The organism is Tardiphaga sp. P4_G1, assembly GCF_056401215.1.
Genome location: NZ_JBFUJU010000005.1, coordinates 453,181 through 508,523 on the forward strand (window position 1 = coordinate 453,181; position 55,343 = coordinate 508,523).

56 protein-coding genes (2 of these 56 only partly in view) are annotated in these 55,343 nt (G+C 61.9%); 23 read left to right on the plus strand and 33 right to left on the minus strand.

What is annotated here, in order from left to right; all coding sequences use genetic code 11:
• The 3 genes from AC1DUY_RS14805 to AC1DUY_RS14815 all read left to right on the plus strand — a co-directional run.
• Positions 1-1,599: the 3' portion of an NTP transferase domain-containing protein gene (locus AC1DUY_RS14805; RefSeq protein WP_478115174.1), read on the plus strand. It extends 6 nt beyond the left edge of the window; the window shows 1,599 of its 1,605 coding nt (coding positions 7-1,605); the start codon falls outside the window, past its left edge; its stop codon occupies positions 1,597-1,599.
• 155 nt (positions 1,600-1,754) lie between these two features.
• A complete protein-coding gene (locus AC1DUY_RS14810) occupies positions 1,755-2,081 on the plus strand; it encodes a DUF4189 domain-containing protein (RefSeq protein WP_315844185.1) in 327 nt (108 codons plus the stop codon).
• 53 nt (positions 2,082-2,134) lie between these two features.
• On the plus strand, positions 2,135-3,457 hold the full coding sequence (locus AC1DUY_RS14815) for an adenylate/guanylate cyclase domain-containing protein (RefSeq protein ID WP_441230130.1): 1,323 nt from the start codon (positions 2,135-2,137) through the stop codon (positions 3,455-3,457).
• Positions 3,458-3,465: 8 nt separating this feature from the next.
• Here the strand turns inward: AC1DUY_RS14815 and bcsS are convergent, their stop codons facing one another.
• Positions 3,466-4,248 carry a cellulose biosynthesis protein BcsS gene (bcsS, locus tag AC1DUY_RS14820; RefSeq protein ID WP_441230129.1) on the minus strand — a complete coding sequence of 261 codons (783 nt, stop codon included), beginning with the start codon at positions 4,246-4,248 and terminating at the stop codon, positions 3,466-3,468.
• A 194-nt stretch (positions 4,249-4,442) separates the two neighbouring features.
• Positions 4,443-4,907, minus strand: coding sequence for a DUF488 domain-containing protein (locus tag AC1DUY_RS14825; RefSeq protein ID WP_439064349.1), 465 nt, complete (start codon positions 4,905-4,907; stop codon positions 4,443-4,445).
• A 144-nt stretch (positions 4,908-5,051) separates the two neighbouring features.
• Between AC1DUY_RS14825 and AC1DUY_RS14830 the strand changes: the two genes are divergently transcribed.
• Positions 5,052-6,014: a Bug family tripartite tricarboxylate transporter substrate binding protein gene (locus AC1DUY_RS14830; protein ID WP_478115177.1), complete on the plus strand. Its 963-nt coding sequence runs from the start codon at positions 5,052-5,054 to the stop codon at positions 6,012-6,014.
• 16 nt (positions 6,015-6,030) lie between these two features.
• Here AC1DUY_RS14830 and AC1DUY_RS14835 read toward each other — a convergent pair whose 3' ends face one another.
• Entirely contained in the window at positions 6,031-6,834 is an 804-nt protein-coding gene (locus AC1DUY_RS14835; protein ID WP_184518293.1) for a DUF72 domain-containing protein, read from the minus strand.
• A gap of 35 nt (positions 6,835-6,869) precedes the next feature.
• On the minus strand, positions 6,870-8,177 hold the full coding sequence (locus tag AC1DUY_RS14840) for a M20/M25/M40 family metallo-hydrolase (RefSeq protein WP_478115180.1): 1,308 nt from the start codon (positions 8,175-8,177) through the stop codon (positions 6,870-6,872).
• A gap of 458 nt (positions 8,178-8,635) precedes the next feature.
• On the opposite strand from AC1DUY_RS14840, the gene AC1DUY_RS14845 reads away from it, so the two are divergent.
• A complete protein-coding gene (locus AC1DUY_RS14845; RefSeq protein ID WP_089264978.1) occupies positions 8,636-9,769 on the plus strand; it encodes a glycosyltransferase in 1,134 nt (377 codons plus the stop codon).
• A 7-nt stretch (positions 9,770-9,776) separates the two neighbouring features.
• Positions 9,777-11,285, plus strand: coding sequence for a glycosyltransferase family 39 protein (locus AC1DUY_RS14850; protein WP_441230126.1), 1,509 nt, complete (start codon positions 9,777-9,779; stop codon positions 11,283-11,285).
• Between the two features lie 51 nt (positions 11,286-11,336).
• On the opposite strand, the gene AC1DUY_RS14855 is transcribed toward AC1DUY_RS14850, so the two are convergent.
• A complete protein-coding gene (locus AC1DUY_RS14855) occupies positions 11,337-12,713 on the minus strand; it encodes an outer membrane protein (protein WP_478115183.1) in 1,377 nt (458 codons plus the stop codon).
• Positions 12,714-13,083: 370 nt separating this feature from the next.
• On the opposite strand from AC1DUY_RS14855, the gene AC1DUY_RS14860 reads away from it, so the two are divergent.
• Entirely contained in the window at positions 13,084-13,533 is a 450-nt protein-coding gene (locus AC1DUY_RS14860; RefSeq protein WP_068736063.1) for a helix-turn-helix transcriptional regulator, read from the plus strand.
• Here AC1DUY_RS14860 and phhA read toward each other — a convergent pair.
• Entirely contained in the window at positions 13,519-14,406 is an 888-nt protein-coding gene (gene phhA, locus AC1DUY_RS14865) for a phenylalanine 4-monooxygenase (protein ID WP_478115185.1), read from the minus strand. The genes AC1DUY_RS14860 and phhA overlap by 15 nt on opposite strands.
• 294 nt (positions 14,407-14,700) lie before the next feature.
• Between phhA and AC1DUY_RS14870 the strand changes: the two genes are divergently transcribed.
• A complete protein-coding gene (locus AC1DUY_RS14870) occupies positions 14,701-15,675 on the plus strand; it encodes a Bug family tripartite tricarboxylate transporter substrate binding protein (RefSeq protein ID WP_478115187.1) in 975 nt (324 codons plus the stop codon).
• 111 nt (positions 15,676-15,786) lie between these two features.
• On the opposite strand, the gene AC1DUY_RS14875 is transcribed toward AC1DUY_RS14870, so the two are convergent.
• The gene (locus AC1DUY_RS14875) at positions 15,787-16,251 is read right to left on the minus strand and encodes a carboxymuconolactone decarboxylase family protein (RefSeq protein ID WP_149531031.1); all 465 of its coding nucleotides are present in this window, start codon (positions 16,249-16,251) and stop codon (positions 15,787-15,789) included.
• A 31-nt stretch (positions 16,252-16,282) separates the two neighbouring features.
• Entirely contained in the window at positions 16,283-16,786 is a 504-nt protein-coding gene (locus AC1DUY_RS14880) for an RrF2 family transcriptional regulator (protein ID WP_089264972.1), read from the minus strand.
• Positions 16,787-16,967: 181 nt separating this feature from the next.
• Here AC1DUY_RS14880 and AC1DUY_RS14885 point away from each other — a divergent pair, with 181 nt between their 5' ends.
• Complete coding sequence (locus tag AC1DUY_RS14885; protein ID WP_478115190.1) at positions 16,968-19,517, plus strand: diguanylate cyclase; 2,550 nt, start codon at positions 16,968-16,970, stop codon at positions 19,515-19,517.
• 167 nt (positions 19,518-19,684) lie between these two features.
• Here AC1DUY_RS14885 and AC1DUY_RS14890 read toward each other — a convergent pair whose 3' ends face one another.
• Positions 19,685-20,206 carry a DUF6886 family protein gene (locus AC1DUY_RS14890; RefSeq protein WP_478115300.1) on the minus strand — a complete coding sequence of 174 codons (522 nt, stop codon included), beginning with the start codon at positions 20,204-20,206 and terminating at the stop codon, positions 19,685-19,687.
• 166 nt (positions 20,207-20,372) lie between these two features.
• Here AC1DUY_RS14890 and AC1DUY_RS14895 point away from each other — a divergent pair, with 166 nt between their 5' ends.
• Positions 20,373-21,074: a DUF899 family protein gene (locus tag AC1DUY_RS14895; RefSeq protein ID WP_478115192.1), complete on the plus strand. Its 702-nt coding sequence runs from the start codon at positions 20,373-20,375 to the stop codon at positions 21,072-21,074.
• A gap of 477 nt (positions 21,075-21,551) precedes the next feature.
• Positions 21,552-22,688, plus strand: a complete 1,137-nt coding sequence (locus AC1DUY_RS14900; RefSeq protein ID WP_478115194.1) for a DUF2778 domain-containing protein — start codon at positions 21,552-21,554, stop codon at positions 22,686-22,688.
• A gap of 47 nt (positions 22,689-22,735) precedes the next feature.
• Here AC1DUY_RS14900 and AC1DUY_RS14905 read toward each other — a convergent pair whose 3' ends face one another.
• The 4 genes from AC1DUY_RS14905 to AC1DUY_RS14920 form a co-directional block, all read right to left on the minus strand.
• The gene (locus AC1DUY_RS14905; RefSeq protein WP_478115196.1) at positions 22,736-23,650 is read right to left on the minus strand and encodes a tetratricopeptide repeat protein; all 915 of its coding nucleotides are present in this window, start codon (positions 23,648-23,650) and stop codon (positions 22,736-22,738) included.
• A 69-nt stretch (positions 23,651-23,719) separates the two neighbouring features.
• Entirely contained in the window at positions 23,720-23,995 is a 276-nt protein-coding gene (locus AC1DUY_RS14910; protein ID WP_089264967.1) for a DUF1488 family protein, read from the minus strand.
• Positions 23,996-24,252: 257 nt separating this feature from the next.
• A complete protein-coding gene (locus AC1DUY_RS14915; RefSeq protein WP_309948724.1) occupies positions 24,253-24,549 on the minus strand; it encodes a hypothetical protein in 297 nt (98 codons plus the stop codon).
• Positions 24,546-24,809 carry a hypothetical protein gene (locus AC1DUY_RS14920; RefSeq protein WP_093756427.1) on the minus strand — a complete coding sequence of 88 codons (264 nt, stop codon included), beginning with the start codon at positions 24,807-24,809 and terminating at the stop codon, positions 24,546-24,548. The genes AC1DUY_RS14915 and AC1DUY_RS14920 overlap by 4 nt, the downstream gene beginning before the upstream one ends.
• A gap of 277 nt (positions 24,810-25,086) precedes the next feature.
• On the opposite strand from AC1DUY_RS14920, the gene AC1DUY_RS14925 reads away from it, so the two are divergent.
• The gene (locus AC1DUY_RS14925) at positions 25,087-25,914 is read left to right on the plus strand and encodes a transglutaminase domain-containing protein (protein WP_175365799.1); all 828 of its coding nucleotides are present in this window, start codon (positions 25,087-25,089) and stop codon (positions 25,912-25,914) included.
• Between the two features lie 55 nt (positions 25,915-25,969).
• Positions 25,970-26,395: a hypothetical protein gene (locus tag AC1DUY_RS14930; RefSeq protein ID WP_478115199.1), complete on the plus strand. Its 426-nt coding sequence runs from the start codon at positions 25,970-25,972 to the stop codon at positions 26,393-26,395.
• 97 nt (positions 26,396-26,492) lie between these two features.
• On the opposite strand, the gene AC1DUY_RS14935 is transcribed toward AC1DUY_RS14930, so the two are convergent.
• On the minus strand, positions 26,493-27,245 hold the full coding sequence (locus AC1DUY_RS14935; RefSeq protein ID WP_478115201.1) for an SDR family NAD(P)-dependent oxidoreductase: 753 nt from the start codon (positions 27,243-27,245) through the stop codon (positions 26,493-26,495).
• 83 nt (positions 27,246-27,328) lie between these two features.
• Between AC1DUY_RS14935 and AC1DUY_RS14940 the strand changes: the two genes are divergently transcribed.
• Positions 27,329-27,655 (plus strand): ArsR/SmtB family transcription factor, encoded by a 327-nt coding sequence (locus AC1DUY_RS14940; RefSeq protein ID WP_092146851.1) that lies wholly within the window; start codon positions 27,329-27,331, stop codon positions 27,653-27,655.
• 381 nt (positions 27,656-28,036) lie between these two features.
• On the opposite strand, the gene AC1DUY_RS14945 is transcribed toward AC1DUY_RS14940, so the two are convergent.
• From AC1DUY_RS14945 to AC1DUY_RS14955, 3 genes are all read right to left on the minus strand, one after another.
• Positions 28,037-28,423 carry a hypothetical protein gene (locus AC1DUY_RS14945; protein WP_478115204.1) on the minus strand — a complete coding sequence of 129 codons (387 nt, stop codon included), beginning with the start codon at positions 28,421-28,423 and terminating at the stop codon, positions 28,037-28,039.
• 177 nt (positions 28,424-28,600) lie between these two features.
• Entirely contained in the window at positions 28,601-30,244 is a 1,644-nt protein-coding gene (groL, locus tag AC1DUY_RS14950; protein WP_093756421.1) for a chaperonin GroEL, read from the minus strand.
• 40 nt (positions 30,245-30,284) lie between these two features.
• Positions 30,285-30,602, minus strand: coding sequence for a co-chaperone GroES (locus tag AC1DUY_RS14955; RefSeq protein WP_089264960.1), 318 nt, complete (start codon positions 30,600-30,602; stop codon positions 30,285-30,287).
• Positions 30,603-31,021: 419 nt separating this feature from the next.
• Between AC1DUY_RS14955 and AC1DUY_RS14960 the strand changes: the two genes are divergently transcribed.
• The 3 genes from AC1DUY_RS14960 to AC1DUY_RS14970 all read left to right on the plus strand — a co-directional run bounded on the left by AC1DUY_RS14960 (position 31,022) and on the right by AC1DUY_RS14970 (position 33,113).
• Complete coding sequence (locus AC1DUY_RS14960; protein ID WP_068736319.1) at positions 31,022-31,306, plus strand: usg protein; 285 nt, start codon at positions 31,022-31,024, stop codon at positions 31,304-31,306.
• Positions 31,307-31,413: 107 nt separating this feature from the next.
• The gene (locus tag AC1DUY_RS14965) at positions 31,414-31,950 is read left to right on the plus strand and encodes a cupin domain-containing protein (RefSeq protein ID WP_478115207.1); all 537 of its coding nucleotides are present in this window, start codon (positions 31,414-31,416) and stop codon (positions 31,948-31,950) included.
• A 101-nt stretch (positions 31,951-32,051) separates the two neighbouring features.
• The gene (locus AC1DUY_RS14970) at positions 32,052-33,113 is read left to right on the plus strand and encodes a dipeptidase (protein WP_478115209.1); all 1,062 of its coding nucleotides are present in this window, start codon (positions 32,052-32,054) and stop codon (positions 33,111-33,113) included.
• A gap of 19 nt (positions 33,114-33,132) precedes the next feature.
• On the opposite strand, the gene AC1DUY_RS14975 is transcribed toward AC1DUY_RS14970, so the two are convergent.
• From AC1DUY_RS14975 to AC1DUY_RS15005, 7 genes are all read right to left on the minus strand, one after another.
• Entirely contained in the window at positions 33,133-34,383 is a 1,251-nt protein-coding gene (locus AC1DUY_RS14975; RefSeq protein ID WP_478115211.1) for a NupC/NupG family nucleoside CNT transporter, read from the minus strand.
• A gap of 78 nt (positions 34,384-34,461) precedes the next feature.
• Positions 34,462-35,220, minus strand: a complete 759-nt coding sequence (locus tag AC1DUY_RS14980) for an SDR family oxidoreductase (protein WP_092146865.1) — start codon at positions 35,218-35,220, stop codon at positions 34,462-34,464.
• Between the two features lie 22 nt (positions 35,221-35,242).
• A complete protein-coding gene (locus AC1DUY_RS14985; RefSeq protein ID WP_320444838.1) occupies positions 35,243-35,761 on the minus strand; it encodes a GNAT family N-acetyltransferase in 519 nt (172 codons plus the stop codon).
• Between the two features lie 11 nt (positions 35,762-35,772).
• A complete protein-coding gene (locus tag AC1DUY_RS14990; protein WP_093756417.1) occupies positions 35,773-36,519 on the minus strand; it encodes a proteasome-type protease in 747 nt (248 codons plus the stop codon).
• Positions 36,520-36,597: 78 nt separating this feature from the next.
• Positions 36,598-37,440, minus strand: a complete 843-nt coding sequence (locus AC1DUY_RS14995) for a transglutaminase family protein (RefSeq protein WP_478115214.1) — start codon at positions 37,438-37,440, stop codon at positions 36,598-36,600.
• Positions 37,441-37,480: 40 nt separating this feature from the next.
• Positions 37,481-38,425, minus strand: a complete 945-nt coding sequence (locus tag AC1DUY_RS15000; RefSeq protein ID WP_068736110.1) for an alpha-E domain-containing protein — start codon at positions 38,423-38,425, stop codon at positions 37,481-37,483.
• A gap of 156 nt (positions 38,426-38,581) precedes the next feature.
• Positions 38,582-40,000, minus strand: a complete 1,419-nt coding sequence (locus tag AC1DUY_RS15005; protein ID WP_175365791.1) for a circularly permuted type 2 ATP-grasp protein — start codon at positions 39,998-40,000, stop codon at positions 38,582-38,584.
• A gap of 221 nt (positions 40,001-40,221) precedes the next feature.
• On the opposite strand from AC1DUY_RS15005, the gene AC1DUY_RS15010 reads away from it, so the two are divergent.
• The 3 genes from AC1DUY_RS15010 (at position 40,222) to AC1DUY_RS15020 (ending at position 42,288) form a co-directional block, all read left to right on the plus strand.
• Complete coding sequence (locus tag AC1DUY_RS15010) at positions 40,222-40,956, plus strand: competence/damage-inducible protein A (protein ID WP_120292652.1); 735 nt, start codon at positions 40,222-40,224, stop codon at positions 40,954-40,956.
• A gap of 73 nt (positions 40,957-41,029) precedes the next feature.
• A complete protein-coding gene (gene gpt / locus AC1DUY_RS15015; protein WP_068736116.1) occupies positions 41,030-41,554 on the plus strand; it encodes a xanthine phosphoribosyltransferase in 525 nt (174 codons plus the stop codon).
• Between the two features lie 116 nt (positions 41,555-41,670).
• Positions 41,671-42,288, plus strand: coding sequence for a hypothetical protein (locus AC1DUY_RS15020; RefSeq protein ID WP_478115217.1), 618 nt, complete (start codon positions 41,671-41,673; stop codon positions 42,286-42,288).
• A gap of 116 nt (positions 42,289-42,404) precedes the next feature.
• Here the strand turns inward: AC1DUY_RS15020 and AC1DUY_RS15025 are convergent, their stop codons facing one another.
• The gene (locus tag AC1DUY_RS15025) at positions 42,405-43,427 is read right to left on the minus strand and encodes a methionine synthase (RefSeq protein WP_478115219.1); all 1,023 of its coding nucleotides are present in this window, start codon (positions 43,425-43,427) and stop codon (positions 42,405-42,407) included.
• Positions 43,428-43,550: 123 nt separating this feature from the next.
• On the opposite strand from AC1DUY_RS15025, the gene AC1DUY_RS15030 reads away from it, so the two are divergent.
• Genes AC1DUY_RS15030 through AC1DUY_RS15040 form a run of 3 tightly spaced genes read left to right on the plus strand, consistent with a single transcriptional unit; the run spans position 43,551 to position 45,921 of the window.
• Entirely contained in the window at positions 43,551-44,255 is a 705-nt protein-coding gene (locus AC1DUY_RS15030; protein ID WP_478115221.1) for a glutathione S-transferase N-terminal domain-containing protein, read from the plus strand.
• Positions 44,256-44,314: 59 nt separating this feature from the next.
• Entirely contained in the window at positions 44,315-44,944 is a 630-nt protein-coding gene (locus AC1DUY_RS15035; protein WP_478115223.1) for a DsbA family protein, read from the plus strand.
• Positions 44,944-45,921, plus strand: a complete 978-nt coding sequence (locus tag AC1DUY_RS15040) for an NADPH:quinone oxidoreductase family protein (protein ID WP_478115225.1) — start codon at positions 44,944-44,946, stop codon at positions 45,919-45,921. Before AC1DUY_RS15035 ends, AC1DUY_RS15040 begins: the two co-directional genes overlap by 1 nt.
• A gap of 4 nt (positions 45,922-45,925) precedes the next feature.
• On the opposite strand, the gene AC1DUY_RS15045 is transcribed toward AC1DUY_RS15040, so the two are convergent.
• From AC1DUY_RS15045 to AC1DUY_RS15080, 8 genes are all read right to left on the minus strand, one after another.
• Entirely contained in the window at positions 45,926-46,597 is a 672-nt protein-coding gene (locus AC1DUY_RS15045; protein WP_478115227.1) for an alpha/beta fold hydrolase, read from the minus strand.
• Positions 46,598-46,605: 8 nt separating this feature from the next.
• Positions 46,606-47,496 carry a crotonase/enoyl-CoA hydratase family protein gene (locus AC1DUY_RS15050; RefSeq protein ID WP_478115302.1) on the minus strand — a complete coding sequence of 297 codons (891 nt, stop codon included), beginning with the start codon at positions 47,494-47,496 and terminating at the stop codon, positions 46,606-46,608.
• Positions 47,497-47,763: 267 nt separating this feature from the next.
• Positions 47,764-48,924, minus strand: coding sequence for a M20 aminoacylase family protein (locus AC1DUY_RS15055; protein ID WP_478115229.1), 1,161 nt, complete (start codon positions 48,922-48,924; stop codon positions 47,764-47,766).
• A 12-nt stretch (positions 48,925-48,936) separates the two neighbouring features.
• Positions 48,937-50,460, minus strand: a complete 1,524-nt coding sequence (locus AC1DUY_RS15060) for a M81 family metallopeptidase (RefSeq protein WP_478115231.1) — start codon at positions 50,458-50,460, stop codon at positions 48,937-48,939.
• 30 nt (positions 50,461-50,490) lie between these two features.
• On the minus strand, positions 50,491-52,176 hold the full coding sequence (locus AC1DUY_RS15065) for an ABC transporter ATP-binding protein (protein ID WP_478115233.1): 1,686 nt from the start codon (positions 52,174-52,176) through the stop codon (positions 50,491-50,493).
• Entirely contained in the window at positions 52,173-53,057 is an 885-nt protein-coding gene (locus AC1DUY_RS15070; RefSeq protein WP_089264943.1) for an ABC transporter permease, read from the minus strand. Before AC1DUY_RS15070 ends, AC1DUY_RS15065 begins: the two co-directional genes overlap by 4 nt.
• A gap of 13 nt (positions 53,058-53,070) precedes the next feature.
• The gene (locus AC1DUY_RS15075; RefSeq protein ID WP_089264942.1) at positions 53,071-54,012 is read right to left on the minus strand and encodes an ABC transporter permease; all 942 of its coding nucleotides are present in this window, start codon (positions 54,010-54,012) and stop codon (positions 53,071-53,073) included.
• A gap of 246 nt (positions 54,013-54,258) precedes the next feature.
• Positions 54,259-55,343 carry the 3' portion of a M20/M25/M40 family metallo-hydrolase gene (locus AC1DUY_RS15080; protein WP_439064324.1) on the minus strand. It continues 49 nt past the right edge of the window, so 1,085 of the gene's 1,134 nt are visible here — the last part of the coding sequence; the start codon falls outside the window, past its right edge — the gene reads right to left on this strand; it ends in the stop codon at positions 54,259-54,261.

Genomic DNA, 55,343 nt, shown 5'->3' on the forward strand with positions numbered 1-55,343 from the left:
TTCGGTCCCGCCAGTCCGGCGGATGCACTTGGCGGCGTGACCGTCCATACGCTGCGTCAGGGTTCGCTCGTTCTCAAGAAGGGCACCACTATCGGTCCCGATGAAGTCGCCGCGCTGACCGGCGCGGGGGTCAAGGACGTGGTCGTCGTGCGTCTCGAGGAAGGTGATGTGTCCGAAGACGTCGCTGCAGCCAGTATCGCGCAGTCAGTGGCGGGCGAGGGCGTCAATGTCGAGCGAGCCTTCACGGGCCGCGCCAATCTGTTTGCGGGCACGCCGGGCGTGCTGGTCGTCGATCGCGCCATCGTCGATCGCATCAATGCCGTCGATGAAGCCATCACCTTCGCAACGCTGGCGGGCTACAAGCCGGTTGTCGAAGGCGAAATGATCGCGACCGTCAAGCTGATCCCGTTTGGTGTCGCCGGTACGCTGTGCGACGCGGCCGTCCAGGCTGCCTCGGGCGGCGCAATGAGAATCGCGCCTTACACGGTCAAGAAAGTCGGCATCGTCTCGACGCTGTTGCCGGGGCTGTCGCCGAAGGTGATCGACAAGACACTGCGTGTGACCGAAGAGCGCCTTGCGCCTGCTGGTGCGAAGATCATCGCCGAGCGCCGCGTGCCACACGACGAGAAGGTGCTCGCGAAAACAATCAAGGAATTGCTCGGGCTCGGCGCCGAGCTGGTGATCGTGTTCGGCGCGTCGGCCATTGCCGACCGCCGTGACGTCATTCCGTCGGCGATCGAACAGATCGGCGGCGCCATCGAGCATTTCGGCATGCCGGTCGATCCCGGCAATCTGCTGCTGATCGGCAGGGCCGGCAACGTGCCGGTGCTGGGTGCGCCGGGCTGTGCGCGATCCCCAGTCGAGAACGGCTTCGATTGGGTGTTGATGCGGCTGCTGGCCGGTCTCAAGGTCACGCGTTCGGATCTCACAGGCATGGGCGTCGGCGGTTTGCTGATGGAAATCGTCACCCGGCCGCAACCGCGCGTGCCCGTCGGCAGCGATGGCAACAGCAACGTCGCCGCCGTTATTCTGGCCGCCGGTCGTTCGACCCGGATGGGGGGGCCGAACAAGTTGCTCGCCGAACTCAACGGCAAGGCATTGGTCCGGATAGTCGCCGAACAGGCGGTCGCATCGAAAGCGTCGAGCGTAACGGTGGTGACAGGTCATCAGGCGCCGGAGGTCGAGAAGGCGCTGGCCGGACTCAAAGTCACGTTCGTCTACAACCCTGATTTTGCTGATGGCCTTGCCAGTTCGGTGAAAGCCGGCATCGCGGCGGTCCCGGCCGATGCCAATGGAGCCGTGGTCTGTCTCGGCGACATGCCGCTGATCGATGCCCGCTTGATCGACCGGTTGATCGAAGCCTTCGCGCCGGATCGCGGCAACCTCATCGTCGTCCCTGTAAGCGAGGGCCGTCGCGGTAATCCCGTGTTGTGGTCTCGGCGCTTCTTCAATGAGTTGATGACGTTGGACGGCGATATCGGTGCCCGGCACCTGATCATGAAGCACGCCGAAGCCGTTGCCGATGTGGCCGTGGAAGGCCACGGCGCCTTCCTCGATATCGATACACCGCAGGCGCTGGAAGACGCGCGGAGCGGCTAACACATGGCGCATGCGGCGGGCCGCCGCATTGCACTTTCGTTCACCAAGTTGAAACGCCCTTCCTTTAGCGTCTGCCTCGATCGACCTCGGGGGAGGGGAAATTGTCACTGTTTGTTGCCGCGCGTCGTCGCGCGATTCTCGCCGTTGCCTTGTTGATGAGCGTCGGTGCCATGGACGTGGCTTCGGCCGCTGGTGCCCTCGCCGTGGGCAAGTGCGGTGCCTATGGCCAGGCCTTCGACTACCCGGCACAGGGGGCGGCGCTGGCGGCCGCTAAAAAGCAGTGCAAGGGCGAATGCACGACCGTAACGATGAACCGCGCCTGTGCAGCCTTCGCCGTGGATATGAAGAATCCCTGCGGCGCACACGGCTATGCCGTGGCGCCTCGTATTTCGAGTTCGCTGAATCAGGCGACCAAGAAATGCTATGACTACGGCGGTAAGGAATGCGTCATCCGCGCATGGGCCTGCGACGCCAAGGGCTAGAGCTCCCCGACAAATATCTCGTTCAATGCGCCTGCGGCAGCTAGACTGCTGCAATGATTCAATTTTTCCGGACACTTCTGAAGTCTGCCGCCGACGCCGATCCGTCCGTTCGCGAATTTCGCAAGGCGCTGAGCCGCGAGATGCTGTTGACCGAACGGTTGCGGGTCAAGACGGTCATTGGCACCGTGGTGATCGTGACGCTGTCGCTGTCCATTGCCTATCTGCTGGCGCCGTCGAGCTTCGCGCGCATATCCAATGGCCAGTTCGATCTCGCATCGTCTTTTATGATCACGGGCCCGCTGCTGCTGTTCGAATTCTTCGTTCTTTACAAGATCAATCAGCGCATCGCCGCAGGGCAGGATATTGCGCAGGGGCGACGCTATCTGAGCGCACTCATCGAGACCAGCATTCCAACGGCTGCACTGCATCTCCATATGGGCTGGATGGGGCCGGCGGCGGCGTTGGCATTTGCGGCGCCTTTGTCCTATTTCATCTTCATCATTCTATCCACGCTTCGGCTCGATTTCTGGCTGTCGACGTTTACCGGCTTTGTCGCGGCCGCCCAGATGCTTGCGCTGGCCATGCTGTATCATCCGGTGCAATTCGCCTCGGAACCGGCACCGGATTTTGCGTTTCAGCTTATCCGCAGCGCCATGGTCCTGCTCTGCGGTATTCTTGCAGGCGCCGTCGGCTTGCAACTCCGTCGCCAGTTCGAGGCGAGCATCGCGGCAACTTCGGCGCGCGATCGTGTCACCAATCTGTTCGGTCAGCATGTCTCGCCGCAGGTTGTGGAACGGTTGTTGGCGTCGGGAACGAGCTCCACGACCGAGATGCGTCACGTCGCGGTGATGTTCGTCGATATCCGTAACTTCACCGCAGCGACCCGTGTGCATTCGCCCCGCCAGGTGGTGGATCGGCTCGACGAGACCTTTGCTCTATTGGTCGACGTGCTGGATCGCCATTCGGGGATCGTAAACAAGTTTCTCGGGGACGGATTTCTCGCGCTGTTCGGAGCGCCCATTGAGGATCCGAATGCGGCGCATTGCGCCGTACAAGCGGCACGCGAGATGCTCATAGCTGTCGAGAAAAGCAATCGGGACAGTGAATGGCCCCTGCGCATCGGCATCGGGCTTCATATTGGGGCCGTGATTGCCGGCAACGTTGGCTCCCCGCGCCGCAAGGAATACACCGTCATCGGCGATACCGTGAACTTCGCGGCTCGGCTTGAGGCGCTCAACAAACAGTTCGGCTCGCAACTGCTGATCTCTGCCTCCATACGTGATGCCTTGGGCGACACTTGCAGCGATGCTGAGCTGCTCGGTGATGTGCCGATCCGCGGCTATGACCTGCCGCAGGCTATCTGGCGCTTGGGCTGAGTGCTGCCTCAGTTCTCGAAGAATGGCGCGCGGGGCGGTCGCATGACCATGCCGAAGCGTGCATAGACCCCCTGGCGCTCGAAATTGTCTCGCACATGTCCCGCGGCGAATGACCATTCGTAGGGGCCGGTGCGCAAGCCAGTCAGATGGCCGCCGATCCGGGTCTGCTGGCTGAAATAGTCGTTCGACAGTGCTGCCTCCGGGCCGATCCAGAACAAATCGAACAGGCGCCAGCCGGCTGCAATGCGCGTGGTATAGCCAGTATCGATGGTCGTGCCTGAGATGGCATATTGCAGCATCAGCTCGCGTGTCGGCTCCCACCAGACGTCCATCGTGCCCCGCGCGCCGAGCATCGCGCGAAGCCGAGAGCGGCGCTGATCGTGGTAGAAATAGTCGGCTTCCATATCGAGACCAGCCAAGAGCTGAACTTCCAGATTGCCGGTTCGGATGAGGTAGCCCGGCAGGATCGCCGCGCGGCTGATCTGGGTGTAGTCGGAGCGCGTGCCTGTCGTGTAGCGTTCGAGGTTTTCCGACAGAAAGAAACGCAGAATGAAACCGTCCTTGTTCAGGCCGGCGGGGGCCCATTGCAGGCCGCCATAGGCGCCGAGGCTCCAATGCGACGCATCGACACCGCCGAAATACATCAGACGGTCCGGCATGCCGCCGGAGAGAAAATCGAAGGCACGCCGTTTTTTGATACGCATGTCGAACAGGGGCGACCAGAAGCTCGATGAGCCGGATGCCGGTTCGATCGTGGCGTCGATCTCACCGATATCCTGAGCCGAGGCCATGCCGCAGGAATATGCGGCCGCCGCAACGCATAAAGCGCGTAACGCCAGTCCCCAACGCATCGAGCCCCCACCCAACGCAACAGAAACACAACAAAATAATACAACTCAAGGTAGATTATATTGGGGATAAGCCGCCGTCCAGTGTGGATAAGTAATAATCTGAAAAAAAACTGCTGTGAGATCGTCGCGCGGCTTCAAAGCTGCGACGGCAGCAGGTTCTGAACCTTGGCACCTTCGCGCTCCTCGATGATCTCGGCGATCCAGCGCCGATGACAGTGTTCGTGGTCGCGCTCGTAGCAGAGGATGCAGACCGGTCCGGACTTCGTCACCAGCGCCGCCAGCTCATCCATCGCCTCGCGTGCCTGCGGTGTCTTGAGATGAGCCATATAGATCTTCTCGAGCGCTGCGAGCTTGCCGCTACGTGCGGCTTCGCGGCCGTCCTTGGGTGTGCCCAGTCCGCGCAGATGGATGTAGCCGATGCCGCGCTCGTCGAGGCCGGCAGCGAGCTGATTCTTGGAGAAGCCCGGTCGCCGCGATGCGGCGACGGCACGCACATCGACCAGCAGCTTGACGCCGGCATTTTGCAGTTCATCGAGCACGGCTTTCGCTGGCGTCTGCTCGTAACCGACGGTGAAGAGGCGAGGTATCTTGCGGGCCATGTGAGCACCCCGTGATCGACAGATGATTGGCACAATGTCGCGGCCAGCCGCGAGGCGTTGCTCCCATTTGCAACATGGCACATAGTCAACTCAACAAACTCCGCCAGTTCAATGGCCGATATCACCGGGGGAATGATGGCTCGCATGGTTGGTGCGTTAGGCGCAATCGCGCTCGCGCTTGTGTCGTTTCAGTCCACATCTCTGGCGCAAGGCGCATATCCGGATCGTCCGGTCAGAATTATCGTGCCGATCGCGCCCGGCGGCAGCTACGATCTGGTCGGGCGGCATCTCGCCGATGCGCTGGCGAAGCGAACGGGGCAGGCGTTCTTTGTCGAGAACAAGCCAGGAGCGGGCACCGTCGTAGGCACGCAGGCTGCGGCCCAGAGCGAGGCCGACGGCTATACGCTGATGGTCGGCGGCCTTTCCAACATGGCCTTCAACTCCGCGCTCTACGCCAAGCTCGCCTATGACCCGCTGAAGGATTTCGTGCCGGTCGCGCTGGTCTACAAGTTCGGCTACGTGATGGTCGGCCGTAAGGATCTGCCGCAGCAGACCCCAAAGGAAATCGTTGCCGCAGCACTGGACAAGCCGGGGTCGATCACCGTGGCGACCGCCGGCGTCGGGACCGGACAGCAACTGGTGGCCGCAGCCTTTATGAGGTCCGCCGGCGTCAAGCTGCAGGAAGTGCCTTACCGGGGATCTCCACCGGCCTTCGCCGATCTGCTGGCAGGCCGCATCGACCTGTTCTTCGACTCGATCGCCGCCGGGCTGCCTTATGTGCAGACGGGGCAGGTGCGGGGTATCGCGGTGCTGTCGTCGAAGCGGAGCCCGCTGGCGCCTGACGTTCCGACCATGGCGGAAGCGGGCGTGCCCGGCCTCGATGTCGATTCATGGCTTGGCATCTTCGTGCCGGCGAAGACGCCGCCGGCGGTGATCGCAAAACTCCGTCAGGATATTCGAGCGGTGTTGCCCGATCTGAAGGAGCGCTTCGAGAAGAGCGGCGGTGAGCCCTGGGATATGCCCGACGACAAGCTCGACGGCTTCATCGCATCAGAACACGCCACCTGGACAAAACTGATCCGCGAGGCCGGCATCAAGCTCGATTGAGCAACGCGCGTGGGTGCTACGTCACCCGCTCGATCAACGCCATGGCACCGTGTGGTGCGCGTACCTTGGCCTCGTGGATGACATAGGCAAACACGTCGCGTGGCTGTTTCTTGATCTTGGCATCATCGACGCGCGGCAGGTCGGTCGGCTCGCCGCCGCTGGCCCAGGTCTCGAAGCGTTTGGCCCAGGCATCCAGCGCCTTTGGCGGATAAGCGGTCTTGATGCTGTCCTCGCCCTTCTGCAAACGCAGATAGACGAAATCGCCGGTGACGTCGGCGATGGCCGGGTAGGTGGCGTGTTCGGAGAAAACCACGGGGATCTTGAACTGCCGTAGCAGCGCAATGAAGGCCGGCACGCAGAAGCTGTCGTGGCGGACCTCGACCACATGGCGCAGCTTGCGCCCACCGAGCTCGGTCGGCAGCAATTCGAGAAACTTCCCGAAATCGGCTTCGTCGAATTTCTTGGTCGGCGCGAATTGCCACAGAACGGGTCCGAGCTTGTCACCGAGTTCGAGCACGCCGGAATCGTAGAAACGGTTCACGCTTTCGCCGGCTTCGGCGAGCACCCGGCGATTGGTTGCGAAGCGGGGGCCCTTGAGCGAGAATACGAAATCTTCCGGCACTTCGCGCGCCCATTTGCGAAAGCTCTCCGGCTTCTGCGAGCCGTAGAAGGTCCCGTTGATCTCGATCGAGGTCAGCTTGGACGCGGCATAGCTGAGCTCCTTCGCTTGCGTGAGTTTCTCCGGATAGAACACCCCGCGCCACGGCGCGAAAGTCCAACCGCCGATGCCGATACGGATTTGTCCGGATTTCGCAACCATTGTGAGGCCGATCCTTTTAGTATTCGTCGTTTTACTCAGTGCCGCGCCAGCAGCACCGGCTTGGTTACGCCCTCCACGCCGGTCAGCACCAGCATCGTCAGCAGTGCATTTTGCGGCCCGATATAAGCGTCGACGGGCTTGTACCATTCATTGCGCGAATGCCAGTTGCCGCCCTGGCCGCCGCCGCCGATGGTCACCGCGGGGATGCCGAGCGACATCGCGAGATTGGAGTCCGTGCTGGAGCCGGCAAAGGTGACATGGGGCGCACGGGTCAGCGCGGTCACGGCACGCGCGGTCGCCTGCACGAGGGGAGAGTCTTCTGCGACAACGCCCGCCGGGCGGTCGCCAATCAGTTTGATCTCGACAGTGATCTTGTCCGATCCCCAGCGTTTGTTTTCTTCACCGACTGCGTCCTTCACCTGATCGAGAAGCCTTGCTTCGAGTTTCAACAGCTCTTCGGTCGAATTTGATCGCATGTCGATCGTCATGCGGGCTTCCGCTGCGATGGCGTTGACGGATGTGCCGCCACTTACCGTTCCGACCGTGAAGGTGGTTTTTGGATCCGCGGGTGTCTGCAGCTCCGAGATTTTCGCGACCGCGCGACCCAGCGCATGGGTCGCGCTCGGCAGGCCGAATTCCTGAAAACTGTGACCGCCCGGACCTTTGAAGATCATCTCGTAGCGGTGGCTTCCGGTTCCCTGATTGACGATGCGCGTGACACCGAGGCCGTCGATCGAGATGAAGCCGTCGATGTCCTTGTTGTCGCGAAACAGGGCTTTGACGCCGCGCAGATTGCCCAGCTCTTCTTCGCCGACGCTGGCGACGAACATGACGTCCCCGACCGTCGCGATCTGCTGGGTGTTGAGGGTCTGCATTAAAGACAACAGGGCCGCGAGCCCACGGGCATCGTCACCGATCCCCGGCGCCAAATAGACGCCGTCCTTTTCCTTCACCGTGACGTCGGTCCCCTCGGGAAAGACAGTGTCCTGATGTGCGGAGATGACCAGCTTCGGCGTTCCGGCGGTTCCCTTGCGCCGGGCGATCACATTGCCCTCGGCGTCGATCACGGCGTCCTTGAAGCCCAGTTCCTGAAACCGTGACAGAATGTAGTTGCCGCGCACGTTCTCCTTGAACGGAGGCGCGGGAATTTCGGTGATCCGGATCTGCTCTTTCAGGGCGCGAGTATCGTCGGCCTTGATGGCATCGAGCGCGGCCATGACGCGCGAATCGGACAGCAGCGTCGTCGTGACGGTATCAATCGTCTGCGCGGTGACATGGCTGGCGCCGAAGGATGCCAGCGTCAGCGATGCAGCGAATAGGCATGGTCCGAGCGAACGTCGCATGGCATCTCCGATTATCACGCGGAGACGATTGTGGTCGCGGTTCAGGCGGGGCTTCCGCCTCGAGAAAACCGCGCGAACGCGCCGCTGTTGACTGGGGCAAGGTAGCGGGCACCCGGAGGACTGGCTATAGCTCGCCAGCAACAGAATGGTGCCAGGGTGCGGTGTTTACGGCCGGAATGTGGCGTTGAACGCAGTCCCGGGACACCCCTTGCGGAATCTCTCCAGCGTCCCTATTTTGTTTCCAACGGCGACGATGATGCTTCATAGCTCCGGCGCTGGAACGACCTTGAATAGCTCGGTGCGCCGGATGTACGTGCGCCTGTTGTTCGGGGTCGTTGGCATTTTTGGGCCACTTTTGGCCATTCCCCCCTCTGATGGCTTGTTCCGGCACCAGTTAAGGGCTCGCCGTTCCCTGTCCGCCTTGGCATGGTCCAGCGCGGCAGATATATGCTGGCGCCATGAACGAAGCCATCAGACCGGGGCCCGGACAGATATTGCAGGCGGGCGCTCCGCTGCAGCTGTCCGTCGTCGTCCCCACTTTCAACGAACGCGGCAATGTCGCCACCCTGGTGCAGCGGCTGGACGCGGCGCTGGTCGGCATTTCCTGGGAAGTCATTTTCGTCGACGACAATTCGCCGGACGGCACCGCCGACGCGGTACGTGAGCTGGCGCGGGGTGACTCGCGTGTCCGCTGCATCCGCCGCATCGGCCGGCGCGGCCTGTCAGGCGCCTGTATCGAAGGTATGCTGGCCTCCAGCGCGCCCTGCGCGGCGGTGATCGACGGCGACTTGCAACACGATGAGACTCAGCTCGGCAAGATGCTCGGTCTGATCGAAAGTGGCGCTGCCGAACTGGTGATCGGCAGCCGCTATATCGAGGGCGGCAGTGCCGACAGTTTCAACCAGCAGCGCCTTGGCGCCAGCAAGTTCGCGACCGCGGTCGCGCAGCGGGTGCTGAAGGTCGAGATCGCCGATCCGATGAGCGGCTTCTTCATGATCCGCCGCGATCGCTTCGAACAATTGGCGCCGAAACTCTCAACGCAGGGCTTCAAAATTTTGCTCGATGTCGTCGCGACGGCAGAAGGCGATCTGCGCGTTATCGAGGTACCCTACACATTCGGCTCGCGGCTGCATGGTGAAAGCAAGCTCGATTCCATGGTGGCGCTCGACTTCCTGGGCCTGGTGCTGGCGAAGCTGACCAACGATACCGTGTCGCTGCGCTTCCTACTGTTTGCTATGGTCGGCTCGATCGGCCTGTTCGTGCATTTCGCCGTGTTGTTCGTCACGCTGGAAGTTTTCGATCCGCCATTCGCAGAGGCGCAGGCCATTGCGGCGTTTTGCGCGATGACCGGCAACTTCCTGCTCAACAATTTCCTGACCTATCGCGACCAGCGTTTGAAAGGTTTCGGTATCCTGCGTGGTCTGGCGATCTTCTACGTGGTCTGCAGCGTGGGTCTGCTCGCCAATGTCGGCGTGGCTTGGTCGGTCTTCGACCAGGAGCCGATCTGGTGGCTGGCGGGTGCTTCCGGCGCGCTGATGGGCGTGGTCTGGAACTACGCGATGTCGGGCCTGTTCGTGTGGCGGAAACGGTGATCGCTGGATGACCGCGCAGGAACTGCGGCTGGTTCGCGGCACCGCGGCCGTGGTCGTCGGTCTGGTGCTGCTGCGGCTCGCGGCGGCCGCATGGACGCCGCTGACCTTCGATGAAGCCTATTATTGGATGTGGTCGAAGCATCTGGCCGGCGGTTACTACGATCACCCGCCGATGGTCGCGGTGGTGATCCGGCTCGGCACCATGATTGCCGGCGATACCGAATTCGGTGTACGCGTCGTCTCGGTCCTGCTGGCGTTGCCGATGAGCTGGGCGGTGTATCGCACGGCCGAATTACTGTTCGGCGGTCAGCGGATCGCGTCAACGGCGGTGATCCTGCTCAATGCGACGATGATCACGTCGGTCGGGTTAATGATCGTCACGCCGGACGCGCCGGTGCTCGTCGCCTCAAGTTTCGTGTTGTTGGCGCTGGCCCAGGTGCTGGCCACCGGGCAGGGCGCGTGGTGGCTCGCGGTGGGCGTGGCCGTCGGCGTAGCGCTGCTATCGAAATATACCGCACTGTTTTTCGGGCCGGCGATCCTGATCTGGCTCATTGCCGTACCGAAGATGCGGCGCTGGCTGATCTCGCCATGGCCCTATCTCGGCGGTCTGGTAGCGCTCGCGGTGTTCTCGCCGGTGCTGTTCTGGAATGCCGAACATGGCTGGGTGTCTTTCATCAAGCAGCTCGGACGCGCCCGGATTGATCACTTCAATCCAGCCTTCATCGCCGAGTTGATCCCGACCCAATTCGCCTTCGCGACACCGCTGGTGTTCATTCTCGGCGTGATGGGTCTCTATGCCTTGGCGGTCCGCAGGCCCGGAGCGTGGCCGGCGCGGGTGCTGCTGAATGCGATGTTCTGGGTCATCGTGCTGTATTTCGGCTGGCATGCGCTGCACAGCCGCGTCGAAGCCAACTGGTTCGCGCCAGTCTATCCGACGCTGGCCATCATTGCTGCCGTCGCGGCAACCATCGTGCAATGGAAGCCGCGCGAGCAGCGCACGGTGGATTTCTGCCTGCGCTGGGCGGGGCCGACCGGCGTCGTCATGTTCACGGCACTGGTGGTGCAGGCCAATACGGGTCTGCTGTCTGGCTACAAGCGTGATGCGACAGTACGCAGCATCGGCGTGGGTTTTGTCGAACTGGCGGCCGACGTCGAGGCGGTTCGCGCCCGTGTCGGGGCCACATGCGTGGTGGCGCCCGATTACGGCACCACGGGATGGCTGACCTTCTATCTGCCGAAGGGGACCTGTGTCTTCCAGCGCACCCAGCGGATTCGCTGGGTGAACATGCCGGAGCCGAGTGCAGAGCAGCTATCCGGCAAGCTTTTGCTGGTGGGTGAGCAAAATGCTGCGGCCAATCCGGAATGGGGGGCGGCTTTTGCGAATATCGAGAAAGTGGCTGACCTCAAACGCAAACGCGGCCCGCTGGTCGTGGAGAATGTCGAGCTGAATCTGCTGGAAGGCGCGAAAGGCGATGTACTGGACCGTTCGCCGCCACCCGAGATGTTACCGCGCTAGGAGGCGCGACCACCATGCGCTTGATAGCGCGATGGTGGTCGGCTGTCGCGTTTATGGCGCAAAGTGATAGTTCACGCCGATCTTGCCGAGCTGCATGGTCTGGGCAATATCGGCATTCAGATAATAAGGGCCGACCATCGGAGGGGCATTGATCACGCCTTCGAGGCTCGCATTGTCGTGGCCGAAGCCGATGTAGTTGTACTCGGCCTTGACGGACCAGTTTGGCGCGAAGCCGTATTCCACGCCGGCACCGACCACGTAACCGGTGTGAAGGCGGGATCCGTCGAGATTTGCGTATTGCGGGCCCGACGACAGCGATATGGCGTGATGATCCCCGGCGAGGGCGACGCCGCCCTTGAGATAGGTCAGCCAGCGCTCGTTGGTCACCATGCCGATACGTGCGGTGGCCATTGCGAGCCATTCGGTGCGCGAGCGCATCTCGAGATTGTTATCAAAGTTGGTGCGGGTGCCGCCGCCGATATCGCCGCCGACCAGTTCGCCTTCGACGCCCATGACGATCACGCCGAGCTGCACATTGGCGCCGATCTGGCCGCCGCCAAAGCCTCCGGTCATCGAGAACTTCCCATCGGGTGTGTAGTCGCGCCAGTCGCCGTGTCCCGATCCGTAGCCTGCCTGCGCACCGAGATATAGCCCGGTCCAATTGAATCCTGACTGTGCGTATTGCAGCGGCGGGATCGGTTTGGCAGCATCGGGAGCGCCGAACTGGTAATTCGCGCCGAGCTTGATGAGATGCAGCGTCTGCTTGGTCGAAGCCGTGGAGGCGATCGGCCCGGTGGAGGCCCGCGTGCCGCTGAAATCGAACTCGTGGTCGGGGAAGCCGATGAAATTATACTCGCCGCGCAGCGACCAGTTGTTGGCAAGCGCATATTCCATGCCGGCGCCGACGATCCAACCCCGCCGTGTCTCGCTGCCGGACAGTGTAAGCCGGTCCGGCCCCGGCACCGAAACCTGAACGTCGTAGCCGTGATCTTCATTGGCCCAGGCGAAGCCGCCCTTGGCGTAAGTGAGCCAGCGGCCATTGGCGAAGCCAACGCGTCCGGTCACGGTCGACAGCCAGTTGATTTGCGACGTCTGGGACAGGGTGGCCTGGTTCAGAATGCTCACCGTGCGATTGCCCTTGATGCCGCTAAAGCTGATATCGGCTTCGATGCCGAGCAGCAGGTTGCCGATCTGTTGATTGTAGCCGGCCTGAATGCCGCCCAGCGCGCCGTCGGTCCGGATATTCAGGATCTGCCATTCGGTCCCGCCGAGACCGTAACCGGCATGAACGCCGGCATAAAAGCCGGTCCAGTTATAGGCGGGATCGATGGCGGAGGCCTTGGTATAGGCGCGGGCCGGCACGTCTGCGGCGATGGCGGCATTGCCGAGGCTGAGGATGCCGATGGTGCCGAGGAGAAGCTGTTTCATGTCGTTTCCTTGCAGGTGCGCTGGCGGCGCTCGAGGAATCGGAGCTGCTTCGCGCGTCATTTCGGCAGCGACCATGTATAAAAATACCGCTCTCGTCGTGGTCGTAAGCGCGTGACTTGTGCTGGATCGCGCTCTTGGCGTCGCATTGTGAGCGGCTGTCGCCGCTCGGTCTCACCTGGAAGTACTACTGGGGAACGCGATCTTGGGACCACACGACGACCACCGGCCAACGACTTATGGGTCACCATCGGGGCGCAGTGCGCCGCTATGATTTCGAAAGACGATAAATTATCGTCGTCGGCGTTGAACCAAAGTCAGGGGTCCGGACGACCTATCTCCGCACACATTGAAATGGGCGGTGATTGGGAACATGGAAAACACAAATCTCGCATTCAGCAGCCACTCCGACTTTGGATCCGACCGTGCCAAGGTGCACAGCATCGAAAAGCCGGACCCCGTGAACCTCACCGAGGTCGGCGGCCTGCGCGGAGCGCGGATCGCCAGCGTGATCAACCAGATCAATGAGAGCTTTGCCGACCAGCAGTTCTCGACCCGGGTGGTCGCCGAGAAGCTCGGCCTGTCCGTCCGCTACGTTCAGGATTTGCTGCAGGGTTCCGGCCTCAGCATCACCGATCGCATCATGGAGCTGAGGCTTGAAAAGGCCCGCAGCATGCTGACCGGCGATCGGCAGTGCAGCCTGAAGATCAGTGAAGTCGCGGCCGCCTGCGGCTTCAACGAACTATCCTATTTCCACCGCAGCTTCCGTCGTCGCTTCGGCGCGTCGCCGGCTAAATTCCGCATCCAGTCAATGAATGGCTGACGCGCGCTTGCGCTTGAAATAGTCCAGCGTCCCGCGGCTGATGACGTGATCCTCAGGGCTCACCTCGTCGGCCGCGATGTCGTCTGCTTTGGCCAGGCGGGTATAGAGTGCGCCAAAATCCTGATAGCTGTCCTGCAGCAGCTTCTCGAAGCTCTCGATGACGAAATAGCTCTGCTGGAAATCGTCGATGATGTAGTTCGTCCGCATCACACGTTCGAGGTCGAACGTGATCCGGTTCGGCGAGGAGTCTTCCAGCGCGAAGACCGACTCCGTTGCTGACGACAGAATGCCGGCGCCGAAGATGCGCAACCCGTCCGCGCTGTTCATCAGTCCGAACTCCACCGTGTACCAGTATAATCGTGCCAGGTTTTTCAACTGGCCAAGCGCCATCGCGCGCTGGCCGCCTTTTCCATAGGCCTCCATGAAGTCGGCATAGACCGGGTTCGCCAATAGCGGAACGTGCCCGAAGACGTCATGGAAGATGTCCGGTTCCTGCAGATAGTCCATTTCGTGTTCGGGGCGGATGAAGGCGCCGGCCGGGAAGCGGCGATTGGCAAGATGATCGAAGAAGATCTCATCGGGCACCAGTTCGGCGACCGGCACAACCTGCCAACCGGTCAACGGCGTTAGACGGGCACTCAGTTTCTCCAGATCGGGAATGCCGGATTCGGACAGCTGCAGCGTGTTCAGCGCAGCGAGGAATTCGTTGCAAGCCCGGCCTTTAAGGACGGTCTGTGCGCGGGCGAACAGGCGGTCCCAGCGATCGTGCTCGGCGGCGGAGTAGGAGCCCCAGTCCTGGTCCAGCGTGAAGTCAGGGCGTTTCGGGGCGCTGAGGTAGCGGCTCTTCTCGGTCGACTGGTTCAGCTCGGTCATGACGCTCTCCGACTCCGACGGTCCGATCAGAGCATAAGGTTCCGCTGCCGAATAGTTCCGTCAAAAGAAGCAACTTCTCGCATCCTCCCGTCCGACGATAGCAATCCACCATCGTCCAGATCTTATTTGCAAAGGCGTTTCCTTGTCGGAGACCCGTCTCGATGACATTTTCAGTGGTAACAAACGTGGTCCCACATCACTGAAATGATTGCGAAATCTCGGCGAAACCTCGCGGGAGCCACGGGCAAAACACTCTCATCATCGATCATAAGGAATACGACCGTGCGGTCCGTCATGTCTTCTCGCTTCCTCTCAGGTGCTTTCGCGGCAGTGCTGCTGGTCTCCGGTGCGACGGGAGCCCTCGCTGACAACTGGCCGAGCCGGACGATCAAGCTGATCGTTCCGTTCCCGCCGGGCGGCGCTGCGGACATCACGGCGCGGGTCTATGCCGACAAGCTCGGTGAGGCGCTGAAGCAGACCATTGTAGTCGAGAACAAGGCTGGTGCCGGTACGGCTATTGCTGCCGATGCTGTCGCCAAGGCCGATCCGGATGGCTACACGCTGTCGCTGGCGCCTGCTGGACAGCTCACGATCCTGCCGCATATCAACAAGACCATCTCTTACGACCCCTTCAAGAGCTTCACGCCGGTGGCCATGCTGACGTCGGTGCCTTACGTGCTCGCGGCCAGCCCGGATACGCCGGTGTCATCAGTGAAGGAGCTCGTCGCTGCGGCCAAACGTGAGCCCGGCAAGTTCACCTACTCGTCGTGCGGGCCCGGCACGCTCTGCCATCTGAGCGGCGAGCTGTTCAAGAGCCTGACCGAGACGGATCTGCTCCATGTGCCGTTCAAGGGCAGCGCTCCCGCCGTCAATGCACTGCTCGGAAACCAGGTGAACCTGTCTTTCGACACGCTGACGGTGCTGGCGCCGCAGATCCGCGACGGCAAGGTCAAGGGTCTCGTGATCACCAGCCGCGAGCGCTCGTCGCAGCTTCCCGATGTGCCGACGCCGGCGGAAGCAGGCGTGGCTGACTTTGTCGTCGACTCCTGGTTCGGCCTCGTCGTGCCTGCAGGGACGCCCGATGCCATTGTTGATCGCCTGAACGCCGAAGTGGTGCGCATCGGCGCGCTGCCGGATGTTCGCGAGCTTCTCGAAAAGCAGGGCCTCAGCATCACGACCTCGACGCCTCAGGCCTTCGCCAAGACGATCAAGGACGATTACGCCCGCTGGGGACGCGTCGTCGGTGCGTCTGGCGCGAAGCTTTTCTGACCACTAGTCATATTGCCTGACACATCGGTCGGGCCAAGCTGAAACCAAGAAAGGCCGGGTTGAATTTTCAACCCGGCCTTTCGCTTATCGATTATCTGCTGAAGCCTGTGTTCAGGCAGCAGCCTTCGGCTTCTCGATCGGATGCGGAACGCGGAAGCCGACGGCAAGACGGTTCCAGACATTGATGGCGCCGATCGCTACGGTGATCTTGAGGCATTCCTCTTCCGAGAAATGCGCGCGCAGGGCCTCATAATCGGCATCGGGCGCGCGAGTCTGCGCGATCAGCGTGACGGCATCGACCCAGCCGAGGAGAGCGCGCTCGCGTGGCGTATAGACCGTCGATTCGTGCCAGACCGACATCATGTTGATCCACTGCTCGCTGAGACCGTCGTGGCGGGATTCCTTCACATGCATGTCGACGCAGAAGGCGCAGCCATTGATGATCGACGAGCGGAGCTTGATGAGGTGGACGATCGCAGGCTCGAGGCCGCTTTCCTTGACGACATATTGATCGAGCGCGGCGACGGCCTTGTAGGCGTCGGGGGCGGCCTTGGCGATGTTGAGGCGGGCTTGCATGGTCTTTCTCCTTGGTGTGCGATTTCAGGTTTCAGTTGGCGTTACGGCGTCGTTCGTTGAGTTCCAGAAAGGCGCAGCCGCGAGCGGCGATGGCGCCGTCGGTGTCCTTGGCGCGGAGATCGCCGAGCACGTCGGCGATGCTCACCTTGGCCAGCTCATCGCGATAGACGCGCTCGGCGCGTAGCATCGCGGCATTGATGCCGCAGGGCGCCGTCGGTTTGCCGGGCAGGGGATTGGGGCCGCGCTGGCGGATTTCACTGCAGCGGAAGGCGGGCGCATCGCCCTCAACGGCAAGGACGACATCGAGCAGGGTGATCTGGTCTGGCGTCCGGGCAAGGCGATAGCCGCCAGTCGGGCCAGGCTGTGCGATGAGCAAGCCGGCGCCCGAAAGCGCCTGCAGGTGTTTCAGGAGATAGCTGGTGGATACGCCATGAAATTCGGCGAGGGCGCCGGCGGACAACACGCCGTTCGATTGCAGGCCTGCGAGCATCGCCACGCTGTGGATCGCCTGCTCAACCCCGTCGCTCATCTTCATGGCTGTATTCCACCTCTATCATGGATAATAATTATCCGCGATTAAGGATGTCGTCAAGTGTCCGGTCCTGAGGTGGTCCGCAGGTGGGCAGCGCAACAGAATCTAAATCCCGATGCCGGTATCACCCGACCTAGGTACTGTGATCCGAAGCCGGGGGCCGGGTCAGTTCAGGGAACTCGACATGGCATTGCGTGACTTGCTGGCGCCGCAGGCGCGGCGGACGACTTTCGTTGCAGCAGCCATTCTCGGAGCCGGCCTCGCCGCGACATTCGCCATTCGCGAATTCTCGGAGCGTCTGATTGCGGCCGATATGCAGCGTCGCTTCGCAGTCGACGCGGTTGATATTTCCAATGCGATCAGCGAACGGCTGCGCACCCACGCCGAAGTACTGGTCAGCATGCAGGGGTTGTACGCCTCGATCGGCCGTGTCGATCGCGCCCAATTCCGACGCTACATCGATGTGCTCGATCTCGGCCGCCGCTATCCCGGCTTCCAAGCCTTGCAGTCGCTGCGTCATGTGACGCCGGATCATCTCGATGCCTTCGTTGCGGAAGTTCGTGCCGACAAGAGCATCGAGCATTCCGGACAGCCGGATTTCGCCGTGCGCCCGCCGGGGCCACGATCAATCTACAACGTGGTCGAATTCGTCGAGCCTATGCGTGGCAACGAAAGCGCGCTGGGCTTCGATGCCGGTGCCAATCCTGCGCAACTGGACTCGCTGCGGCGTTCCGCGGAGACCGGCCGGATTGTCGCGACGCCACCGGTCAAACTGGTGCAGGACACCTCGGGTGGCCTCGGTTTCATTATCCGTGCGCCGATCTATCGGGCCGGCGAGCCCACGCAGACCGTCTCGCAGCGAAACGCAGCGCTCCACGGTTTCGTTGCATCGGTCTATCGCACCAATGACCTGATGCGCGGCATCCTCGATCCGCGGACGCTGCAGCAGATGCATATCCAGGTGGTTGATCGCGGTTACGCCAAGCCGACGCAGGAAGGCGTCATGATTGGCGAGCCGGAAGATACGACCGTCACTCCGACCCTCATGTATGACAGTCTTGAACCCAATCTCGGTCTCGTCACGCAGATGGTGATGTCGGCGGGGATCTCGGCGGATCGTTCGCTGGTTGTCGGTGAGCGCGTCTGGCGCGTGCTGTTCACCACCAATCCCGGCTCGATCTACGAGGTCAGCCATACAGTGCCGAACGTCGTCCTCGCCAGCGGCACCGCCATCAGCCTCCTGATGATGCTACTCGCCGTGATCACGATGAGGTCGCGCCGGTTGTCCGGCAATCTCAGCACCCTCGATGCCGAGCAGCGCGCGCTGGTCGACAATCCGCTGGCAGGCATCCTGTTTACGGCCGGCCACCGGATCCTGCGCGGCAATCGCCGGATCGCCGAACTCTGCGGTCGCAACTCCACTGCGCTTCCCGGCAACACGATCGACGAGCTGGTTGCGACGAAGGCGGACGGGGAGGCGTTCGATGCCGCGTTGAATCGCATTCGTGACAGCGCCATGGCGACGGAAGTCGAACTGCATCTACGCCGCAGCGACGGTTCCACGCTGCTGGTCGATGCCTATGGCAAGCCGCTGGCGACCGGCGATATCCTCTGGGTGATCCAGGACAAGACCGACGCGCTCGCTGTCGAGGCGGAGCGGCGCGCGCATGCGCACGCTATGGAGGAGGCCAACGAACGGCTGACCACCTCGCTGCAACTGGCGGAAATTCGCGCCAAGGAAATCGTGCTGCTCACTGAACTCTCGGGCGTGCTGCAGTCGTGTCAGTCGCGCGAAGAGATTTTCGCGGCGGTTCAGACCTATGCAGGTTACCTGTTCACGGAAGAGGCGGGCGCTCTGTACTATCTGAATAACGCCCGCAACGCAGTTCAGCGCGGCGCCCATTGGGGGGCACTACAGGCCGATGCGGTGTCGTTTCCGGTCGATGACTGCTGGGCGCTGCGTCGTGGCACGACATTCCCGATTTCCGAGGCGAGTCAGGGACTGGTCTGCAATCATGCCGGTCCCTGCGGTGTCACCGGTACAGGGTTCGTTTGTCAGCCGCTGATCGCGCAGAACAACCTGCTTGGTCTGCTGTATCGCGAGCATACTTCTGTGTTCGGTGAGGGGGCGGATCAATTGGCGACGATGCTGGCCGAACAGGTGTCGCTGGCGATGGCCAATCTCGAACTCCGCGAGCTGCTGCGTCAGCAGGCAGTGCGCGATCCGCTGACGGATCTTCACAACCGCCGCTACCTCGAAGATGCCCTTGTGCGCGAGACCACGCGCAGCCAGCAGGACGGCAAGCCGCTCGCGCTGGCGATGCTCGACATCGATCACTTCAAGGGTATCAATGACAGTCACGGCCACGAGGCCGGCGATGCCGTGCTGCGCGGCCTCGGCAGGATATTGCGCGAGACGACACGCGCCTCGGATATCATCGGCCGGTTCGGCGGCGAGGAGTTCCTGATGCTGATGCCGGGCGTCACGGTCGAGGTTGCCGCGCAGCGGGCGCAGCAGGTGCTCGATGCCGTGCATCGCATGCAGGTGACGCTGCCATCGGCCACGCTCGATGGCGTCACACTGTCGATCGGTCTGGCAGTGATGCCGGTGCACGTCGCCAAGGGCGACGACCTGCTCGCGGCCGCCGACGCCGCGCTTTACGAGGCGAAGCGCGAGGGCCGCAACCGCGTCGTAGTCAGTCATCGCCGTGCGAAGGCCGACACCGCGGCCTGAGCTCGTAGGTCATTACAGGATGAGTAGAACGTAGGCGCATCGCACCGGAGCGATACCCCTCACACATCGTGAGAACGAGCGATGAATGTCGCGAAGATGCTACGATCCTACGGCTCGTGAACGTCCAGGCATGCTTTGTCGGTTTAAGGCAGCTCGATCGGTCCGTCCTATGCATTGCGGAGGCGAATGCCGCTGACATGCAGCGATGTCTCCCACAAGGGCGCCAGCGTCTTCAGGGACGGCAGGACGCGCAATTCGACGCCGGCGGCTTCCAGTGCCTTTTCGATGTTGTCGATCCGCTCCATGTTCAGCGGCATGGACGGCGTGCGCGAAATCCACATACCCGCATCGTCCAGCGATTCAAACCCGTCCGGCGAAAGCTCGTAGCGATAGATGGTGGTGTGGGAGAGTCTGTCCAGCCAGGCAAGCTCGATATGCGCGACCATGCGGCAAGTGGTCATCTTCTTGTAGGCGGTGAGGTATTCCGGCGTCGTGCTCGCTGTCGGCCAGACAAAAATACGCGGGCAGTCGCGCGGGAACAGATACATCGGCGCATGCCAGTCATCGATCGCCCAGACCAAGGGGGCATTAAGCCACTCCTGTCCCTGGGCGCGAGGTGTCGCAACCTCCACCTGCCGCGGCATGAAGACTTCGATGTTGTTCTCTTCGCTGAAATGAAACAGGCGCATGGCGCACTCATGTGCGTCCATGCCCAGCGCGTCAATGACCGTCATGCGTGTTTGGCCGTTCACGAAGCTGCGCGTGATGAATTGGTGGATCGTCATGTCGGATCGGCCGCTCCCGGAACGTCTTTCAGACGGAACACGTTGAAATTCACCAAGGGAGGATCATGTCATGACCGGTTCCAGCCTGACGCCTGCGGCCGAACTCGTGAAGAAGGCCAGTTTTCGCTATCCCAATGAGAGCCGTGAATACCGCGGTGCGCGTAATGCGTTGCTTGTCGAGGAGATCGAACTGCGGCGTCAGATCGAACGCGTCGCGGAGCTGCGTCGTGCGCTGCCAGATGGCGGCGAGGTGACCAAGGACTACGACTTCATCGGAGAGAAGGGCCCCGTGAATTTCGCGGGCCTGTTCGGCGACAAGCAGACGCTCGTCGTTTACTCCTACATGTACGGGCCGCAGCGCGAGAAGCCGTGCCCGATGTGCACATCGCTGCTGTCGGCCTGGGACGGCGAGGTGCCTGACATTACGCAGCGCGTGGCGCTGGCCGTTGTGGCGCGCTCGCCGATCGAGCGGCTGGTCGCTTTCAAGAAGCAGCGTGGCTGGCATTACCTGCCTTTGTTCTCGGACACCTCCGGCGCGTTCAGCCGTGACTATCATGGGCTGACCAAGGACGGTGGCGACGACGCTGCCTTCAACGTCTTCACCCGCCGCAGCGGCAAGATTCGCCATTTCTGGAGCGGCGAGATGGATGGGTCTACGGCCGATCCCGGCCAGGACCCGCGTGGGGCGCCGGATCTGATGCCGCTCTGGACGATTCTGGACGTTACGCCGGAAGGGCGGGGCACCGACTGGTATCCGAAGCTGAACTACTGAGGTCGTGATCATTTGACGCCTTAGCCGGCACAAATTGATCCTTTTGATTACCTAAATACCGCAAATGGAAATGTGGTTCCCCGCGCACCAGCCTCGCACTAGGCCAATGACCTAATCACAGCGCGCCAATAGTTCGGGCCGGGCGTGACCCAAAACCCCAGCGCGCCTGAGACCGGCCTGCGAGAGCCCACAAAGCTCTCGCAGGTTCCCCGAATTCGTCCTGTCGGTTACTCAAAAAGGCCATGATTGGCAGGCCTTTAGGTAGGCAATCGGTGGGGGACCTCCAATTAATTCGCATTTAACTAAAACTCGCCTTAATGGCGTTTCGCATCCCTGCGCGGTGCTTTTCGAGACCTGTGTGTCTCGTCAGGCACAACGGGCAGGGAGCTTAGTAAACGTGTGTTGGACGTCAGGCGTATGAGCAGCAGTAAACGTGCGTTGAACCATTCTGCACCCTCACGCCGAGGCCAGCATCAAGTGTCGAAATCCAGTTCACGCATGTTCGTGACCGGCGCTGCTCTTGCCGCCGTCGCATTGACCGGTGGATGGACGCTCGCCGGCAAGCTTTTCCAGAACGGCGTGCAGCCTGCGATGGTCTCCGCCAATCTCGGCAATGATGCAGGCGTTGGCCAGTCGTCTTTCGCCGAACGCTTCGACAGCCGCTTCTCACGCACCGAACACCGCACGTCCTTCTCAGAGCGTTTCGAGCCGGCCGTTAATGCGCCGCTCGCTGCCGCACAGCCCGAGCCGAAGCGTCAGGTCGCCTGGTTCGACCCGACCTATTCGATGGGCGCCGCGCCCGAGCGCTTCGTCAAGCGCAACCCGGCTTCTGAAGCTGTGATCCCTGCACCGGCTGCGAAGCCGCAGGAGGTCGCACTGATGCAGCCGGCACCGACGGTGCGCCAGCTCGTCGACAGCATTCCGATGCCGGCCGCACGGCCCTCGGATGCCCGTGCGCCGTCCGCGCCGCAGCAGGCGACACAAGCGCCGTCGCAGCCGGTCGCACAAGCCAGCGCCGCCAGGGGCGGCGCCTATGGCCACGACTCGCTGGTGCAGAAGGCACGGCTGGCGCTGGCCGCACAGCCCAAGTCCGGCAATTTCAACGTCTTCGAGAAACTGTTCGGCGGCAACGCTCCGCAGTCCGGCCCCGTGCTCGCTTATGCCGGCTCCGACGGCGGCGTGCTGAGCAACGGCACCGATACGGCGGCCAGCAATGAGCCCACCCTGAGCGATCGCACCACCGCGGTCTACGATATCTCCGCGCGTAAAGTGTACATGCCCGACGGCACCAAGCTGGAAGCGCATTCCGGCCTCGGCAGCCGTCTCGACAATCCCGCTTATGCCCACGAGAAGATGCGCGGCGTGACGCCGCCACACATCTATGATCTGAAGCCGCGCGAGGCTCTGTTCCACGGCGTGGCCGCGCTGCGCCTGACGCCGGTCGGCGGCGAGGGCGCGATCCATGGCCGCACGGGTCTGCTCGCGCATACCTACATGCTCGGCCCCAATGGCGATTCCAACGGTTGCGTTTCGTTCCGGGACTACAACAAGTTCCTGCAGGCTTATCGCAACGGCGAAGTGAAGCGCCTCATCGTGGTTGCCAAACTCGACTGATCGATATGACTGACGTGCCGCTCATGAAGGCGATGCGCGTTAAGTGACTATGAGCCGACCTTCGGATCGATCTTCCTTGCGCTGGCGACATCTGCTGCGCCGCCCGTAATGTCGCCCATTTCAAGCCGTGTCATGCCGCGCAGATAGAGCGCCTTGGCGTATTTCGGATTGATGCGCAGCGCCGCATTGAAATCGGCCATCGCGCGGTCGTTGTCGCCCTTGTCGGACCACACGCTGCCACGATTGGTCAGCGCCGCCACATAGGTCGGTGCGATGCGGATTGCCTCGTTGTAGTCGGCGATGGCACGATCGTTGTCTCCCTTCAGGCTGAAGGCGAAGCCGCGGTTGAACACCGGGCAGGGATCGTTCGGATTGATCCGGATCGCTTCGCCGAAATCGGCGATGGCGCGCGCATGATCGCCCTTCACCAGCCAGGCGCCGCCGCGATTGCTATAGGCGCCGCCTTCCTGCGGATTGAGACGGATCGCCATGTCGTAGTCGGCAATAGCGCGGTCGTTGTCATCCTTGGCGTACCAGGCGACACCGCGATTGACATAGGCATCGGTGTTGTTGGGATCGAGACCGAGCGCCACGCTGAAGTCGCTGATGGCGCGGTCGTTGTCGCCGCGGGCGAGCCAGAGATTGCCGCGCATGAAATAGGCGCGGGCATAATCTGGGTTCAGGCGGATGGCTTCGTCGAAGGCAGCCATGGCAGGGCCGCTCTCGTGCCGTTCATTATATTCGAAGGCACGGTTGAAATGCAGCTCAGCAAGCTGGCGGCCGCGGTAGTTGCCTGACGCGATGGCGCGGTCGCAGGCCGCGATCGCCAGGACGCCGGAGGCATCGGTACATTGCTGTGCATCGTCGGCGGCAGCTTGCGCGATCGGCATTGCTGCGCTCGCCAGCATGGCAGCGAACAGGACGCGGACGGCGCAACGGTTCAGGCTTGGAAAGTGGCGCATGGCTCGACCTCTCGCGTGTGACAGGCGTTGGTCACACCGCGAGGAGGAAGGGTTCAATGGTGGGAGAGGCTACCGGAAATCGATGCTGCGCAGCACGATACCGGGCGGCTTGCCCTCAAATTCGGCGTTCGCGAATTTGCGCGCTGCGCAGGCCTCGATGCGATCGCGCAGCCGGACGAACTGCTCCTCGCGTTGTTCGGGCTTGGTGCGTTTCGCCTTTTCAAGCTCGTCCATCGCGCTGGTGCTGATCGCGCAGGTGACTTCGGTCGCGTCATTCATCATCGAGAACAGGACAACCATGCGATTATATTCGAAGCTTTGGAAAACACCGTGTGTAAGCGCCATCGTCGTCTTCCCGCGTTAGGCCTTGCGCTTTGGCACAACAGGGTTGAGTTCAGCGATCTTGCGCAAGCATTCGGCCTCGGTGGGATGTGGGCCCGTAACAAAGGTTCCGCTGATCTTGGTGCTGTACCAGCCGGACTCGACGCCGAGGCGGAGAGATTCTGCGACTTGAACGTGACGGTGCAAGAGGTTCTGCATGAGGATGCTTTCGGTTGAGCGCTGGCTGCTGCGGGATCGCTGCGACCTGCGTAATGATGGGATCAGTCGTTGGCGGCAAGCCGCGTGAAGTCGTCCAGCACGATCGCGATCAGATCGCGGTGCTGGGTATCCTGTGCGCTCAGCGATGCGCCGTAGAGATTGAGGACGTAGCGCGCCTTCGCTGCAGCCTCAGGCCATGTGGTGGCCGGCGTGGTCAGTAACTGCTCTTCGAGTGCCAGCTGCCGCTCACGCAGTGCTGTGGCATTGGATTCGACTTCGGCGAGACTGCGCCGGATATCGGTGGCCTTCTGTGCTGCCATGCCGCGGCGACTATCCAGCTCGACGGGAGTGTCGGTCATGGTGCGCTCGCATCAATGCGCTGCACATCCGCCAGCTCAAGCGACCCAATGGAGATCATCTCCATGGAACTTGTATGGGGCGGTGCACCAGGCACGATGATCATGGTCGCCGTGCGCCGATAGCTGGCGAAGGACAGTCCCTCGATCATCTCCTCATCGGTGATGACGTCATACGACCCTGCTGGGATCAAACGACCAAGGCCCTTCAACTGGAAAGGATGCTTGAAAGTAACGGTCTCACGGCGCGATCTCGTGGTCACGCGCGCATGTCGCTGCTGAGATCCGGCATCCGTTCAGCGTGCGCTTATTCACAGACATTAGCCACCGATTTCTTTGAGCGATCCGGTGTTTCGTCGAATTTCGCTATGATTGTCTTGTTATTGGACGTTTTGTCGCCATTTCGAGGATGTATCTGACATCGATGACATTCTGGTCGACGCTTGCGCTGGGTTTTTCTCGCAAGATCGTCGCGCAATGTGCAACGCTTGCGATGTCTCGCTTTTGAAATCAACGATTTGCCGGGATGAGGTGTTTTGCATGAAGATCCGTGTTGGCTACGAGATGATCTATGATTTCCCGCAGCCGACGCCTGTCATGATCGTGATGGGCATGCACTTCACGCGTGCCTCCGACGTGGTGGTGCCGGACTATCTCACGATAAATCCCTCAGTTCCGATCACGCCGTATCGCGATGGCTTTGGCAACTGGTGCAGCCGCATTGTTGCGCCGACGGGCCGCATCACGTTCAAAGCCGACGGTATCGTCAACGATAGCGGCAAGCCGGATATCATCGTGCCGTCCGCTGTGCAGCACGCAGTGGAGGATCTGCCGGCCGAGACGATCGTCTATCTGCTCGGTAGCCGTTACTGCGAGACGGATCGGCTGTCGGACGTCGCCTGGCAGTTGTTCGAGAAGACTGTGCCTGGCTGGGCGCGCGTGCAGGCAATCTGCGATTTCGTGCATAACCATATCCAGTTCGGTTACGAGCACGCACGCGCGACCAAGACCGCCTGGGACGCTTACAACGAGGGGAAGGGCGTTTGCCGCGACTATGCACATCTGGCCATCACCTTCTGCCGCTGCATGAATATTCCAGCGCGCTACTGCACCGGCTATCTCGGTGACATCGGCATGCCGAAGCCATGGGCCGACGGCGATTTCGCCGGCTGGTTCGAAGCCTATATCGGCGGCCGCTGGTATACGTTTGACGCCCGCAACAACATCCCGCGCATCGGCCGCGTGTTGATCGCGCAGGGCCGCGATGCCGCGGATGTGCCGATCACGCAGACTTTTGGGCCGAACACGCTGGTGAGTTTCAAGGTGTGGACCGACGAGATCGACGAAAGCACGCAGGCGGTCAACTGAATCGCTTTGTGGGCTCTGTCGTTACACTCGCTTAAGCCTGCATTTTCAGCAGCATGTGAGCGGCCAGGAAGGAACCGGGCGCGCCGCTGAGAATTTCACCTGTCATAACTTCGTAAGGACAGGACTGATGGCAAACACTCTGACGAGCCTGACGACCGCCGTGGCATTGATTGCGGGTTCCAGCGTCGCGGCTTTGGGCAGCGGCACGGAGGCACAGCGCGAAGCCTGCACGCCCGATGCGTTTCGCCTCTGTACATCAGCAATGCCGGATGAGGGGCGGGTAGAAAATTGCTTGCGCAGCGCAGGACCGCGATTGAGCCGCGCTTGCTATGATGTGTTCTTTCCGCAGATCGAGCACGATCAGGCTCAGATGATGCGTGGGCAAGCTCCGTCACGCGAACGCATGAAGCCATCAGCGGCGGATCGCATGCAGACACCGTCTATGCCGCAGATGCCGCCGGCCGGCGGTGATGATGATTGAGGCAAGGCGAGATCTGGCCTCGCGATAACAAGCAAGGGCGGTGCTGATTGCACCGCCCTTGGCTATGTCGGATAGACTGTTGAGCAGAGCGCGTGGGTTACCTGAAGCCGCCGGTGGCGTGCAGCGTTTCGCCCGTCACGTAAGATGCAGCATCGGAAGCGAGGAATGCGACGACGGAAGCTATTTCCTCGACCTTGCCGATGCGGCCCATCGGCGTGGCGGATTCGATCCACTTGCGCATGTCGCCTTCATGGAATCCGGCTGACACCACGCCCTCGGTTGCGATCATGCCAGGATTGACGGCGTTGACGCGGATCTTGCGCGGCGCGAGCTCCTTCGCCAGTACCGATGTGATCGCGTCGACCGACGCCTTGGTCGCGGTGTAGACCGCTGAACCCGGTGGGGTGATGGTCGAGACGCCCGATGAGATGTTGACGATGCTGCCGCCGTTGGGGTTGAAGTGTCTGGCCGCTTCCTGCGAGACGAGCAGCAGCCCGAGCACGTTCAGATCGAAATGTTTGTGGAAGTGCTCCGGCGTAATGCTGTCGAGCGGGGCGAATTCGTAGACGCCTGCATTGTTGACGAGAACGTCGATCGGCCCGAACGCCTTGACGGTCTCGGCCACCACCGATTTGGCGCCGTCCGGCTCGGCGAGATTGCCGTGCACGGCGACGGCCTTGCCGCCCTTGGCGGTGATCTTCGCGACGACCTCGTCGGCGCCCTTCTTGCTGGAAGCGTAATTGACGGCGACGGCAGCGCCCCCGGCGGCGAGCTGGATGGCGATTTCAGCGCCGATGCCCTTGGAGCCGCCGGTCACCAGCGCAACTTTGCCTTCGAATGTCTTGGTCATGGTCGTGATCCCTCTTGGATGCTTCAATAGTTCGGAAGTATGGGACTATTGAACCAGCGCAAGGGGGCGCCTATATCTTTTTTATGGTTCAGTTCGTTCACCCCGCGACCAAGGACATCACGCTGGCCGGCGTGCTCTCGGCGCTGGCTGATCCCATTCGGCTGCAGATCGTCCGGGGCTTGCTGCAGGAGAGCGGTTGCCTGTCCTGCACGGCGGCGTCGCCATGCCCAACCATCGCCAAGTCCACTTTGTCGAACCATTTTCGCGTGTTGCGCGAGGCCGGCCTGATCCAGACCAGCAAAAAGGGCGTCGAGCATCAGAACGCCGTGCGGGCCGCCGATATCGAAGCGCGGTTTCCCGGGCTGTTGATGGCGATTTTGCAGTCGTCGGTGGCGGAGGCGGGGGCGTAAGGTTGGCGCTAAAAGCACAACCTATGTCAACGAGTAGCCCGCATGAGCGAAGCGACATGCGGGATTGACCAATTATAAGATCCTCTCCGGATAGCGCTTCGCTTATCCGGGTTACTCTTGTTGCGTTCGGCAAGATGGTGTCGAGTGAAGCGACGCGCTGGCGAAAGGTGGTGACGCACGCGGGCGTGAAGCTGAAATGAGGCGCGAGGCCGGGGTCGCACCCAAACGACAGGGAGCCGGCAGCGATGCCGGGCTTTTCGCTGTCGCGACGATAGGGGCGCAACGGAGTTCGAAGTCGTAGGGCGCAATAGCGCAGCGTGCAGCGTATTGCGCAGCTCCGCGTGCTCGGCGGATCAGGCTTCGCTAATCCGCCCTACGGGCCTATCTCACCGTGATATTGAAAGCGCCGTTGCGCATTTGACCATTGGGATAGAATGCCTCGAGCCTGACACTGTCCGATCCGGTGTAGCCGCGCTGCGAAACGTATTTGATGATGACGCCGGGGACGCGCCGCCAATTGCAGTCGCTCCGCGGATTGACGGGACGGAAATACGGAAAGATCGACGCATTGCTGATGATCAGGCGTCCGTATTCGGGCTGCTGAGTTAACCGAATGACGGGGCGTCCCGCATTGCTGCAGTCCGGATTGACCATCGCAATCTGACTAAGCTCGATCGTCGCACCACTCAATGCGACCCTTGAGGCTTGCGCCTGAGCCCCGGCGCAGGACAGAAGAAGGCTCATGGCGACGATGACAGCGCGGTGCATTCCCAATTTCCCGAATAATTCGGCGGTATCCTATTCGGGAAGGGACTTTATGCAATTAGTAATTGTATCGGTCGCAGCAATAAGTGATGCGGAATCTCCGAGCGACTCGATGCAAACAAAAACCCCGGCATCGCTGCCGGGGTTTTGCATTCTTGAACCCTGCCTGAGTGGCTGGACTTAGAAGTCCATGCCGCCCATGCCGCCGCCCGGAGGCATGCCGCCTGCGCCTGCGCCGCCCTTCTTGGGCAGCTCGGCAACCATGGCTTCCGTGGTGATCAGCAGGCCGGCAACCGAAGCTGCGTTCTGGATCGCTGCACGGACAACCTTGGTCGGATCGATGATGCCCTTCTTGAGCATGTCGCCGTAGGTGCCGGTCTGCGAGTCGAAGCCGTAGCTGTAGGTCGCGGTCTCGAGGACCTTGCCGACGATGACCGAACCGTCTTCGCCTGCGTTGATGGCGATCTGGCGAGCCGGAGCCGACAGGGCCTTGCGGACGATCTCGACGCCGGTCTTCTGGTCGTCGTTCGCGGTCTTGATCTTCTTCAGCTGTTCCGAAGCGCGGAGCAGAGCGACGCCGCCGCCGGGGACGATGCCTTCTTCAACCGCAGCGCGGGTCGCATGCATCGCGTCATCAACGCGGTCCTTGCGCTCCTTCACTTCGACTTCGGTCGCGCCGCCGACGCGGATGACGGCAACGCCGCCAGCCAGCTTGGCGAGACGCTCCTGCAGCTTCTCACGATCGTAGTCCGAAGTGGTCTCTTCGATCTGCGCCTTGATCTGCGCCACGCGTGCTTCGATGTCGGCCTTCTTGCCGGCGCCGTTCACGATGGTGGAGTTCTCCTTGTCGATCATCACCTTCTTGGCGCGACCGAGCATGGCGAGCGTGACGTTCTCGAGCTTGATGCCGAGATCTTCCGAGATCGCCTGGCCGCCGGTCAGGATCGCGATGTCCTGCAGCATGGCCTTGCGGCGATCGCCGAAGCCCGGTGCCTTGACGGCAGCGACCTTGAGGCCGCCACGCAGGCGGTTGACGACGAGGGTGGCGAGAGCTTCGCCTTCGACGTCTTCCGCGACGATGACGAGCGGCTTGCCGGTCTGCACGACGGCTTCGAGCAGCGGCAGCATCTCGTTCAGCGAGGAGAGCTTCTTCTCGTTGATCAGGATGTAGGCGTCGTCGAATTCAACGCGCATCTTGTCGGCGTTGGTGACGAAGTAGGGCGAGATGTAGCCGCGGTCGAACTGCATGCCTTCGACGACGTCGAGTTCGGTTTCGAGCGACTTGGCTTCTTCAACCGTGATGACGCCCTCGTTGCCGACCTTCTTCATGGCGTCGGCGAGGAACTTGCCGATTTCCGCGTCGCCGTTGGCCGAGATGGTGCCGACCTGGGCGATTTCGTCGTTCGAGGTGACCTTCTTGGAGTTCTTGACGAGGTCAGCAACCACGGCTTCCACAGCCAGGTCGATGCCGCGCTTCAGATCCATCGGGTTCATGCCGGCAGCAACCGACTTGGCGCCTTCACGGACGATCGCCTGAGCGAGCACGGTGGCGGTGGTGGTGCCGTCGCCGGCCGCGTCGGCCGACTTCGAGGCCACTTCGCGCACCATCTGGGCGCCCATGTTCTCGAACTTGTCGTCGAGCTCGATTTCCTTGGCGACGGTGACGCCGTCCTTGGTGATGCGGGGCGCGCCGAACGACTTGTCGATGACGACGTTGCGGCCCTTCGGACCGAGCGTCACCTTCACGGCGTTGGCGAGAATGTCGACGCCGCGCAGCATCTTGTCGCGGGCATCAACGCCGAATTTCACTTCTTTAGCTGACATGTTTTGCTTCCTTGAAAATCAGGATGGGTGGGAAAGGCGCTTAAGCGGCCTTCTTCTTGGCGGGAGCGGCACCTTCGAGGACGCCCATGATGTCGCTTTCCTTCATGATCAGCAGGTCCTGACCATCGATCTTGACCTCGGTGCCCGACCACTTGCCGAACAGCACGCGCTCGCCGACCTTCAGATCGATCGGGATCAGCTTGCCGGCTTCGTCGCGGCCGCCCGGGCCGACGGAGACGATCTCGCCCTGGGAGGGCTTCTCTTTGGCGCTATCCGGAATGATGATGCCGCCAGCGGACTTCTCTTCGGCGTCGATACGCTTGACCACAACGCGATCGTGAAGCGGACGGAATTTCATGCAGTCCTCCTAAGTTTCTGTAGATGCTTGAGAAATTTAAATTGGCAGTCTGAGCCAACAAGTGCCAGCGCAGCTGGTCCGGACATAGGCCGAACGTTCCTCACCGGCAAGGGTCTGTATCAAATATTTTGGCACTCAAATATGACGGGTGCCAGAATTGGTTAAGACCCTCCGATACCGGTTCTCGAATCCGTTAGCATCCACGGTAAGTGGCTGCTAACATTCGGCTTTCAACCCATTATTAAACTTTTAAGCTTGTGATGAGGACGTTGCTTGCGTCACATTTCATGCATCGTGTTGTCACGGGCGAAGTGGAAGCCGGTTCGCTGCAGTCAGCACGGTCACAGGAGAGCAGAGCGAAGTTCGACGTCAAACCGGAATCCACTTAGCCGAATGCGCTCTGTCCATGGAGGTTGAACATGGTCTCGAGAAATGCAGCTTCTGACGATTTCAGAAAGCAGGTGCTTGGCTACGGACTGACGACGGCGCAGATTCTCTACCGCATGCCGGACCATCCATCGCTGCTGCAGACCTATGTCTGGCAGAACTACGATCTGTTTCCGAAGTTTCCCGCGCTGAAGGATTTCCTCGATTTCTGGCAGGAGAAGCTCGATGGCCCGCTCTTTGCGGTCACCGTCGCGCATTCGAAACTGATCAAGCCGGCCGAGCTTCGTGCCGTGGATGGCGTCTTCCGGTTGCACTAGTCCGCGCCTCTCAACGCGCCGGATGAATTGCCGCTGTGCTGAACTACAGCTAGGTTCCCGGATGCGCTGGCCGTTTGTTCGGCATTGCGCCGGGTGGGAAACACGACATGGCGAAGCTGAAGCGAACGTCAAAGAGCGCAGCGAAAGCGGCTGCGACGAAGAAGCCTGCGACACAGGCGGTAGCAAAAGCAGCAAAGAAGTTCGCGGTTGGCAAGCCAGCCAAGGCGAGTGCAAAAGCTGTCGCGAAATCCGGCCCGCGCCGCAAGCAGCGCGTCGCGATCAGTCACTATCAGGAAGAAGCATTTCTCGGCGACGGCCTGCGCGCTTATGCGAAGTATCGCGATCTCGGCGTTGCCGCTGCGACCGGCGGTTTGGCGCATGCGCATGTCATCCGGCTGATCGGACCTTGCGATCCGAAAGAGGTCTCCAAGCTTCACTATCACGATGCCGAGTTTCAGCTGGTCTATGTGCTGAATGGCTGGGTGAAGGCCTATATGGAAGGCGAGGGCGAGATGACCATGCGTCAGGGGTCATGCTGGACCCAGCCGCCGCGCATCAGGCACCTGATCCGCGATTACTCCGACAATTGCGAATTGCTTGAAGTAATCCTGCCGGCGGAATTCAAGACGGTGGAAGTCCGGTAGTTCGCGTGCGGAAATGCGACGCGTGCCTTGTTCGCGCGTCGCAGTGGCATTGAATCAGCTATGCTGAGCCCGTCGCTGCCCTGGCCCTCAACGAGTATCTCATGACTGCATCCGTTCCGGTTTTCGACGGTCACAACGATGTGCTGCTGCGGCTGTACAAATCGCAATCGCACGATCCGGTATCCGACTTCCTGACCGGGGAAGCCGCCGGTCACATCGACCTGCCGAAGGCGAAGGCCGGCGCGTTCGTCGGCGGGCTGTTCGCGCTGTATTCGCCGGCGGCTCAGGCGTCATCGGGATTCATGGCGCAGATGACGGGCGGACGCTACGCCGTGCCGCTTCCCGAGCCGCTGACGATGGACGAGGCGCGCAATTCCGTCGTCGCCGAACTGGCCATCCTGCTGCAGCTCGAACGTGCTTCCGCAGGCGCGGTGGCGATCTGCACCACCACCGCCGAAATCCGGTCCGCCATTGAGCGCAAGGCGCTGGCCGCGGTGGTCCATCTGGAAGGCGCGGAGGCCATCGACGCCGAGCTCAGATTCCTCGACGTTCTCTATGCGGCGGGGTTGCGGTCGATCGGGCCGGTGTGGAGCCGGACCAACATCTTCGGCCATGGCGTGCCGTTTCACTTCCCGTCCGGGCCCGATCTCGGCGACGGTCTCACCGCGGCCGGCGAGCGGTTGATCGGCGCCTGCAATGACCTGAAGATTCTGGTCGACCTGTCGCACATCACCGAGAAGGGTTTTTGGGATGTGGCGCGGCTGTCGAAAGCGCCGCTGGTGGCGACCCATTCCAATGCCCACGCGCTGTGCCCGTCGCCGCGCAATCTCACCGACAAGCAGCTCGCCGCGATCCGCGACACCGGCGGCATGGTCGGCCTGAATTTCGCGACCTGCTTCCTGCGCCCCGACGGCAGCATGCGGCCCGACACCGGCATCGAGCTGATGGTGCAGCAGATCGACTATCTGCTGGAGAAGCTGGGCGAGGATCACGTCGGGCTGGGATCGGATTTCGACGGCGCGGTGGTGCCCGAGGCCATCGACTCCGCCGCGGGCCTGCAGGCGCTGTTCGTGGCCTTGCGCGACAAGGGCTATTCCGAGACGCTGCTCGGCAAGCTCGGCGCGGGCAACTGGCTCGATCTGCTGCAGCGGACGATCGGCTGACCGGCGCTGGCGGCGTGTCTCAGGTGAGCATGCCGACGATCGCGCCCATTAGGCAGGTCGTCAGCGTCCCCGAGACGATCGACTTCACACCGAGCGCGTTGATTTCGTTACGACGTTCCGGCGCCATGGTGCCCATGCCTCCGATCATAATTCCGAGGCTGGCAAAATTTGCAAATCCGCACAGCGCATAAAGCATGATGAGGCGCGAGCGCGCATCCAGCGCATCGGGACCGAGCTTCGCCAATTGAACATAGGCGATCAACTCGTTGAGGATCGTCTTGACGCCCATCAGCGAGCCCGCGGTCAGCGCCTGGTCCCACGGCAGGCCCATCAGCCAGCACACCGGTGCCATCACGTAACCCAGCATGCGCTGTACTGACAGCGTGTTGCCTCCCACGGTGGGCATCATCATGAGGATCGCGTTCATGAGATACATCAGCGCCACGAAGACCAACAGCAGGGCGATGATGTTGACGAGCAGTTCGATGCCTGCACTCGTGCCCTTGACGATCGCATCTATCGTGCTCGTGGCCGATGCGTCCGGATTGGCGAGCAATCCACCTGTGCGACGATCCTCCGTCTCAGGCACCATGATCAGGCTGACAAGGATCGCAGCTGGCGCCGAGAGCACAGAAGCAATCACGAAATGCGCCGATGCATCGGGGATTAGCGGCGCCATGAAAGTGGCATAGAGCACCAGCACGGTACCGGCGATCCCCGCCATGCCGCCCGTCATCACCAGAAACAGTTCGCTGCGCGTGAGCTGCGCGAGGTAAGGGCGAATAAACAACGGGGCTTCGACCATGCCCAGAAAGATGTTCGCGGCCGTTGACAGCCCGACCGCGCCGCCGATGCCGAGCGTGCGTTCAAGCAGCCACGCCATGCCGCGTACGATCGGCGGCAGGATACGCCAGTAGAAGAGCAGGCTGGTCAGCACGCTGATGACCAGCACCACGGGGAGTGCCTGCAGCGCGAGCACGAAATCCGCGCCGGGATTCTTGAGATCGAACGGCAATGCGCCGCCGCCGAGATAACCGAACACGAAGGAGGTGCCGGCGCGCGACGCTGCGGCGATGGTGCTGACAGCATCGTTGATGCTGCTGAAGGCGCGCGTAACGACGGGAAGCTTCAGCAGGATCACGGCAGCGACGATCGTCAATGCGAGACCGATTGCGGCCTGTCTCAGCGACACCTTGCTGCGGTTTTCACCGAGCGCCCAGGCGATCCCCAAAAGCGCGATGACGCCGAACGCCGATTGTAGCTGCAGCATAAATCCCCCGAAACCGCGGCGATGATGCCGCGGCTTCCCATGTCATGCAATCGCAATGCCGCTGAGGCGGATTACGTTTTAGCCGCGTCCGACGAACGGCATCTTCGTCGCCATGACCGTCATGGTCAGCACATTGGCGTCGAGCGGCAGGCCGGCCATATAGGCGACAGCGTCGCCGACGGCTTTGGCGTCCATGCGCGGCTCCTGCTTCGAGGTACCGTCGGGCTGCAGCACGCCGGGGCCGTTGACCATGCGGTCGGTCATGGGTGTGGCGGCGTTGCCGATATCGACCTGGCCGACGGCGATGTCATAGGCGCGGCCGTCGAGATTGCTGGCCTTGGTCAAGCCGGTGATGGCGTGTTTGGTCGAGGTATAGGCGGCGGAGAATGGGCGCGGTGCATGCGCCGAGATCGAGCCGTTATTGATGATGCGGCCGCCGCGGGGCGTCTGATCCTTCATGATGCGGAAGGCGTGCTGCGTGCACAGGAACGGCGCGGTGAGATTGGTGTTCACCACGGCCTGCCACTGTTCGAGGCCGAGGTCTTCGAACGGAATCGCGGGCGCGCCCATGCCGGCATTGTTGAACAGCACGTCGAGCCGGCCGAATTCCTGCATGATCCTGGCGAACAGCGCGGCGATGGAGGCGGGGTCTGCCATGTCGGCGCTCACGGGGAGGCTCTTGCCGCCATTGGCCGCGCCGAGCTTCTGGGTCTCTTGCAGTAGTTCGAGCCGGCGACCGGCGAGCACGACGGTGAAACCGGCATTCATCAGCGCGAGCGACGCGGCACGGCCGACGCCGGTGCCAGCTCCGGTCACGAGTGCGATTTTGTTGGTCATCTGTTTCGTCCCTGTTTTCTTTTTACGAGAGGTCTTTTTGAGTGAGGTCCCGGACCATGAAACGTGCGTTGTCGCCGTAGCTTTGCAGTTTCTGATCCAATTCGGAATCGCGCATGATGGTGAAATCGTGCCGCTGCCAAAAATGAACTGAATTGTTGACGGCAACAAGCGTCATGTTGGGCAGTTGCATCAGCCTGGCGCGTGCCGCCATCATATCGACGGCCACAGTCGCCGCGCCGGATCTGCGGGTTTCGGGCAGCAATGCGAGATCGTGAATGTAGAAGGTCGAGGGCGCTGCGGGCATTGTCAGCAGGCTGTTCAGCGACGGCGGCTCCCTGAATTGCCAGGGATGGCTGACGAGGTAACCCTTGATCCCGTCCTGGGCCTCGAGCACGGCGCAACCGTTTGGATCGAGCGCCAGGCGGTTCGCGAACACGACCTCATCTTCGGGAAAATCGGGATGAACGGCATCCGCGATGGCGAGGACGGATGGCAGGTCTGCCTCCGTCATGATGCGCCATTTCATCGGAACTGCGGTCATTGCGGCCGCGCTCAATTGTCTTTCTTGTAGGGCGGGCGCGGAATGTTTTGATGTGCCGCGCGCAGTGCTGCCGACCAGCGCGAGCGCAGGTCGTGAAAATAGGGCTCGCCGGCTTCAATACGGTGATTGAGATCGGCGTCGCAGACATCGGTGCGCACCACCAGCACATCGATCGGCAGGCCGACGCCGATATTCGAGCGCATGGTCGAGTCCATCGAGATCAGGCCGGTCTTGAGCGCCTCGTACAATTCAACGTCGTAATGCATTGCGCGGTCGAGCACCGGCTTGCCGTATTTGTGCTCGCCGATCTGCAGATAGGGTGTGTCCACCGTGCATTCGATGAAATTGCCGGCCGGGTAGATCATGAACAGCCGCATCTTGGCGCCCTTGATCTGGCCGCCGAACAGGAATGAGACGTCGAAATTGATATCCTCGGCCTCCAGCGCCTTGCCCTCGGTGGCGTTGACGTGCCGGATGGCGCGGCCGATGCGCTGCGCAGCCTGAAACATCGTGGGCGCGTTCAGCAGGGTCTCCAGCTCGCCGGTGGTCGGGTTCTCGAGGCCCTCGCTCAGGGTGGAGAGCACCGACTGGCTGATGGCGAGATTGCCCGCGGAGGCCACCGCCATGATGCGGTCGCCGGGCTGGTTGAAGATGTGCAGCTTGCGGAAGGTCGAGATGTTGTCGAGCCCGGCATTGGTGCGCGTGTCCGCGATCATCACCAGGCCGTCCTTGACGAGAATTCCGCAGCAATAGGTCATCGTCGGTCCCTTGGTCAGGGAAGCGTCTTACGCGGTGGGTATCGACCGGGCAACCTCGGAAAGCCAATTTGAGGTCGTTCAGGACTGGCTCTGCGATTGCGACTGGCCGCGGCCATTGGCCTGATCGACCTTGACGGCAACGGTCAGGGTTTCCGTGCCGCCGCCATAGCGGGTGCCGCGGACGGGGGCTGCGCCGAGGTAATCCAGGCCGATGGCAACGCGGGCATGGGCGTCGGTGGTGCAGATGGCATTCGCTGGGTCGAAGCCGACCCAGCCGAGATCGGGCACATAGGCCTCGGCCCAGGCATGGCCGGCCTGCTGGTTGGTCTCGCCATCGGCACGCCAGAAATGGCCGGAGACGAAGCGGGCAGGGACGCCGGCCGAGCGGGCACAGGCGATGAAGATCTGCGCGTAATCCTGGCAGACGCCACGCTTGCCGATGAAGGCCTCGCTGGCCGAAGTGCCGGTGCTGGTTGGATCGACGTCGAAGGTCATGTGCTCGTTGATGGCCATCATCAACGCGTGCAGGAAGCCGAGCACGTCAGTTTCCGCGCTTGGCGCAAGGTCCTTGGCGAAGGACTGCATCGCCGCGCTGGCGTCGGTCAGGTCGGTCTGGCGCAGGAAGAAGCTCGGCGGAAACCGCTCATCGGTGCCCTTCAGCACGCCTCCGGTGTCCTGGGTGTCGATCAGGCCTTCGACGGTCACGGTGAGGTCGGCGATCGGCCCATGGGTCAGCACATGGGTGACGTTGCCGAACGCGTCCTCATGCAAATCCAGGCGCGAATCCGTGGAGACATCGATCTGCCACTCGGCGACATACTGGCCGTCATGGCTGCCCGGCGTCATCCGCAAAATCTGGATCACGCCCGAAGCCGGCGGCTCGTAGCGATAGGTGGTCGAATGGGCGATACGCAGGCGCATGGCAACGTGTCCGAATCTGCAGATGAGCCGGGACGCTAGCTCAAATCAGGTATTGTTTGGCAATGATGTCGCCCAGACGGCTGTTATCTGCAATGAATTCCTGGATGAATTCATGCAACCCATGCTGGAAAATATCCTGCATGTTGCTGTGTTCGAGGCGGTTTCGGACGCCGCGGGCGTGGCGCTGCGCTGCGCCCTGACGGCCATAGGACACGCCGATCTGGTCGAGATTGCGGACCAGATTGCCGTAGCAGCTCGCCAGCGAGCGCGGCAGCGTGTCATTGAGGATCAGCAGATCAGCGATCAGCCAGGGCTTCAGCGTCTCGCGATAGACCCAGTGATAGGCAGTCAGTGCGGAGACCGAACGCAGGATCGAGGTCCATTGATAGTAGTCGAGCGGGCCGCCGACATGTTCGTCTTCGGGCAGTAGCAGATGATATTTGACGTCGAGAATGCGCGCGGTGTTGTCGGCGCGTTCCAGATGCAGGCCGAGCCGCGAGAACCAGTAGGCATCGTTGCGCAGCATGGTGCGGTAGGCCGAGCCGTCGAAGCGCAGCGATGTTTCCTGCACGAAGCGGAGGAAGTTCGCCAGTTGCTCGCGTGTCTTGGCGCCGCCGCTCCAGGCGGATTGCAGTTCCAGCCAGGCGCTGTTGATCGTGTCCCACATCTCGCCAGTCAGTGCGGTGCGGACCGAGCGCGAGTTCAGGCGTGCGGCTTCGATGCAGTTGCGGATCGAGGAGGGATTGGCCGTCGAGAACGAGAGATATTCGACGACGTTGGTCTCGTTGGCTTCCTCGTAGATCTCGTAGAAGGCCGCGCTGACGCCTGCGGTCAGGAGCGCCGAATCCCATTCGTTGGTCTGGCCGATATAGGTATTCGGCAGCGCGGTGACGCGCAGTGTCGCCTCGATCGTGCGCGCGAGATATTCGGCGCGTTCGACATAGCGGGCTAGCCAGTAAAGGTTCTCGGCGGTGCGCGACAGCATGCTCAGCTCTTCTCCCTCCCCCCTTGCGGGGGAGGGTTGGGGAGGGGGGTAACAACACGGGACGACGTCAATTGTGGACCCCCACCCCCGACCCCTCCCCGCAAGGGGGAGGGGAGCGCACCGGCGGCGGTGGTCAGTAATGCTATCAAACCTAAATTACTCATCCAGTATCCATGTATCCTTGGTGCCGCCGCCCTGGCTGGAATTCACCACCAGTGAGCCTTCCTTCAGCGCCACGCGGGTCAGGCCGCCGGCGACGATGGAGACGTTCTTGCTGCCGGTGAGCACGAAGGGGCGAAGATCGACATGCCGCGGCGCGAGGCCTGACTCGGTGCAGGTCGGGCAGGTCGACAGCGCCAGCGTCGGCTGGGCGATGAAGCCTTCCGGCTCGCGCTTCAGCTTGTCGCGGAACGCCTCGATGGTCGCCTTGGTCGCGGCAGGGCCGATCAGCATGCCGTAACCGCCGGAGCCGTGGACTTCCTTGACGACGAGTTCGCCGAGGTGATCGAGCACGTAAGCGAGATCGCCAGGTTCGCGGCAGCGCCAGGTCGGCACATTCTTCAGGATCGGCTCTTCGCCGAGATAGAACTTCACCACTTCCGGCATGTAGCTGTAGATCGCCTTGTCGTCGGCGATGCCGGTGCCGACTGCGTTGGCCAGCGTGACGTTGCCGGCCATATAGGCGGACATCAGGCCGGGGACGCCGAGTGCTGAATCCGGGCGGAAGGTAAGGGGATCGAGGAAATCGTCATCGACGCGGCGATAGATCACGTCGACGCGTTTGAGGCCTTCAGTGGTGCGCATGAAGACTTCATCGTTCTTGACGATGAGGTCGCGGCCCTCGACGAGTTCTACGCCGAGCTTGTCGGCCAGGAACGAGTGTTCGTAGTAGGCCGAGTTGTAGACGCCGGGCGTCATCAGCGCGACGGTCGGTTCCGTCGAGGCCGAGCGCGGTGCGACGGAGCGCAGGCAGGACAGTAGCTCGTCTGGATATTTCTCGACCGGCGCGACGCGATGCCGCGCGAACAGGTCGGGGAAAAGCCGCATCATGATCTCGCGGTTCTCCAGCATGTAGGAGACACCGGAAGGCGTGCGGGCATTGTCTTCGAGAACGAAGAATTCATCCGGATTGGTGCGGACGATATCGATGCCGGCGATGTGGACATAGACGTCGTGCGGGACGTCCTGACCGTTCATCTCCGGACGGAACACCGGGTTCTGGAAGATCAGGTCATCGGGGATCAGGCCGGCGCGGAGAATTTCGCGGCCGTGATAGATGTCCTTGAGGAACATGTTGATGGCGCGGGTGCGCTGCTTCAGGCCCTTTTCCAGCAGGGTCCATTCCTTGCCGGAAATGATCCGCGGAATGACGTCGAAGGGGATCAGCCGTTCGGTGGATTCGGAGTCGCCGTAAACCGCGAAGGTGATGCCGATCCGGCGGAACAGCAGCTCCGCTTCCTGGCGGCGATGTTCCAAAGCGTCCGGAGGCGTCTCCTTGAGCCAGCGGGAGAGTTCTTCATAGGCCGGGCGGAGTTCGCCTTGGGGCCCGTTCATTTCGTCGAACGCGACTGCCATGTACCCTGACTGTTGTTTCGAGGCCGTACGGAGATTGCACGACTGAAAGGGATGGTAGCAAGGGGCGGGCCAGCACGATATGCATTCAACAAGAGCAATTCGTATGAGATGCGTGTAAAGCTGCCTGAAAAAACGGCTGGACGCTGCTCGTTTCGGCAGCAAAACCCCGTGACATCAGGACTTTGCCTGCGCATGGTCCCGGGAATGGTGAGGAACGACAAATGACCGAGATTGTGACCGCGGGCATCCTGGTGATCGGCGACGAGATTCTGTCAGGTCGGACCAAGGACAAGAACATCGGCTTCATTGCCGAGTACCTCACCAATATCGGCATCGATCTCAAGGAAGTCCGCGTCGTCTCCGATGATGAGCCGGATATCGTCGCGGCACTCGATGCGCTGCGTAAACGCTACACCTACGTTTTTACCACTGGCGGCATCGGCCCCACCCACGACGACATCACAGCGGATGCGGTCGCCAAGGCGTTCGGCGTCAAGATCGATCATCATCCCGAAGTGGTCGCGCGTTTCCAGGAGCGCTTCGGCGCCGACCTGAACGAAGCCCGGCTGCGGATGGCACGCATCCCTGACGGCGCCGACCTGATCCAGAGCGCGACCATCCTGGCGCCCGGCTTCAAGATCGACAATGTGATCGTGATGGCCGGCGTGCCAACGATCATGCAGGCGATGATGGACATCGTGTCGCCGAAGCTGAAATCTGGTTTGCGGATGCTATCCGATACGGTGAAGGCCAATGCGCGGGAGGGGGACGTTGGTGGTCCGCTGCGCGATATCGCGAAGGCGCATCCGGACACGATCATCGGCAGCTATCCGTTCATGGACGAACAGGGCAAGCCGAACACCAATCTGGTGGTGCGTTCGCGCGATCAGGATAAGCTCAATGCGGCAATGGAGGCCGTCAAGGCGATGTTGGCGACAATCAACGCGCCCAAGTGAAATTAAGAGTGAACTAACGAGTGGATCAACATAAGTCCGGCCGCCTGAGGGCGACCGATGTGAGGAGACGAACATGGCCGATCATCCGGAATTGAGTGCTGAGGAGCGCGCCGGCAAGGCATTCCCGGTGTCCTGGGATCAATTCCATCGCGATTGCCGCGCGCTGACCTGGCGGCTGAACAGCGCCGGTCCATTTCACGCGATCATCGCCATCACGCGTGGCGGCCTCGTGCCGGCAGCGATCGTGGCGCGCGAACTCGGCGTGCGCGTCATCGATACGGTGTGCATCGCGAGCTATGAGCACAACAAGCGCGGCGAGTTGCAGGTACTGAAGGGGCTCTCGGCCGATGCGCTGAAACTCGGCGGCGGCGACGGCAAGGGCCTCCTGATCATCGACGACCTCGTTGATACCGGCAAGACGGCGCGTATCGTTCGCGACATGCTGCCGAAAGCGCACTTTGCGACTGTCTATGCCAAGCCCATGGGCCGGCCGCTGGTGGATACGTACATCACCGAGGTGTCGCAGGACACCTGGATCTTTTTTCCGTGGGATCTCGGCCTGTCGTTCCAGCCTCCGATGCGCGAAGGCGCAGGCTAGGGCACCAGCTCTTCAGCCGTCATTGCGAGGAGCACTTGCGACGAAGCAATCCAGTCTTGGCTTGTTGCTTCTGGATTGCTTCGCTGCGCTCGCAATGACGTGGAGAGGACAGGGATATGCCGCTGCAAAATCGTGTCACGCCGGCAGGCGATACTGTCGCGACACCGGAACGCGGAACGTTCACCGGCAATCGTGGCATCATCCATGATCCTTCGACCAAAACGCTCCTGAACAGGCGCTGGTCGAATCCGGCCTGGATCACTTGCGTCTGCGAGTTTCGCGGGCGTCGCCGCGATGTCATGGCGACACGCAGCTGGACCGAGCTGTTCTTCCTCGACGAGGCCACATCCTTCGCCGCCGGTCACCGCCCATGCTTCTATTGCCGCCGCGACGATGCCAACCGCTTTCGCGCGGCGTGGGAGGAGGGCAACGGCGTCACGCGTGTGCGGGCGACGGAGATCGATGCGGTGCTGCATCGTGAGCGGCTGGCTAACAGGAAGAAGCGATTGCATCCGCTGGATGGGACGATTGCCGCACTGCCGGACGGAGCGATGGTGCAGGCGGGTGGTGAGAGCTATCTGATCGCGCAGGGGCGGGCGTTGCGATGGTCGTTTGCTGGGTATCGCGTGGTTGATGTCGAACCCGTCGATGCGCAATTGCTGACGCCACCATCGACGCTGAATGCGTTTCGCACGGGCTATCGTCCGATGCTGCACGAAAGTGCTCAGAACTAACGATCTCACTCCGTCATGCCCGGGCTTGACCCGGGCATCCATCTTTCTTGCTCGTAACGGAAAGAGGAAGTTGGATGGCCGGGTCAAGCCCGGCCATGACATCGAGAGAGCCGGGGTTACCCCAGCTTCTGCCTTGCGAGCTTCGTACCCGCACCCAATGCCCGCAGTTTCGCTTCCGCGATATCGCGCTGCATCGGAGCCATGCCGCAATTGGTCGTCGGCACGATCTTGTCCTTCGGCACGTGTTTCATCACGGCCTCGATGGTGGCGACGACGTCTTCTGGCGTCTCGACCTCATCGCTGGCGACGTCGATCACGCCGGCCTGCACGATCTTGTTTTTCAGCAGTCCCAGCAATTCCAGTGGCACGCGCGAATTGCGGCATTCGATGGCGACCTGCTGGATCGGGCTGGCGTCGATGGCCGGGAATATCTCCTCATATTGCCGCCACTCACTGCCGAGGGTTTCTTTCCAGTCGGTATTGGCCTTGATGCCGTAGCCGTAGCAGATGTGAACGGCTGTCGCGCAAGTAAGGCCCTGCGCGGCCCGCTCGAGGGCCTTGACGCCCCAGTCGGCGGCTTCGTCCATGAAGACGTTGAAGGCCGGCTCGTCGAACTGGATCATGTCGACGCCGTCGGCCTGCAGCGCGAGCGCTTCCTGGTTCAGCAATTCGGCGAAAGCGAAAGCCATTTTCACGCGGTCGCCGTAATAGCTGTCCGACAATGTGTCGATAATGGTCATCGGGCCGGGCAGCGTGAACTTGAACTTGTTCTTTGTATGCGCGCGGGCAGCCTGCGCCTCGAAGGCGTGAACGCGGCCCCTCAGCTGCAGCGGCGCGATCACCTGCGGCACCATCGCTTTGTAGCGATCCTTGCGGATGCCCATCTCGACCTTGTGGGCGAAGTCGATGCCGTCGACCTTTTCCAGAAAGCCATGGACGAAATGCTGCCGCGCCTGTTCGCCTTCGGTGACGATATCGACGCCGGCGTCTTCCTGAACCTTCACCGCCAGCAGCGTCGCATCGCGCTTGGCGCGCGCGAGTTCGTCGCCGGAGGAGCGCCAGGTTGGCCACAGCTTGTTCGGCTCGGCGAGCCATTCGGGCTTCGGCAGCGAGCCGGCGATGGTGGTTGGAAACAGCATTTGTTCGCTCCCCGGAAATTGTGTTTTGCGGAGGCCTATCTGCCACGTTCCTGACCCTCCGTATATGGGATTGGCGCATCCATAAGGGAGGGCTAGGATCGGCCAAAACGCATCGAGGACGCCATGATCGACCTGCACTATGCGCCGACGCCGAACGGCTGGAAAATCTCGATCATGCTGGAAGAATGCGGGCTGCCCTATACGGTCGTCCCGATGCAGCTCGGTCGCGGCGACCAGCACCAGCCAGAATTTTTGAAACTCAGCCCCAACGGCCGCATGCCGGCCATTGTCGATCATGCGCCCGCTGATGGCGGCGCACCGGTCTCGATTTTCGAGAGCGGCGCAATCCTGATCTATCTCGCGGAGAAGTCCGGCCGTTTCATGCCGGCCGAGATGCGAAAGCGTTTCGACGTCATGCAATGGCTGATGTGGCAGATGGGCGGGCTCGGTCCGATGCTCGGCCAGAACGGACATTTCCTGCTCTATGCCCCCGAGAAGATTCCCTATGCGATGGATCGCTATACCCGCGAAGCCAAGCGCCTGTACGGCGTACTCGATGCGCATCTCGGGGAAGGCCACGATTACATCGCCGGCGACTACTCCGTCGCCGATATGGCGTGCTTTCCGTGGATCATGACCCATAAGGCGCAGGGGCTGACGCTGGATGATTTCCCGAACGTGAAGCGCTGGTTTGCGCTCGTCCGCGCGCGGCCGCAGGTACAGGCAGGGCTTGCCGTCGGCAAGCAAGAGAAGAAGCCGATGGATGAGCAGGCGAGGAAGATCATGTTCGGTGTCGATGCACCGGCGCATGCGCAGGCGCAGCAATAGAGCTCGTCATTCCGGGGCGCGCATGACGAAGAAAATAATAACAAAACGAGGAAACACCCATGATCGAATTCTTCTTCGACTGTTCCAGCCCCTGGACCTACCTCGCCTTCCACAACATCCAGCCACTGGCGAAGGAATTCGGCGAGGAAATCTCGTGGCGGCCCATTCTGGTCGGCGGCATCTTCAATTCGATCAATCCCAGCGTCTATGAATCGCGCAAGACGCCGGTGCCGGCGAAGGCGCGCTACATGAAGAAGGACCTTGGCGACTGGGCGCGCTCGGCGGGCCTGGCGATCAAGATGCCGCCAGCGGTGTTTCCGGTGAACAGCGTCAAGGCGATGCGCGGCTGCATCTGGCTTGGAAACGATGCGATGGTGCCGTTTGCGCGCGCGGTGTTCGAAGCCTATTGGGGCGACGACAAGGATATCTCCAGGGATGACGTCCTGACCGAGATCTGCACGCGCACCGGCATCGATCCCGCGAAATTCTTCGCGGGCATCGGCGATCAGGCGATCAAGGACCAGCTCAAGGTCAACACTGATGATGTGATCGCACGGGGCGGCTTCGGCTCGCCGACCATCTATCTCGACAAGACCGACATGTATTTCGGCAATGACCGCCTGCCGCTGATCCGCGAGGCGCTGCAGCGTCGCCGCGTTGGCGCTGGAAGCGCCGAGAGCGCCGCCTGATGCCGAAAGCAATCGTTTGCCGCGAGCTCGGGTCACCTGATAGCCTGCGCCTCGAACAATTTGCATCAGTGCCGCTGAAACCCGGGCAGGTCCGGGTTGCCGTGCGTGCCGCCGGGATAAATTTTCCTGACATTCTGATGGCGGCCGGCGAATATCAGCTCAAGCCCGAACTACCGTTCACGCCGGGCATGGAAGCCGCCGGCGATGTCAGCGAAGTCGCCGGCGATGTGCCCGGCATCGTGGTCGGGGATCGCGTCATCGTCAAGCTGCGTCATGGCGGCTATGCGGACGAAGTCGTGGTTGCGCCGGCGCAACTCACCCCGCTGCCATCGACATTCGACTACGCGGAGGGGGCGACGTTTCTCGCCGCGCATGGCACCGCGCATCATGCGCTGGTCGATCGCGGCCAGATCAAGCCGGGCGAGACGCTGCTGGTGCATGGTGCCGGCGGCGGCGTCGGTCTAGCAGCGGTGGAGATCGGAAAGCTGCTGGGCGCCACGGTAATCGCGGTTGCATCATCGGAAGAGAAGCTTGCTGTCGCCAAAGCGCGCGGCGCGGATCACGGCGTGCTGTATGGCGCCGAACCGTTCAGGGACGCCGTCAAATGTCTCACCGATGGCAAGGGCGCCGATGTGGTGTTCGACCCTGTGGGTGGCGAGATATTCGAGCAGAGCCTGCGCTGCATCAATTGGGGCGCGCGGCTGCTGGTGATCGGCTTCACCGGTGGCATTGGCGTGGCGAAAACCAATCTCGTACTCATCAAAGGCGCCAGCGTGCTCGGCGTCCGCGCTGGCGAGGCAGCACGGCGCGATCCGAAGATCGGCGAAGCCCGCATCGCGCAGCTCCTCGCATGGGCAGAAGCAGGAAAGATCAGGCCAAATGTTTCGCATCGCCTGCCGCTGGTGGATGTTGCGGCTGCCATGCGGCTGCTGACGGAGCGCAAGGCGATCGGCCGTGTGGCGCTGACCATGGGCTGAGCGCTCAGCGCCGAAACTGGCCGTCCTTCAGGAAGGCGCTGGTCTGCATGATTGCTTCCCGGTTCCGGATCATCATCGCATGTGACGCGTGGATGACGAGGTGGTCAGTCATGCCTTCAAGTTTTGTGCGCGCGACGGTGACACGACCATCATTCGGGCCACGCAACATCAAGCGCGAAGCGATCGGATCGAGCGTGCGATCGCCGGCGATGATGCCGACCGGATAGTCAACTGGAGGAAGCATCGCCTCAGTTACGTCATCCCGCATCGTAACGAGTTGTTGCCCCGCCGGGCCGAAATACTGGCGATAGGGCAGCCAGTTCTTGAACAGATCGGCGATTTCGCTGCCGCCATTCGGCGTGCCCAGCATCACCACGCGGCCCAGACGTGATGGACGGTGGCGCGCCAGATAGACACGCGCCAGGAGCCCCCCCATCGAATGGCAGACGAAATGCGTGCAGCCTTCGTTGGCTTCGGCAAACGGCGCGATGGCGGGATGGATGTCATCGGCCAGTGCAGACAGCGTCTTGCGCCGGCTGGGATAGCCAATGTTCCGCGTGGCGAAGCCTGCGGCTTCGACCGCCTGCTGCATTTTGATGAAAGATCGGAACGACCGGCTAATGCCGTGCAGGAAAATGACGCCCTCAAGTGGACGACCAGAGGGCGTCGGATTCATTCGTCGTCCTATTTGTAACCGCGCTCGTCCCACCAGGGGAAATAGCTCGGCATGTCCGTGCTGACCTTGTTCTTGAATTCGGCCGGGCGCTTCTCGAGAAAGGCCACGACGCCTTCCTTGACGTCCTCGGAGCGACCGCGCGTATAGATGCCGCGGCTGTCGATCTTGTGCGCTTCCATCGGATCGTCCGCGCCCATCATGCGCCACATCATCTGGCGGATCAGCGCGACGGACACCGGCGCGGTCTTGTCGATGAAGGTCTTCGCCAGCGCGCGCGCGGTCGGCAGCAACTCATCGGGCGGCACGACCTTGCTGACGAGTCGGCCGGCGAGAGCCTCCTGTGCCGGGAACACGCGACCGGAGTAGCACCATTCCAGCGCCTGGGAGATGCCGACGAGGCGCGGCAGGAACCAGCTCGACGCGGCTTCCGGCACGATACCGCGCTGGGAGAACACGAAGCCGAAGCGTGCGGCTTCCGAGGCGATGCGGATGTCCATCGCGAGCTGCATGGTGGCGCCGATGCCAACGGCCGGGCCGTTCACCGCGGCGATGACCGGCTTGAGGCATTTGAAGATGCGCAGTGTCACCTGACCGCCGCCATCGCGCACCATCGGATCGCTGTAATCGACATCGCCGCTGGCGAGGCGCTTCACCGGGCCGCGCCGCGCATCGCGATCGAAGGTGTCGGCGCCCGAAGAGAGATCCGCACCCGCGCAGAAACCACGTCCGGCACCGGTCACGATGATCGCGCGCACATTGTCGTCGGCATCGGCTTTGTCGAAGGCATCGATCAGCTCGGCCTGCATGGTGGCGTTATAGGCATTGAGCTTTTCGGGGCGGTTGAGCGTGATGGTGAGGATCTGCTCTTCCACACTGTAGAGGATGGTCTCATAGGCCATGATGGTTTCTTCCCTGTTTTTATTTTGGTTCACTGGTCATTCCGGGGCGCGCCACTTGGCGCGAACCCGGAATCCCGACGTGTTTTCATTACTACTGGATTCCGGGTTCGCGCGCGAAGACGCGCGCGCCCCGGAATGACGTGCTAGGTGCAGGATTGTAGGATGGGTAGGGCCCTTGCGAAACCCATCCTTCGCACACAAGCGTGACGGGTTTCGCTGCTCTCAACCCATCCTGCGGAATTATGCTGCAGCGTTGGCTGCCGCTTCTTACGCTGGCAGCCGGGTTTCGACGATGCGGGCGAACATGCTGGCGCCGATGGGCAGGATTTTATCGTCAAGATAGTAGCCGGGATTGTGCACCGGCACCGAGCCTTCCTGGCCGACCCAGAAATAGGCGCCGGGCACAGCATGCAGCATATCGGCGAAATCTTCGGAGCCCATTTTCGGCTTCGCGCGGGTGATCACATTGGCGTCGCCAACGATTGTGCGTGCAACGTCTTCGACGGCCTTGGAATGTTCTTCCTGATTGACCAGCACGCTGAAGCCGTCGCGGATATCGACCTTGATCTCGCAGTCGAATGCCGTCGCAATGCCGGCGGCGAGCGCATGCATCCGCTCGCGGATCTGCATCCGGACCTTCTCGGAGAAACAGCGCACGGTGCCGCAGAGCTTGGCGTCATCCGGGATGACGTTATAGGCCGAGCCGGAATGGATCTGGGTGATCGACAGCACCGCGGATTCGAACGGATTGACGTTGCGGCTCACGATCGACTGCATCGCCTGACCGAGCGACATCGCGATCACGACAGGATCCTTGGAGCGCTCCGGCATCGCGCCATGGGCGCCGTAGCCCCGGATGGTGATGTCGAAGAAATCAGCGGCGGCCATTGCAGGGCCCGGGAAGATGCCGACTTCGCCGTGATTCATGTCTGGTGCATTGTGCAGACCGTAGATTTCATCGCAGGGAAACTGCTTGAAGAGACCGTCCTTGATCATCGCGCGCGCACCGCCGAGGCCTTCCTCGGCGGGCTGGAAGATGAAATGCACGGTGCCGTCGAAATTGCGAGTCTCGGCGAGATAGCGAGCGGTGCCGAGCAGCATGGTGGTGTGGCCATCATGACCGCAGCCGTGAAAACGGCCGGGAATGGTGGAGCGCCAGGCGAGATTGGTGTTTTCTTCCATCGGCAGCGCGTCCATGTCGGCGCGCAGACCGATGCGCTTGGTGCCCGAGCCTTTGCCCTTCAGCACGCCGACGACGCCGGTACCGCCGAGGCCGCGATGCACTTCCACGCCCCAGGAGGTCAGCTTGTCGGCAACGATGCCGGAGGTGCGGACTTCCTCGAAGCCGATTTCCGGATGCGCGTGCAAGTCGCGGCGGATGGCGGTGAGTTCGTCAGCGAAAGCGTCGATACGTTCGAGTGTGGGCATGGGTCTATCCGTTCACGGCACGAGGGCAGGTGATGAGGTCTGGGGCGTAAATGGTTCGCCGTTCGGCTTCAGCCGGATGCCCGGACGCAGATGTTTCCAGGGCAGCACCGACGTATCCGCCGGCATCGCGCCGGGCGCGGCGCAGATCAGCAGCTTGCCGGCGATGGGCTCGAAGTCGGCGCGGAAATGCACCGAGCTCTTGTTAACGAGAATGTTCTGCTCAGTCGGCTCGATACCGACATAGCGATACATCGACTGGTCGGCGAGCTGGGCCTTGTGCGAGGAGATGACGACGCGGACGTCGTCGATACGCAGACAGGCCGAGAGGCCCATATCCATGTCGCGACCGCCATAGTAGGGGCCATTGGCGACGAACTTGCCGTCCGACAGTTTCTCGACCACGAACATGTTCTCGTAAGGCGCATCGCCGGGAATGCCCGACTTGCCGCCGATGGAGAGTTTGACCGTGGCGCCTTCGCCGGCCTGATGGGCAGCCTTCGCCGCAGCGGGATCGTAGATCACGCCATGGGCCGCCTTGATCGCCTTGTTCTTCACCAGCGCGCGCAGCATGCCGGTGGTGTCGCTGTCGCCGCCGGCGCCGGGATTGTCCTGGGTGTCGGCGATGACGACCGGCTTGGTGAGGGTCTTCGCCAATTCCATGGCATGCAACACGCCTTCATCCGGCCTGTAGATCTTGCCGTCGAAATCGTCTTCGTGGCCCATCACCAGCTTGACGATGGTGTCCGCTGCGGCGTCGGCATCAGCCTGTGTCACGCCATAGGCGAATACGCTCGGGCAGCAATGCGCGAAATCGGCGGCAGGAAAGCCCGGGCAGAACGACAGCGTTGGCACCTGGTCATGTTCCAGGGCGGCCAGCTTCAGATAAATGCTCTTGGTCGGCTCGTCATTGGTGCATTGCCAGCTGATCGGAATCAGGAACGGCAATTGCCGGAACGCCTTGGCGAAGCGGTTGCCGGCGAGCAGCAAGTCCATGTGGCGTGCGCAGGCGCGGCCGGTGTCGGCCATGTCCACATGCGGATAGGTGCGATAGGCGATCAGCGCGTCGGTATATTCGACCGTTTCCGGCGAGATGTTGCCATGCAGGTCGAGGCTGACCACGAACGGGATGTCCGGCCCGATCACCTCGCGCACGCGCCGCGCGATTTCGCCTTCGCCGTCGTCGAGATGTTCGGTGACCATGGCGCCATGCAGATCGAGATAGACCGCATCGAGGGGAAGCGCTGCCCTGATGCCGTCAATCATCTCGCCGACGATGCGCTCAAACGCGTCCCTGGTGACATGCGCCGAAGGGCTCGCGCCGCAGGCGATGGTCGGGATCAGCTCCCAGCCGCGTGTCTCGGCTTCCTCGATAAAGCCGGCGAGGCCGACATTGATGCCACGCATCACCTTGAGGACGTCGGCGCCATGCGTCATCGACGGCCAGCCGCCGCCATGCACGAAGGCCTCATAGGTCGCCTTGGTCGGCGCAAACGTGTTCGTCTCGTGCAGAAAGCCGCCGACAGCGATACGGGTCATTCAGAATCCAGGGTCAGTTTCGGTATGGGCTCAGGCCGCCGGCACGGTGGTGCTGCCATCGACCGCGCGGAAGTTGGCGAAATCCCATCCTCGTCCGGGCGCCGCGTCAAGCAGCTGGCGCGTATAGGGCTGTTGCGGATTTGCGAGGACTTCCGCCGCCGGGCCCTGTTCCACCACCCGACCATGCTGCATTACGGCAACGTCGTCGCAAATCTGGGCGGCGACGCGCAGATCGTGGGTGATGAACAGGATGGCGATGCCGAGCCGGGTCTGGATGTCGTCGAGCAGCCGCAGCACCTGCGCCTGCACCGAGACGTCGAGGGCCGAGACGGCCTCGTCGGCCACCAGAACTTCCGGATCGAGGGCTAGCGCGCGCGCAATGGCGATGCGCTGGCGCTGGCCGCCGGAGAACTGGTGCGGATAGCGCGACACTGCGTCAGGTGGAAGACCGACCAGTTCGAGCAGTTCACGCGCTCTGGCCATGGCCACCGAATGTTTGGTGCCGAAATTGATCGGACCTTCGCAAATGGACTCGCCGATGGTGATGCGCGGATTGAGGGAACGATAGGGGTCCTGGAAGACGATCTGTATCTTCTTGCGGTGCGGCTGCAACGCGTGACGTGACAGATCGGAGATTTCGCGTCCGGCGAGACGGATGCCGCCCGAGGTTGGATCGATCAGTCGGACGATACAGCGCGCCACGGTCGATTTGCCGGAGCCGCTTTCGCCGACGATGCCGAGCGTGCGGCCCTTGCGCAGTGTCAGCGTGACGTCCTGGGCTGCGTGGACTTCGCGTGGTTTCCCGAACATGGAACGCTCGCGATAGACCTTGCCGAGCTCATTCGCTTCGAGCACGACTGGATTGAAGCCCACTTCCTCGCGGGCCGCGCGGGGAATGAGGCTCGGCACCGACGACAGCAGGTTACGAGTATAGTCCTGCGTGGGCGCGCTCAGAATATCCTTCAATGCTCCGGTTTCCACCAGCCGTCCATGACGCATCACGGCGACGCGATCGGCGATGTCGGCCACCACGCCCATGTCGTGAGTGATGAACAGCACGGCGGTGCCGTGATCCTTCTGAAGGTCGCGCATCAGCTTGAGAATTTGCGCCTGGGTGGTGACGTCGAGCGCTGTCGTTGGCTCATCGGCGATCAGCAGTTTCGGCTCCAGCACGAGCGCCATGGCGATCATGATGCGCTGGCGCTGGCCGCCCGACAGGCGGTGCGGATAGGACGCGAAGATGCGCTTCACATCGGGAAGCCGCACTTGTTCCATCATGTCGAGAATGCGCGCACGGCGGGCGCTGGCGCCGAGACTGGTGTGGGTGCGTAGTACTTCGTCGATCTGCTTGCCAACGGGGACGACTGGATTGAGCGCCGTCATCGGCTCCTGGAAGATCATCGCCATGGTGGTGGCGCGGAGCTCGCGCAGCCGCCGGTCGCTGGCCTGCAGCACATCTTCGCCGACCAACTTAATGCTGCCGCCGATGGCTTTGAGTGAATCTCGCGGCAGCAGGCCCATGGTGGAGAGCGAGGTCACCGACTTGCCGGAACCACTTTCGCCGACCACGCAGAGCGTTTCGCCCTGGCGCACCTGGAGAGAAATGCCGTCGATGATCTTCTTGCCGGCGCCGCTCTTGCCGACGCCGACGACGAGGTTTTCGATTTCCAGTGCGATGGGGCGGGTATTCACGGTGGGGTTCACTAGTTCACTCACTTGCCGGCCTCACGCTGTTTCATGCGGGGATCGAGCGCATCGCGGGCAGCGTCGCCGATCAGATTGACGGAGAGGATGGCAATCGAGAGCAGTAGTCCCGGCCAGAAGATCAGCGATGGCTTGACCTGGAAGAAGGCGCGACCCTCGGCCATGATATTCCCCCAGGTCGGGGTCTCCGGGCTGATGCCGGCGCCGAGGAACGACAGGATCGCCTCGGTGAGAATGGCGGATGCGGCGATGAAGGTGCCCTGGACGATCAGCGGCGCCACCGTGTTGGGCATCAGATGCTTCAACATGATCTTCGGCATGCTGGAGCCGAGCGAGATCGCCGCCTCCACATAGGGCTCCTCACGCGCCGACAGCACCACGGAACGCACCAGTCGCGCGACACGGGGGATTTCCGGAATAGTGATCGCAATCAGCACTGTCGTCAGGGTGGCGCCTGACAGCGACACGACGGCGATGGCCAGCAGCACGCCGGGCATCGCCATCAGGCCGTCCATGACACGCATCATCACAGCGTCGGCCAATTTGAAAAAGCCCGAGAACAGGCCGATGAACAGGCCGATGACAATACTGGTGACGGCGGCGCCGAGGCCGATCAGCAGCGAGATGCGACCGCCATAGAGGATGCGCGCCAGCACGTCGCGGCCGTAAGCGTCGGTGCCGAGCAGATATTCCGAACTGGCCGGCTTCAGCCGCAAGGCGGGTGCCAGCAATTGCGGATCGTGCGACGTCAGCCACGGTGCGAAGATCGCCGACAGGATCACCAGCGTCAGGCAAATCGTCGCCAAGGCGATAATCGGCGTCGCGGTGAGAAAGCCGAGCGACGGACCGCTGCGGGAGGGGAGGGCCGGGTTGGGAAGGGATTCGATCGCCATCAGATACAGATTCCTAGTAACGAATTCTGGGATCGAGCAGTGCGTAGGCAAGGTCGATAAGCAAATTGACCCCGACATAAACGCCCGAGGTCAAAAGGATCATGGCCTGGATCACGGGAAAATCCCGCGCCAGCACGGCGTCGACCGTCAAGCGACCGATGCCGGGCAGGTTGAACACGCTTTCGGTGACGACGACGCCGGAGATCAGCAGTGCGAAGCCGGTACCGATCACCGTGATGACCGGCACGGCGGCGTTACGCAGCGCGTGGCGGAACAGCACACCGCTCTCGTTGATGCCCTTGGCGCGCGCGGTGCGGACATAGTCTTCGCCGAGCACTCCGAGCATCGCCGCGCGGGTCATGCGCGCGATTAGCGCGACATAGACAAAGGACAGCGCAACGGTCGGCAGCGTGATGCGCTCGAAGAACGGCCCGAATCCACGCGAGATGCTGCGGAAACCCTGCACCGGAAACCAGCGCAGTTCGATTGCGAACACCTGGACCAGCACGTAACCGATCACGAACACCGGCACGGAGAAGCCGATCACTGACAGCGCCATCACGAAACGGTCGATCCATGTGCCATGTTTCCATGCGGCGATGACGCCGAGCGGGATCGCAACAAGGATCGAAACCAGCATCACGCTCAATGCAATGCTCAAAGAGGGCTCGATGCGCTGGTTGACCATCTGCAGCACAGGCACGTTGGAGATCAGCGAGGTGCCGAAGTCACCGTGCAGCAGCCGCCAGACCCAGCTGAAAAACTGCGTGTAGAGCGGTTCGTTGAGGCCGAGCTGCGTCCGGATGCGGTCGAGCTGCTCGGCCGTCGCGTTATCGCCGGCGATGATCGCGGCAGGATCGCCGGGCGTCAGCCGAAGCAGCAGGAAGACAAACAGGGCCACCACACCCATAACGGGTATGGCCGCAAGAATCCGGCGAATGAGGTATCCGAGCATGGCGCTTTCCTATTGGTGGTGTTGATCGAACGTAACTGGACCGCGTCGGTCAACCGGAAACGTCACGGGCTCGCTGCTCTTGGTCGTCATTGTCCGCGAGAAACACAGATTTTTCGAGAAACAATGATTCACTGTCGCAACTTGCCTCAACCCGAAGTTCGCTAAACTTAAACGTAAAGGTAGCAAGTCCTGTGCCACCGCCCGATTTGCGCCATGCGATGCATGTGCAAACCGGGCGACGTTGCATCAATCGAGGGTTGCCAGCAATCCCGCCATCAGGCGGCCACGATCAACAAGGCTCTGCGCGACGATATATTCGTTGAGCGTGTGCATATCGGCGCCATGAACGCCGAGCCCGTCGAGGGTCGGGATGCCCATCGCGCCGGTAAAATTACCATCCGAACCGCCGCCCTTGCTGCCATGGGTCAGTTCGGGCAGGCCGAGGCGACCATTGATGGCCTTGGCTTTCTCGAACAGCGCCATGGTCGCCGCGTTCGGTTCCCACACCGGGCGGGTGACGCCGCGGGTGACGTTGAAGGTCACGTCATTCTCGGTACCTGAGAGAGCGAGCATGCGCTGGACGCCGGCATCGAGATCTTCCTGACGCTTGGCCATGCTCAGCGCTTCGCCGGTGCATGACGAGGCAACGCAGTTGACCCATTGTCCGCCATGCACGATGCCGACGCTGAACGTGCAGTCCGGTCCGGTCATCTCGTCGATCTGCACGATCTTCTTCGCCATTTCGCGAATCGCGGAGCGGCCGTTCGACAGCGTCGCGCCCGAATGGCTGGGCCGGCCGATGGTTTCGAGATTGAAGCGGGCGATCGCATAGCGGCCAGTGGTGACACCGTTGCCCGCACTACCGGGCTCCGGCACCAGCACGTATTTGTTCCGCGCGGCTTCAGCTTCGATGATGTCGCGGGTCGATGGCGTGCCGACTTCCTCGTCGGGCGTGAACAGCACGGTGATCGGTAGCGGCGTCGTATAGGAGATACGTGCGAGCTGGCGGATGGCTTCCAGCGACAGATAATTGCCGCCCTTCATGTCGCAGATCGCCGGGCCGTAGCAGCGCTCGCCATCGCGGCGCCACTTCAGCTTTTCGATGGTGCCAACCGGGTGAACGGTATCCATGTGGCCCGCGATCAGGATGCCGGGTTCGCCGAATTTCGGATGTGGAAAACGGGCGCGGATGCAGCCGCCGAATCCCTGACGTCCCGCGATGCGCTCGATGGTCGCACCCATGATTGCCATGTCGCGTGCAGCGAGGTCGAGCATGCCGTTGACCGCATTTGCGTCCCATGTGGGGCTCTCGCATTCGACCCAGATGCGCA

Coding starts and splice junctions, on each gene's coding strand:
- AC1DUY_RS14985 (WP_320444838.1), bottom strand. CDS start 35,761: ATGACCGCAGTTCCGATGAAATGGCGCATCATGACGGAGGCAGACCTG.
- AC1DUY_RS15045 (WP_478115227.1), bottom strand. CDS start 46,597: ATGAATCCGACGCCCTCTGGTCGTCCACTTGAGGGCGTCATTTTCCTG.
- AC1DUY_RS15010 (WP_120292652.1), top strand. CDS start 40,222: ATGACCGAGATTGTGACCGCGGGCATCCTGGTGATCGGCGACGAGATT.
- AC1DUY_RS14835 (WP_184518293.1), bottom strand. CDS start 6,834: ATGGTTGCGAAATCCGGACAAATCCGTATCGGCATCGGCGGTTGGACT.
- AC1DUY_RS15070 (WP_089264943.1), bottom strand. CDS start 53,057: ATGGCGATCGAATCCCTTCCCAACCCGGCCCTCCCCTCCCGCAGCGGT.
- AC1DUY_RS14995 (WP_478115214.1), bottom strand. CDS start 37,440: ATGCGCCTGCGTATCGCCCATTCGACCACCTATCGCTACGAGCCGCCG.
- AC1DUY_RS14910 (WP_089264967.1), bottom strand. CDS start 23,995: ATGGCGCTTACACACGGTGTTTTCCAAAGCTTCGAATATAATCGCATG.
- AC1DUY_RS14990 (WP_093756417.1), bottom strand. CDS start 36,519: ATGACCTATTGCTGCGGAATTCTCGTCAAGGACGGCCTGGTGATGATC.
- AC1DUY_RS14975 (WP_478115211.1), bottom strand. CDS start 34,383: ATGCTGCAGCTACAATCGGCGTTCGGCGTCATCGCGCTTTTGGGGATC.
- AC1DUY_RS14890 (WP_478115300.1), bottom strand. CDS start 20,206: ATGCGCCTGTTTCATTTCAGCGAAGAGAACAACATCGAAGTCTTCATG.
- AC1DUY_RS14940 (WP_092146851.1), top strand. CDS start 27,329: ATGGTTCAGTTCGTTCACCCCGCGACCAAGGACATCACGCTGGCCGGC.
- AC1DUY_RS14915 (WP_309948724.1), bottom strand. CDS start 24,549: ATGACCGACACTCCCGTCGAGCTGGATAGTCGCCGCGGCATGGCAGCA.
- AC1DUY_RS14875 (WP_149531031.1), bottom strand. CDS start 16,251: ATGCAAGCCCGCCTCAACATCGCCAAGGCCGCCCCCGACGCCTACAAG.
- AC1DUY_RS14855 (WP_478115183.1), bottom strand. CDS start 12,713: ATGAAACAGCTTCTCCTCGGCACCATCGGCATCCTCAGCCTCGGCAAT.
- AC1DUY_RS15005 (WP_175365791.1), bottom strand. CDS start 40,000: ATGGCAGTCGCGTTCGACGAAATGAACGGGCCCCAAGGCGAACTCCGC.
- AC1DUY_RS15020 (WP_478115217.1), top strand. CDS start 41,671: ATGCCGCTGCAAAATCGTGTCACGCCGGCAGGCGATACTGTCGCGACA.
- AC1DUY_RS14895 (WP_478115192.1), top strand. CDS start 20,373: ATGACCGGTTCCAGCCTGACGCCTGCGGCCGAACTCGTGAAGAAGGCC.
- bcsS (WP_441230129.1), bottom strand. CDS start 4,248: ATGGCCTCGGCTCAGGATATCGGTGAGATCGACGCCACGATCGAACCG.
- AC1DUY_RS14955 (WP_089264960.1), bottom strand. CDS start 30,602: ATGAAATTCCGTCCGCTTCACGATCGCGTTGTGGTCAAGCGTATCGAC.
- gpt (WP_068736116.1), top strand. CDS start 41,030: ATGGCCGATCATCCGGAATTGAGTGCTGAGGAGCGCGCCGGCAAGGCA.
- AC1DUY_RS15055 (WP_478115229.1), bottom strand. CDS start 48,924: ATGCCCACACTCGAACGTATCGACGCTTTCGCTGACGAACTCACCGCC.
- AC1DUY_RS14830 (WP_478115177.1), top strand. CDS start 5,052: ATGGTTGGTGCGTTAGGCGCAATCGCGCTCGCGCTTGTGTCGTTTCAG.
- AC1DUY_RS15050 (WP_478115302.1), bottom strand. CDS start 47,496: ATGGCCTATGAGACCATCCTCTACAGTGTGGAAGAGCAGATCCTCACC.
- AC1DUY_RS14840 (WP_478115180.1), bottom strand. CDS start 8,177: ATGCGACGTTCGCTCGGACCATGCCTATTCGCTGCATCGCTGACGCTG.
- AC1DUY_RS14945 (WP_478115204.1), bottom strand. CDS start 28,423: ATGCACCGCGCTGTCATCGTCGCCATGAGCCTTCTTCTGTCCTGCGCC.
- AC1DUY_RS15025 (WP_478115219.1), bottom strand. CDS start 43,427: ATGCTGTTTCCAACCACCATCGCCGGCTCGCTGCCGAAGCCCGAATGG.
- AC1DUY_RS15060 (WP_478115231.1), bottom strand. CDS start 50,460: ATGACCCGTATCGCTGTCGGCGGCTTTCTGCACGAGACGAACACGTTT.
- AC1DUY_RS15040 (WP_478115225.1), top strand. CDS start 44,944: ATGCCGAAAGCAATCGTTTGCCGCGAGCTCGGGTCACCTGATAGCCTG.
- AC1DUY_RS14870 (WP_478115187.1), top strand. CDS start 14,701: ATGTCTTCTCGCTTCCTCTCAGGTGCTTTCGCGGCAGTGCTGCTGGTC.
- AC1DUY_RS15035 (WP_478115223.1), top strand. CDS start 44,315: ATGATCGAATTCTTCTTCGACTGTTCCAGCCCCTGGACCTACCTCGCC.
- AC1DUY_RS15030 (WP_478115221.1), top strand. CDS start 43,551: ATGATCGACCTGCACTATGCGCCGACGCCGAACGGCTGGAAAATCTCG.
- AC1DUY_RS14935 (WP_478115201.1), bottom strand. CDS start 27,245: ATGACCAAGACATTCGAAGGCAAAGTTGCGCTGGTGACCGGCGGCTCC.
- AC1DUY_RS14810 (WP_315844185.1), top strand. CDS start 1,755: ATGAGCGTCGGTGCCATGGACGTGGCTTCGGCCGCTGGTGCCCTCGCC.
- AC1DUY_RS14825 (WP_439064349.1), bottom strand. CDS start 4,907: ATGGCCCGCAAGATACCTCGCCTCTTCACCGTCGGTTACGAGCAGACG.
- AC1DUY_RS14880 (WP_089264972.1), bottom strand. CDS start 16,786: ATGAAGATGAGCGACGGGGTTGAGCAGGCGATCCACAGCGTGGCGATG.
- AC1DUY_RS14960 (WP_068736319.1), top strand. CDS start 31,022: ATGGTCTCGAGAAATGCAGCTTCTGACGATTTCAGAAAGCAGGTGCTT.
- AC1DUY_RS15075 (WP_089264942.1), bottom strand. CDS start 54,012: ATGCTCGGATACCTCATTCGCCGGATTCTTGCGGCCATACCCGTTATG.
- AC1DUY_RS14885 (WP_478115190.1), top strand. CDS start 16,968: ATGGCATTGCGTGACTTGCTGGCGCCGCAGGCGCGGCGGACGACTTTC.
- AC1DUY_RS14970 (WP_478115209.1), top strand. CDS start 32,052: ATGACTGCATCCGTTCCGGTTTTCGACGGTCACAACGATGTGCTGCTG.
- AC1DUY_RS14925 (WP_175365799.1), top strand. CDS start 25,087: ATGAAGATCCGTGTTGGCTACGAGATGATCTATGATTTCCCGCAGCCG.
- AC1DUY_RS14965 (WP_478115207.1), top strand. CDS start 31,414: ATGGCGAAGCTGAAGCGAACGTCAAAGAGCGCAGCGAAAGCGGCTGCG.
- AC1DUY_RS14905 (WP_478115196.1), bottom strand. CDS start 23,650: ATGCGCCACTTTCCAAGCCTGAACCGTTGCGCCGTCCGCGTCCTGTTC.
- phhA (WP_478115185.1), bottom strand. CDS start 14,406: ATGACCGAGCTGAACCAGTCGACCGAGAAGAGCCGCTACCTCAGCGCC.
- AC1DUY_RS14850 (WP_441230126.1), top strand. CDS start 9,777: ATGACCGCGCAGGAACTGCGGCTGGTTCGCGGCACCGCGGCCGTGGTC.
- AC1DUY_RS14860 (WP_068736063.1), top strand. CDS start 13,084: ATGGAAAACACAAATCTCGCATTCAGCAGCCACTCCGACTTTGGATCC.
- groL (WP_093756421.1), bottom strand. CDS start 30,244: ATGTCAGCTAAAGAAGTGAAATTCGGCGTTGATGCCCGCGACAAGATG.
- AC1DUY_RS14815 (WP_441230130.1), top strand. CDS start 2,135: ATGATTCAATTTTTCCGGACACTTCTGAAGTCTGCCGCCGACGCCGAT.
- AC1DUY_RS14980 (WP_092146865.1), bottom strand. CDS start 35,220: ATGACCAACAAAATCGCACTCGTGACCGGAGCTGGCACCGGCGTCGGC.
- AC1DUY_RS14845 (WP_089264978.1), top strand. CDS start 8,636: ATGAACGAAGCCATCAGACCGGGGCCCGGACAGATATTGCAGGCGGGC.
- AC1DUY_RS15000 (WP_068736110.1), bottom strand. CDS start 38,425: ATGCTGTCGCGCACCGCCGAGAACCTTTACTGGCTAGCCCGCTATGTC.